General features: G+C 72.2%; 53 protein-coding genes and 1 pseudogene (1 of these 54 running past the window's edge). 35 read left to right on the plus strand and 19 right to left on the minus strand.

The features are described 5' to 3' along the window. Positions 1-740: the 3' portion of a DeoR/GlpR family DNA-binding transcription regulator gene (locus ACIA8L_RS15220; RefSeq protein ID WP_395904635.1), read on the plus strand. The gene continues 40 nt to the left of window position 1, outside the view; 740 of the gene's 780 nt are visible here — the last part of the coding sequence; its start codon lies off the left edge, out of view; its stop codon occupies positions 738-740. A 217-nt stretch (positions 741-957) separates the two neighbouring features. Beyond that, on the plus strand, positions 958-2,319 hold the full coding sequence (locus tag ACIA8L_RS15225) for a Gfo/Idh/MocA family protein (protein ID WP_395904637.1): 1,362 nt from the start codon (positions 958-960) through the stop codon (positions 2,317-2,319). Positions 2,320-2,750: 431 nt separating this feature from the next. On the opposite strand, the gene ACIA8L_RS15230 is transcribed toward ACIA8L_RS15225, so the two are convergent. Beyond that, entirely contained in the window at positions 2,751-3,794 is a 1,044-nt protein-coding gene (locus ACIA8L_RS15230; protein WP_395904639.1) for an alpha/beta fold hydrolase, read from the minus strand. A gap of 130 nt (positions 3,795-3,924) precedes the next feature. Here ACIA8L_RS15230 and ACIA8L_RS15235 point away from each other — a divergent pair, with 130 nt between their 5' ends. Further along, positions 3,925-4,500, plus strand: coding sequence for a TetR/AcrR family transcriptional regulator (locus ACIA8L_RS15235; RefSeq protein ID WP_395904641.1), 576 nt, complete (start codon positions 3,925-3,927; stop codon positions 4,498-4,500). Between the two features lie 143 nt (positions 4,501-4,643). On the opposite strand, the gene ACIA8L_RS15240 is transcribed toward ACIA8L_RS15235, so the two are convergent. Further along, a complete protein-coding gene (locus ACIA8L_RS15240; protein ID WP_395904643.1) occupies positions 4,644-5,441 on the minus strand; it encodes an MBL fold metallo-hydrolase in 798 nt (265 codons plus the stop codon). A gap of 137 nt (positions 5,442-5,578) precedes the next feature. Beyond that, positions 5,579-5,962, minus strand: a pseudogene (locus ACIA8L_RS15245) (thioesterase family protein); the annotation flags it as partial. 42 nt (positions 5,963-6,004) lie between these two features. Between ACIA8L_RS15245 and ACIA8L_RS15250 the strand changes: the two are divergent. Continuing rightward, positions 6,005-6,748 (plus strand): SIR2 family NAD-dependent protein deacylase, encoded by a 744-nt coding sequence (locus tag ACIA8L_RS15250; protein ID WP_395904645.1) that lies wholly within the window; start codon positions 6,005-6,007, stop codon positions 6,746-6,748. Here the strand turns inward: ACIA8L_RS15250 and ACIA8L_RS15255 are convergent. From ACIA8L_RS15255 to ACIA8L_RS15265, 3 genes are read right to left on the minus strand one after another with little or no spacing between them, the layout of a single operon-like run. Beyond that, positions 6,677-8,119 carry a PH domain-containing protein gene (locus ACIA8L_RS15255; protein ID WP_395904647.1) on the minus strand — a complete coding sequence of 481 codons (1,443 nt, stop codon included), beginning with the start codon at positions 8,117-8,119 and terminating at the stop codon, positions 6,677-6,679. The genes ACIA8L_RS15250 and ACIA8L_RS15255 overlap by 72 nt on opposite strands. Next, positions 8,116-8,619 (minus strand): PH domain-containing protein, encoded by a 504-nt coding sequence (locus tag ACIA8L_RS15260; RefSeq protein ID WP_395904649.1) that lies wholly within the window; start codon positions 8,617-8,619, stop codon positions 8,116-8,118. Before ACIA8L_RS15260 ends, ACIA8L_RS15255 begins: the two co-directional genes overlap by 4 nt. After that, positions 8,616-8,852: a hypothetical protein gene (locus tag ACIA8L_RS15265; protein ID WP_395904651.1), complete on the minus strand. Its 237-nt coding sequence runs from the start codon at positions 8,850-8,852 to the stop codon at positions 8,616-8,618. Before ACIA8L_RS15265 ends, ACIA8L_RS15260 begins: the two co-directional genes overlap by 4 nt. 317 nt (positions 8,853-9,169) lie before the next feature. On the opposite strand from ACIA8L_RS15265, the gene ACIA8L_RS15270 reads away from it, so the two are divergent. The 7 genes from ACIA8L_RS15270 to ACIA8L_RS15300 all read left to right on the plus strand — a co-directional run bounded on the left by ACIA8L_RS15270 (position 9,170) and on the right by ACIA8L_RS15300 (position 15,901). After that, positions 9,170-10,252, plus strand: coding sequence for an AAA family ATPase (locus ACIA8L_RS15270; RefSeq protein WP_395904653.1), 1,083 nt, complete (start codon positions 9,170-9,172; stop codon positions 10,250-10,252). A 56-nt stretch (positions 10,253-10,308) separates the two neighbouring features. Continuing rightward, positions 10,309-11,172 (plus strand): DUF58 domain-containing protein, encoded by an 864-nt coding sequence (locus ACIA8L_RS15275; protein ID WP_395906275.1) that lies wholly within the window; start codon positions 10,309-10,311, stop codon positions 11,170-11,172. After that, complete coding sequence (locus ACIA8L_RS15280) at positions 11,169-12,119, plus strand: VWA domain-containing protein (protein WP_395904655.1); 951 nt, start codon at positions 11,169-11,171, stop codon at positions 12,117-12,119. The genes ACIA8L_RS15275 and ACIA8L_RS15280 overlap by 4 nt, the downstream gene beginning before the upstream one ends. 447 nt (positions 12,120-12,566) lie before the next feature. Further along, the gene (fabG, locus tag ACIA8L_RS15285) at positions 12,567-13,271 is read left to right on the plus strand and encodes a 3-oxoacyl-[acyl-carrier-protein] reductase (RefSeq protein WP_395904657.1); all 705 of its coding nucleotides are present in this window, start codon (positions 12,567-12,569) and stop codon (positions 13,269-13,271) included. A 31-nt stretch (positions 13,272-13,302) separates the two neighbouring features. After that, entirely contained in the window at positions 13,303-14,076 is a 774-nt protein-coding gene (gene fabI / locus ACIA8L_RS15290; protein WP_395904659.1) for an enoyl-ACP reductase FabI, read from the plus strand. Positions 14,077-14,093: 17 nt separating this feature from the next. Then, a complete protein-coding gene (locus ACIA8L_RS15295; RefSeq protein ID WP_395904661.1) occupies positions 14,094-15,089 on the plus strand; it encodes a ferrochelatase in 996 nt (331 codons plus the stop codon). 32 nt (positions 15,090-15,121) lie between these two features. Next, a complete protein-coding gene (locus ACIA8L_RS15300; RefSeq protein WP_395904663.1) occupies positions 15,122-15,901 on the plus strand; it encodes an HAD-IIA family hydrolase in 780 nt (259 codons plus the stop codon). Between the two features lie 48 nt (positions 15,902-15,949). Here the strand turns inward: ACIA8L_RS15300 and ACIA8L_RS15305 are convergent, their stop codons facing one another. Beyond that, positions 15,950-16,753, minus strand: coding sequence for a DUF3097 domain-containing protein (locus tag ACIA8L_RS15305; protein ID WP_395904664.1), 804 nt, complete (start codon positions 16,751-16,753; stop codon positions 15,950-15,952). 75 nt (positions 16,754-16,828) lie between these two features. Here ACIA8L_RS15305 and ACIA8L_RS15310 point away from each other — a divergent pair, with 75 nt between their 5' ends. Beyond that, entirely contained in the window at positions 16,829-17,611 is a 783-nt protein-coding gene (locus ACIA8L_RS15310; protein WP_395904666.1) for a hypothetical protein, read from the plus strand. Between the two features lie 482 nt (positions 17,612-18,093). Here ACIA8L_RS15310 and ACIA8L_RS15315 read toward each other — a convergent pair whose 3' ends face one another. After that, the gene (locus ACIA8L_RS15315) at positions 18,094-19,410 is read right to left on the minus strand and encodes a serine hydrolase domain-containing protein (RefSeq protein ID WP_395904668.1); all 1,317 of its coding nucleotides are present in this window, start codon (positions 19,408-19,410) and stop codon (positions 18,094-18,096) included. A 95-nt stretch (positions 19,411-19,505) separates the two neighbouring features. Between ACIA8L_RS15315 and ACIA8L_RS15320 the strand changes: the two genes are divergently transcribed. Both ACIA8L_RS15320 and ACIA8L_RS15325 read left to right on the plus strand, forming a co-directional pair. Further along, positions 19,506-19,940, plus strand: a complete 435-nt coding sequence (locus tag ACIA8L_RS15320; RefSeq protein ID WP_395904670.1) for an NfeD family protein — start codon at positions 19,506-19,508, stop codon at positions 19,938-19,940. A 78-nt stretch (positions 19,941-20,018) separates the two neighbouring features. Further along, on the plus strand, positions 20,019-21,059 hold the full coding sequence (locus tag ACIA8L_RS15325) for an SPFH domain-containing protein (RefSeq protein ID WP_395906277.1): 1,041 nt from the start codon (positions 20,019-20,021) through the stop codon (positions 21,057-21,059). A gap of 6 nt (positions 21,060-21,065) precedes the next feature. Here the strand turns inward: ACIA8L_RS15325 and ACIA8L_RS15330 are convergent, their stop codons facing one another. Then, positions 21,066-21,389 carry a hypothetical protein gene (locus ACIA8L_RS15330; protein ID WP_395904672.1) on the minus strand — a complete coding sequence of 108 codons (324 nt, stop codon included), beginning with the start codon at positions 21,387-21,389 and terminating at the stop codon, positions 21,066-21,068. A gap of 109 nt (positions 21,390-21,498) precedes the next feature. Between ACIA8L_RS15330 and ACIA8L_RS15335 the strand changes: the two genes are divergently transcribed. Next, positions 21,499-23,313 (plus strand): histidine kinase, encoded by a 1,815-nt coding sequence (locus ACIA8L_RS15335; protein ID WP_395904674.1) that lies wholly within the window; start codon positions 21,499-21,501, stop codon positions 23,311-23,313. Between the two features lie 5 nt (positions 23,314-23,318). Beyond that, positions 23,319-23,990 (plus strand): response regulator transcription factor, encoded by a 672-nt coding sequence (locus ACIA8L_RS15340; protein ID WP_395904676.1) that lies wholly within the window; start codon positions 23,319-23,321, stop codon positions 23,988-23,990. On the opposite strand, the gene ACIA8L_RS15345 is transcribed toward ACIA8L_RS15340, so the two are convergent. Together ACIA8L_RS15345 and ACIA8L_RS15350 are read right to left on the minus strand one after the other, a co-directional pair. After that, positions 23,972-24,754 (minus strand): TrmH family RNA methyltransferase, encoded by a 783-nt coding sequence (locus ACIA8L_RS15345; protein WP_395906279.1) that lies wholly within the window; start codon positions 24,752-24,754, stop codon positions 23,972-23,974. The two genes, ACIA8L_RS15340 and ACIA8L_RS15345, sit on opposite strands and share 19 nt — an antisense overlap. A 164-nt stretch (positions 24,755-24,918) precedes the next feature. Continuing rightward, a complete protein-coding gene (locus ACIA8L_RS15350) occupies positions 24,919-26,439 on the minus strand; it encodes a PucR family transcriptional regulator (RefSeq protein ID WP_395904678.1) in 1,521 nt (506 codons plus the stop codon). 343 nt (positions 26,440-26,782) lie between these two features. On the opposite strand from ACIA8L_RS15350, the gene ACIA8L_RS15355 reads away from it, so the two are divergent. From ACIA8L_RS15355 to ACIA8L_RS15370, 4 genes are all read left to right on the plus strand, one after another. Further along, a complete protein-coding gene (locus ACIA8L_RS15355) occupies positions 26,783-27,499 on the plus strand; it encodes an LPXTG cell wall anchor domain-containing protein (RefSeq protein WP_395904680.1) in 717 nt (238 codons plus the stop codon). A gap of 341 nt (positions 27,500-27,840) precedes the next feature. Next, positions 27,841-28,860: a hypothetical protein gene (locus ACIA8L_RS15360; protein ID WP_395904682.1), complete on the plus strand. Its 1,020-nt coding sequence runs from the start codon at positions 27,841-27,843 to the stop codon at positions 28,858-28,860. Between the two features lie 81 nt (positions 28,861-28,941). Next, on the plus strand, positions 28,942-29,592 hold the full coding sequence (locus tag ACIA8L_RS15365; RefSeq protein WP_395904684.1) for an LPXTG cell wall anchor domain-containing protein: 651 nt from the start codon (positions 28,942-28,944) through the stop codon (positions 29,590-29,592). 480 nt (positions 29,593-30,072) lie between these two features. After that, positions 30,073-30,708, plus strand: a complete 636-nt coding sequence (locus ACIA8L_RS15370; RefSeq protein WP_395904686.1) for a response regulator — start codon at positions 30,073-30,075, stop codon at positions 30,706-30,708. An 82-nt stretch (positions 30,709-30,790) separates the two neighbouring features. On the opposite strand, the gene ACIA8L_RS15375 is transcribed toward ACIA8L_RS15370, so the two are convergent. The 3 genes from ACIA8L_RS15375 to ACIA8L_RS15385 form a co-directional block, all read right to left on the minus strand. Further along, positions 30,791-31,207: a hypothetical protein gene (locus ACIA8L_RS15375; RefSeq protein ID WP_395904688.1), complete on the minus strand. Its 417-nt coding sequence runs from the start codon at positions 31,205-31,207 to the stop codon at positions 30,791-30,793. A gap of 168 nt (positions 31,208-31,375) precedes the next feature. Next, positions 31,376-31,897 carry a hypothetical protein gene (locus tag ACIA8L_RS15380; protein ID WP_395904690.1) on the minus strand — a complete coding sequence of 174 codons (522 nt, stop codon included), beginning with the start codon at positions 31,895-31,897 and terminating at the stop codon, positions 31,376-31,378. 248 nt (positions 31,898-32,145) lie between these two features. Continuing rightward, positions 32,146-33,168 (minus strand): coiled-coil domain-containing protein, encoded by a 1,023-nt coding sequence (locus ACIA8L_RS15385; protein ID WP_395904691.1) that lies wholly within the window; start codon positions 33,166-33,168, stop codon positions 32,146-32,148. Positions 33,169-33,220: 52 nt separating this feature from the next. Here ACIA8L_RS15385 and ACIA8L_RS15390 point away from each other — a divergent pair, with 52 nt between their 5' ends. From ACIA8L_RS15390 to ACIA8L_RS15420, 7 genes are all read left to right on the plus strand, one after another. Continuing rightward, complete coding sequence (locus tag ACIA8L_RS15390; RefSeq protein ID WP_395904693.1) at positions 33,221-34,489, plus strand: aspartate aminotransferase family protein; 1,269 nt, start codon at positions 33,221-33,223, stop codon at positions 34,487-34,489. Between the two features lie 382 nt (positions 34,490-34,871). Continuing rightward, complete coding sequence (locus ACIA8L_RS15395; protein WP_395906281.1) at positions 34,872-35,780, plus strand: MurR/RpiR family transcriptional regulator; 909 nt, start codon at positions 34,872-34,874, stop codon at positions 35,778-35,780. A 38-nt stretch (positions 35,781-35,818) separates the two neighbouring features. Beyond that, positions 35,819-36,571, plus strand: a complete 753-nt coding sequence (locus ACIA8L_RS15400) for a sugar isomerase domain-containing protein (RefSeq protein ID WP_395904695.1) — start codon at positions 35,819-35,821, stop codon at positions 36,569-36,571. Positions 36,572-36,593: 22 nt separating this feature from the next. After that, a complete protein-coding gene (gene ngcE / locus ACIA8L_RS15405) occupies positions 36,594-37,997 on the plus strand; it encodes an N-acetylglucosamine/diacetylchitobiose ABC transporter substrate-binding protein (RefSeq protein ID WP_395904696.1) in 1,404 nt (467 codons plus the stop codon). A 32-nt stretch (positions 37,998-38,029) separates the two neighbouring features. Then, the gene (locus ACIA8L_RS15410) at positions 38,030-38,971 is read left to right on the plus strand and encodes a carbohydrate ABC transporter permease (RefSeq protein WP_395904698.1); all 942 of its coding nucleotides are present in this window, start codon (positions 38,030-38,032) and stop codon (positions 38,969-38,971) included. A gap of 154 nt (positions 38,972-39,125) precedes the next feature. Continuing rightward, the gene (locus ACIA8L_RS15415; protein ID WP_395906283.1) at positions 39,126-39,932 is read left to right on the plus strand and encodes a carbohydrate ABC transporter permease; all 807 of its coding nucleotides are present in this window, start codon (positions 39,126-39,128) and stop codon (positions 39,930-39,932) included. A 72-nt stretch (positions 39,933-40,004) separates the two neighbouring features. Beyond that, positions 40,005-41,693, plus strand: a complete 1,689-nt coding sequence (locus ACIA8L_RS15420; protein WP_395904700.1) for a bifunctional 3'-5' exonuclease/DNA polymerase — start codon at positions 40,005-40,007, stop codon at positions 41,691-41,693. 1 nt (position 41,694) lies between these two features. Here the strand turns inward: ACIA8L_RS15420 and ACIA8L_RS15425 are convergent, their stop codons facing one another. Further along, entirely contained in the window at positions 41,695-42,447 is a 753-nt protein-coding gene (locus ACIA8L_RS15425; protein ID WP_395904702.1) for a class I SAM-dependent methyltransferase, read from the minus strand. Next, entirely contained in the window at positions 42,440-42,937 is a 498-nt protein-coding gene (locus ACIA8L_RS15430) for an NUDIX domain-containing protein (RefSeq protein WP_395904704.1), read from the minus strand. The genes ACIA8L_RS15425 and ACIA8L_RS15430 overlap by 8 nt, the downstream gene beginning before the upstream one ends. 82 nt (positions 42,938-43,019) lie before the next feature. Between ACIA8L_RS15430 and ACIA8L_RS15435 the strand changes: the two genes are divergently transcribed. Further along, positions 43,020-43,589: an NTP transferase domain-containing protein gene (locus ACIA8L_RS15435; protein WP_395906285.1), complete on the plus strand. Its 570-nt coding sequence runs from the start codon at positions 43,020-43,022 to the stop codon at positions 43,587-43,589. Between the two features lie 3 nt (positions 43,590-43,592). On the opposite strand, the gene ACIA8L_RS15440 is transcribed toward ACIA8L_RS15435, so the two are convergent. Further along, complete coding sequence (locus ACIA8L_RS15440; RefSeq protein WP_395904706.1) at positions 43,593-46,475, minus strand: hypothetical protein; 2,883 nt, start codon at positions 46,473-46,475, stop codon at positions 43,593-43,595. Between the two features lie 71 nt (positions 46,476-46,546). On the opposite strand from ACIA8L_RS15440, the gene ACIA8L_RS15445 reads away from it, so the two are divergent. From ACIA8L_RS15445 to ACIA8L_RS15455, 3 genes are read left to right on the plus strand one after another with little or no spacing between them, the layout of a single operon-like run. Then, positions 46,547-47,404 (plus strand): AAA family ATPase, encoded by an 858-nt coding sequence (locus tag ACIA8L_RS15445; RefSeq protein ID WP_395904708.1) that lies wholly within the window; start codon positions 46,547-46,549, stop codon positions 47,402-47,404. Then, positions 47,391-48,404, plus strand: coding sequence for a VWA domain-containing protein (locus ACIA8L_RS15450; protein WP_395904710.1), 1,014 nt, complete (start codon positions 47,391-47,393; stop codon positions 48,402-48,404). Before ACIA8L_RS15445 ends, ACIA8L_RS15450 begins: the two co-directional genes overlap by 14 nt. Further along, positions 48,397-49,515, plus strand: coding sequence for an XdhC family protein (locus ACIA8L_RS15455; protein ID WP_395904712.1), 1,119 nt, complete (start codon positions 48,397-48,399; stop codon positions 49,513-49,515). The genes ACIA8L_RS15450 and ACIA8L_RS15455 overlap by 8 nt, the downstream gene beginning before the upstream one ends. Here ACIA8L_RS15455 and ACIA8L_RS15460 read toward each other — a convergent pair. Then, positions 49,497-50,327, minus strand: coding sequence for an alpha/beta fold hydrolase (locus ACIA8L_RS15460; protein WP_395904713.1), 831 nt, complete (start codon positions 50,325-50,327; stop codon positions 49,497-49,499). The two genes, ACIA8L_RS15455 and ACIA8L_RS15460, sit on opposite strands and share 19 nt — an antisense overlap. A 27-nt stretch (positions 50,328-50,354) precedes the next feature. After that, positions 50,355-50,957 carry a hypothetical protein gene (locus ACIA8L_RS15465; protein ID WP_395904715.1) on the minus strand — a complete coding sequence of 201 codons (603 nt, stop codon included), beginning with the start codon at positions 50,955-50,957 and terminating at the stop codon, positions 50,355-50,357. A 78-nt stretch (positions 50,958-51,035) separates the two neighbouring features. On the opposite strand from ACIA8L_RS15465, the gene ACIA8L_RS15470 reads away from it, so the two are divergent. The 4 genes from ACIA8L_RS15470 (at position 51,036) to ACIA8L_RS15485 (ending at position 55,209) form a co-directional block, all read left to right on the plus strand. Next, positions 51,036-51,281, plus strand: a complete 246-nt coding sequence (locus tag ACIA8L_RS15470) for a hypothetical protein (RefSeq protein WP_395904717.1) — start codon at positions 51,036-51,038, stop codon at positions 51,279-51,281. Between the two features lie 138 nt (positions 51,282-51,419). Beyond that, positions 51,420-51,926, plus strand: coding sequence for a (2Fe-2S)-binding protein (locus tag ACIA8L_RS15475; protein ID WP_395904718.1), 507 nt, complete (start codon positions 51,420-51,422; stop codon positions 51,924-51,926). Continuing rightward, a complete protein-coding gene (locus ACIA8L_RS15480) occupies positions 51,923-54,361 on the plus strand; it encodes a xanthine dehydrogenase family protein molybdopterin-binding subunit (protein WP_395904720.1) in 2,439 nt (812 codons plus the stop codon). Before ACIA8L_RS15475 ends, ACIA8L_RS15480 begins: the two co-directional genes overlap by 4 nt. Continuing rightward, complete coding sequence (locus tag ACIA8L_RS15485) at positions 54,358-55,209, plus strand: FAD binding domain-containing protein (RefSeq protein ID WP_395904722.1); 852 nt, start codon at positions 54,358-54,360, stop codon at positions 55,207-55,209. Before ACIA8L_RS15480 ends, ACIA8L_RS15485 begins: the two co-directional genes overlap by 4 nt. The last annotated feature ends 372 nt before the right edge of the window (positions 55,210-55,581 follow it).

Genomic DNA, 55,581 nt, shown 5'->3' on the forward strand with positions numbered 1-55,581 from the left:
CGATTCTCGAGCTCGTGGCGCGCAACGGGTCGGTCGACGCGGGTGCGCTCGCCGGGGAGTTCGGCGTCTCGACCGCCACGATCCGGCGGGACCTGCAGGTGCTGGAGGACCAGCGGCTGGTCGCGCGCACACACGGCGGGGCGGTGGCGGTCGATGTCGCCTATGAGCTGCCGGTGCGGTACCGGACCGGGCAGCATCGGGAAGAGAAAGCCGCGGTGGCGAAGCGGACCGCGCAGCTCCTGCCGCACGGGCCGCTCACCCTGGGGCTCAGCGGCGGCACGACCACGCTGCTGCTGTCCCGGCTGCTCGCCGACCGGGTCGACCTGACCGTCGTGACCAACGCGCTGAACATCGGCTCCGAGCTCGTGCTGCGACCGCGGCTGAAGCTCATCATGACCGGCGGGGTGTCGCGGACCCAGTCGTACGAGCTGGTCGGGCCCATCGCGGATCAGGCACTCTCGGGCCTGAACATCGAGATCGCGGTCGTCGGCGTCGACGGGATCAGCGCGCGGGGCGGGCTGACCACGCACGACGAGATCGAGGCGCACACGAATGCGGCGATGATCCGGCGGGCCGACCGCGTCATGGTCGTCGCGGACGGCTCCAAAGTCGGCCGGACCTGCCTCGCCGCGATCGCCCCGATCACCGACGTGGCGACGCTGGTCACCGACGCCACCGCCGACCCGGAGCAGGTCACAGCGATTCGCCGGGCGGGCGTCGAGGTCGTGGTGGCCGAATGAGCACCGCCGGGCGACGTGACATGGCCGTGTTCCGGCCGGCACGGTTGACGCCGCCGCCACCGACAACGACGCCGACGCCGACGCCGACAACGACGCCGACGCCGACGCCGCCGACGACGACGCCACCACCGACAACGACGCCACCACCGACAGCGACGACGCCGACGACAACGACGCCGACGCCGACGCCGACGCGGGTGCGGGCAGAGGTGGCGGCGTGAGCGGGGCGCCGGTGCGGCTGCTCGTCGTCGGGGCGGGGCAGCGCGGGACCTGGTATTCGCGGCTGGCGGTGCGGACGGGGCGGGCCGAGATCGTGGCCGTCGCGGAGGCGGATCCGGCCCGGCGAGCGGCGTTCGCGCGCGAGTTCGGGGTGCCGGCTGAGCGAACGTTCGCCAGCTGGCAGCAGCTGGCCGACCTCCCGGCAGCCGGGCTTGCGAGCCCCGCTGCGACGACCGACCTCGCAGATCTCGCCGCGAAAACGGGAATTGCTGATCCCGCTGCTGTGGCGGGCCCTTCGGCCGGCCGAATCGCGGATGCGGCCATCGTCGCCACGCAGGACGCGATGCACGAGGGGCCGGCCGTGTTGCTGGCCGGGCTGGGGTATCACCTGCTGCTCGAGAAGCCGATGGCGCCGGAAGAGGGGGCGGCCCGGCGGATCGCCGAGGCGGTCACGCGGGCCGGTGTGATCGCGGCGGTTTGTCATGTGCTGCGGTACACGCCGTACACCGCGGTGCTCAAGGAGTTGCTCGATTCTGGGCGGATCGGGCGGCTCGTGAGCATGCAGCATCTCGAACCGGTCGGGTGGTGGCACCAGGCGCACTCATTCGTGCGCGGAAACTGGCGCAATGCGGCGGTTTCGTCGCCGATGCTGCTGTCGAAGGCCTGCCATGACGTCGACTGGTTGCTGTATCTCGCGGGCGAACCCGTCCGGCGGGTGAGCTCGTTCGGCGGGCTCGCGCATTTCCGGGCCGATCAGCGGCCGGAAGGGGCGGCCGACCGCTGCCTGGACTGCGCGATCGAGCACGAATGCCCGTACTCCGCGCTGAAGCTCTATGTTCCGCTCGCACAAGCCCGGGAGCCGCACCCGAATGCCGAACCAGTGCCGTGGCCGCTGTCGGTCGTGTCGGCCGACGGGTCCGAGGAGAGCGTGCGGGAAGCGTTGCGGCACGGGGAGTACGGACGCTGCGTCTATGCCTGTGACAACGACGTCGTCGATCACCAGGTGGTGTCGATGGAGCTGGCCGGCGGCGGGACCGTGTCGCTCACGATGACCGCGTTCACGCCGCTGGAGCACCGCAAGACCCGGCTGTTCGGGACGCACGGGTTCATTGATGGCGACGGGCATTCGCTGCGGGTGGTCGACTTCCGGACCGGTGCGGACGAGACGATCGATGTCGCCGCCGCGCGGGCTGGGGACCACTCCGACGGCGACGCGGGGCTGGTCGCGGCGTTCGTGGACGCGGTGGCCGCGGGCGACGGCTCACTACTGCACTCCGACGTGCACACCAGTCTCGCCGGGCATCGCGTGGTCTGGGCGGCCGAGAAAGCGCGCCTCAGCGGGACCGTCGAGACCCTCTGAGGCGGCGCCGCAAAAGAGAGCCTGCCAGCAAGAACCTGCCGCCGAGAATCTGCCGCCGAGAGCCTGCCGGCAAAAGCCTGCCGGCAAAAGCCTGCCGGCAAAAGCCTGCCGGCAAAAGCCTGCCGGCAAAAGCCTGCCGGCAAAAGCCTGCCGGCAAAAGCCGCCGAGAGCCTGCCGCCAGCAGCCCGCCGGCAAGAGCCGCCAAGAGCCGCCAAGAGCCGCCAAGAGCCCGCCGGCAAGCATCCGGCGGGCTCTAAAACCACAGTAGACGATAAAGTCCACAGTAGACGCGCTGGTCTACAAGGCGCGCGGGCCACAGTGGACGGAATGGTCCACAGTGGGCGGTCGGCTCGCAGACCCCCGATCGCGTTCTAAGAGCCGTTGACCCACCCCGGCCGAGGCTTCGGCGCGGGCATCGAAGTGCGAAACGCTCAGCAGCGGACGGTGCGCAGAGCGTCCAGGAACTGCGCGGGCTGGCTGAAGGCGGCGAAGTGGCTCGCGCCCTCGATCAGGACCAGTTCCTTCTGCGGGGCCTGGACCTCGGCAAAGTACTCCACCGCGGGATCGGTCAAGGTGACCACGTCCCGAGCGCCCTGGAACAGGTAGAACGGAACCTGGAACGAGGTGCCGAGCGCCCGGGCGTCCCACTGCATGAACTGGTCGAACATGGTGTCGCGGGTCTTGTTGAAGCCCTTCAGCCACGCCTGCACGTCGGCCAGGGAGTAGTCGGGCTTGGTGAGCAGGAGCTTGAACAGGCGGGTCAGGGCGGCGTTGCCGGTGGTCGGGTCGGTGCCCATGCTCCACTGCATGCGCACGCCCCACTGCTTGACGTCCCAGGTGCGCGGGTCGGCGTCCAGCTTCTCCAGCGCCGCCACGCCCCGCTTGTTGCCGGCCTCGCGCAGCCGGGCGATGGTGTCGAGGCGGCCCTGACGCTCGTTCTCGACCATGTTCACGTAGAAGTCGGTGCCGACGTACGCGCAGAACAGGTCCGGGCGCTGCCGCACCATCGGCACGCCCACGATGGTGCCCATCGAGCCGGCCATGAGCACGATGCGCTCCTGCCCGAAGTACTCCCGCAGGTGCTCCGCGACCTCGATGCCGTCCCGCACCATCAGGTCGAAGTCCATCTCGTCAGGGTTGAAACCGTTGCGCCGCAGGGTTTTGCCGGCGCCGCGGCGATCCCACTGCACGACGGTGAAGTGCCGCTCCCATTCGCGCAGCACCGGGGTGAAGACCGAGTAGGGGGAGCCGGGGCCGCCGTGCACGACCAGCAGGACCGGGTTGTCGCGGTCCTCGCCGCGGATCTGCAGCCACTGCTCGACCCCGCCGACCTTGAGGTACCGGCTCTCGACGACCCCGCGCGGGGTGTCGATGCGAGCGTCGGCGGCCCGCTGGTGCTTGCGAACCGCGCGGTAGGCGAGCGGTGCGGCGGCGACGACGGCGGCGGAAGCGGCGGTGATGGCAAGAACGGACATTGCAGAACCTCCCCAGGTGATCCTCACCGCGACCCGGGGGCCGTGCGGTGGGGCGTTGCTTCGATGCCATGACTGTACACACGTCTGAGACGTTTGTACAAGACAGAATTTTTAGACGTATGCTTCAGACATGGGTAACCGGGAGAAGCTGCTCGACGGCGCGCTGCAGTGCCTGCTCGAGAAGGGGTACGCGGCCACGACCGCGCGCGACATCGCCAAGGCCGCCGGCGTCAGCCTGGCCGCGATCAACTACCACTTCAGGACCACGGAGGGCCTGCTCAACGAGGCGCTGCAGCGGGCCCTCGAGCAGTGGGGCGACGAGATGGAGCGGGCCCTGTCGGCGGCCGGCGGCGTCGCCGACCCGGCCGAGCGGTTCGAGGCGGTGTGGACGAACGTGATCGCCTCGGTGACCGCCAACCGCCAGCTGTGGACGACGCAGTTCGAGCTGGTCACGCAGCTCGGACGGCGGCCGGAACCGTCGCCGCAGTGGGCGGAGCCGCAGGCGCAGGCCCAGGCCGGGCTGGCCGCACTCTTCCACGGGATCGACGCGGGGCAGGAGCCGGAGCTGGCCCGGGTGATCGGCGGCTTCTACCACGCACTGCTCACGGGCGTCGTGGTCCAAAACCTCACGACGCCGCAGCAGGCGATGAGTGGCCGCGACCTCGCCTTCGCGCTACGGGAGATCCATCAGCGGCTGAGCCCCTGAAATGCCGCGAATACCCCGTCGGGCGAAAAATCCGATATGTCGAGCGAAGCGTGGCGCGGAGCGCCCGACATATCGGCCCCAGGCGCCCGACGCATCGGTCTCAAGCGCCGACACGCATCGGCCCAATGAGACCAGCGACGGGGCTAGGTCAGTGCCTTCAAGTGCAGATATCCCCGTTGTACTGCGTGCACGCTGACATCCTGCGGAAACGGCGACTTGGCGGCGACCCGCTCGGGTAGGGCGCCGTCCGCGTCGCCCTCGCGGATCAGCGCGGCCAGCGCGGCCAGCTGCTCGTGCTGGGCGGCGACGAAGCGGCGGTCGACCACCGCGCCGTGGCCCGGGATCACCTGGGTGCCCGGCGTCAGCAGTGGCAGCAGGGCGGCTACGGTGTCGGGCCAGTCGAGGGGGTACGCGTCGTCGAACTGCGGCGGGCCGCTCTCCTCGATCAGGTCGCCGGTGATGAGGACGTCCGCGTCGGGGATGACGGCCACGAGGTCGCCGATGGAGTGGCCGCGGCCGAAGTGTCGCAGCTGGACCGGCCGGTCGCCGAGGTCGAGGTCGGCCGCGGTGTGCACCAGGTCGGTCGGTGCGGCCGGGGTCGTGCACGCCAGTTCGGTGGCCATTTCCGGGTACTCCACCGTGGCCCGCGCGTGCATGGCCGGCCCGATCAGCCGGGCGGCCTCCTCGTGGGCCCAGACCGGCGCGCCGGCGAAGACCATGTTGCCGAAGCTGTGGTCGAAGTGGTGATGGGTGTTGACGACGATGAGGGGGTGGGCCGTCACTCGCCGTACCGCCGCCAGCAGCTCCTGGGCTTGCACCGCTGTCGACAGCGTGTCGACCACCAGGGCCGTCTCGCCGCCGACGACCAGAGTGGCGTTGACGTCGAGGACCGGGTGACGCAGGACGTGTACCCCCGCCGCGATTTCGTGCAAACGCGTCATCCCCGCTCCGCCCCGCGCGACGAATCAAACGACGGATCGGGCGAAGCAACGGATGACGAACCGGACGGCGAAGCGGGTGGCGCATCAGGCGACGCGGGTGGTGACGAAGCGGGGGGCGCATCGGGCGGGAAGGTGGCGGCCAGGAAGCGGGCGCGGTCGACGATGACGCGCTCGACGAGGCCCTCGGCCACGACCTGGGTGGCGTCGCGGACGACGATCTCGAACGTCAGGCGCCGGCCGTCGGCCTTGGCCAGGCGGGCCTCGGCGGTCACGCGCCCGCCGATCGGGGTGGCGGCGCGGTGCTCGATGTCGGCCCGGGTGCCGACGGTCGTGTAGCCGGGCGGGAGTCTCCGCGCGGTCGCCCCGACGGTCGCGGCCTCGGCCAGGGCCAGGACGCGCGGGGTGGCCAGCACCGGGACGTCGCCCGAGCCCATGGCCTGGGCGGTGTCGGCGTCGGTGACCGTGAGTTCGACGCGGGTGACGGCACCGACCCAGGACGCGGCATCAACCGAGGGCTGCATAACCACAAGCTTATCGACCGGACATTGCCTACCCTGAGCGCCATGTACCAGGCGGCCGAGTGGATCGGGCAAGGGCACGTCGTCGCGCTGACCGGGGCCGGGATCTCCACCGACTCCGGGATCCCGGACTTTCGCGGGCCCAACGGGGTGTGGACGCGCGACCCGGAGGCGATGAAGCTGTCGTCGATCGAGCACTACGTCGGCGACCCGGACGTGCGGCGGCGGGCCTGGCAGGAGCGGCTCACGCACCCGGCCTGGGCCGCGCGGCCGAACGCGGCCCACCGGGCCCTGGCCGACCTGGACCGGGCGGGCGGGCTCGACGCCGTGGTCACGCAGAACATCGACGGGCTGCACCAGCGGGGCGGGCTGGCCGCGGACAAGGTCATCGAGCTGCACGGGACCGTGCACGAGACCGAGTGCCTGCGGTGCGGGGCGCGCGGGCCGATGCCGGAGACCCTCGACCGGGTGCGGGCCGGCGAGGCCGACCCCGCGTGCCTGGGGTGCGGCGGGATGCTCAAGTCGGCGACGATCTCGTTCGGGCAGCGGATGAACATGGCGACGCTGACGGCGGCGGCCGAGGCGGCGATGTACTGCCGCACGTTCATCGCCATCGGCACGTCGCTGACCGTGCACCCGGCCGCGGGGCTGGTCGAGGTGGCCGCGAAACGAGGGGCCAAGATCGTCATCCTGAACGACGCGGAGACGCCCTACGACTCAATCGCCGACGAGGTCATCCGGGAGCTGATCGGGACGGTCCTGCCCAAGCTGACCGCGACCGCCGGCTGAACCCCCGCCGTCCGGCCGAGCGCTGTCAGGCTGGCCGCCGTCGGGGTGGCCGCGGTCGTCGAGAACCAGCCGCCGGGCCGAGTACGCACGCCGGGCCGAATACGCGCGCCGGGCCGCGCGGGAGCGGGTGGCGAGGTCGTCGGCGAGGCGGTAGGCGTCGGCGCAGTCGCGTAGGCGGGCGGTCGCGACCAGGCCGCCCGCCGTGTCGACCGAGACGGTGGCCAGGGACAGCGCGCGCTGCCACGGGCCCTGCGTGACGCGCACGCTCTGCACCCGGGCCAGGGGGACGGCGACCAGTTCGCGGGTCAGGACGCCCTCGCGGACCACCACGAACTCGTCGGTCACCGCGACCCCGATCCGCGACCAGGCGAACGGCGCCAGCCATCGGGCCCGGCGCGGTGGCCCGGCGACGGGCAGGTCGTGGGCGTCGGTGGTGGCGAAGGCGGCCTCATGCAGTACCCCCGAAAGCACTGCAGCGGCGTCGGAGGCCGACGCGACGGGAACCAGTGTCCCGGCGCGCAGTTGCTCTTCGCCGTCACCCCCGTAGCCGGCGACGTCCATCCGGGCCCGGGCCCACCCGGCCGGGCGCCACAGCAGCGGCCACGTGAGCTTGACGCCTTGGATACGTTTCGGGGGTACCGTCTGGCTCCGCTTGTTGAGCAGCCCCTGCCGCACCCGCAGCGCCGCACTGTCGCGGGTGATGCGCAAGCCCCACTCGTCGAGGACGCGGCGGACGGGGACCTGGAAGATGCCGAGGAACGCGGTGATCGTGCTGGCCGCGCCGATCAGGGTCCAGTCGGGGCGGGCGATCGCCGGGCCGACGACGAACACGGCGGCGATCGGCACGGACAGGGCCTGCGGCGTGAGGAGTTGGGCGAGCATCAGGCGGCGGTTGTTCACGGCGAAGAGGGGGCGCTCGGACACGGGCTCGGCCGGGTCGGCCCCGGTGGCCAGGCCCATGAGCGAGGCGCGCAGCTCGGTGGCGCCGGCGACGGTGAGGTAGGCGAGAGGTGCCTCGGTCTTGCCGCCGCCGATGACCTCCAGGCGCAGCTCGGCCAGGCCGAAGACGCGGGCCAGGGCGGGCCGGACGACGTCGATGGCCTGGACGCGTTCGAGGGGGATGCTGCGGACCCGGCGCGACAGCAGGCCCTCGTGGATGCGCAGCTCGCGGCCGGCGACCTCGTAGCCGGTGACGGCCCACAGCACCGCCGAGACGAGGATCGCGCCCAGGAGGATCACCAGCATCGCGATCAGCCAGTGGACCAGGCCGAGGTCGCTCAGGCCGCGCCAGGACACGGCGACGGCGGCCAGGGCGACCAGCTTGGCCCCGCGTACCAGCGGCGTCAGGGGGTGCAGCCGCCGTCGGGTCACAGGCCCTCTTCGCGGATCTCGCCGAGGGCGGCCAGCCGGTCCCGCAGCCGGGTCGCCTCGGCCGCCTCGAGGCCGGGGACGCTGGCGTCGCTGGCGGCGGCCGCGGTGTGCAGGGTGACGGTGGCGAGGCCGGCGGCGCGTTCGAGGGGGCCGGCGGTGACGTCGACGAACTGCATCCGCGCGTAGGGCACGATCGACAGCCGCCGGATCAGCAGGCCGTGGCGGACCAGGAGGTCATCGGCCCGCTCGGCGTAGCCCCAGGCGCGGATGGAGCGGCGCAGGAAGAACGCGCGGACGCCCCCGGCGGCGAGGACGGCGGCCGCGGCCGCGAACATCCAGGCCGACCACAGCACCCCGGCGACGACCCCGGCGGCGGCGAGCAGCAGCACCCAGACGGCGAGTACGGCCAGCCGGACCAGGTAATACCGCGGGGAGATCGGCCGCCACCCGACCGTGTCCGGCCACGGGCGCAGCGGGTCCGGCGCGACCGGTGCGTTCACCCTTCGAGCCTATCCCGATCATCGATGACACTTCGGCCGCCGCCGGCATCGATCGGCGCGGTCTCGCGGAGGAAGCCGCGGGCGCCGAGGAAGTCCGACAGGGACACCCGATGCTCGTCGCAGGCCAGCCAGGTCTTGCGCCGGTCGGGCGTGTGCAGCTTCGGATTGTTCCACAGCAGCCGCCAGCCGGCCTCGGTCCGGCAGCCCTTCGCGGAGCAGATGAGCTCATCCACACCATGAGTGTGAACCACGCGAGGAGGGTGAGCGCCGGGCGGCCACGGGGGAAGCCGCCCGGCGACGGGTGAATCGTACCCACTGCGGTACGGGTGATGTCCAGTCGTCCCGCTCGCCGGGTGACGAATGGCCGTACCATCGATAGCCACATTCCCGATATATCGGACTAAGCGGGCGAAGGGGCAATTCTCAGTAGGCTCCCAGGAGCATCGGATCGTGATTCGTCGCCGCGCCGTGCGACGCTAGGTTGACCGACGCTAGGTTTGTAACCGCGTTAGGTTGACTTGCAAAAGACGAAAACGTGCGTGGAGGACCGGTGACCCAGCCGAGCAACCCTGTCTCGACCCCCGCTCAGGACGCGACCGTGCTCGAACGGGCCCTCTTCGAGGTCAAGCGGGTGATCGTCGGCCAGGACCGCATGATCGAGCGGATGTTCGTGTCCCTGCTCAGCCGCGGCCACGTGCTCCTCGAGGGCGTGCCCGGCGTCGCGAAGACCCTGGCCGTGGAGACCCTGGCCAAAGTCGTCGGCGGGACGTTCTCCCGCATCCAGTTCACCCCCGACCTGGTGCCGGCCGACATCGTCGGCACGCGCATCTACCGGCAGTCCAACGAGCAGTTCGACGTCGAGCTCGGGCCGGTGTTCGTCAACTTCCTGCTCGCCGACGAGATCAACCGGGCGCCCGCCAAGGTGCAGTCGGCGCTGCTGGAGGTCATGGCCGAGCAGCAGGTGTCCGTCGGCGGCCAGACCTACGAGGTGCCCCGGCCGTTCCTGGTCATGGCCACCCAGAACCCGATCGAGCAGGAGGGTGTCTACCCGCTGCCCGAGGCCCAGCGCGACCGGTTCCTGATGAAGATCCAGGTCGGGTACCCCACCGACGCCGAGGAGCGCGAGATCGTCTACCGGGTCAGCGTCAAGACCCCGGAGCCGGTCGCGGTGCTCACCACCGAAGAGCTCATGGCGCTGCAGGACAAGGCCGACGACGTGTTCGTGCACAACGCGCTCGTCGACTACGCGGTGCGGCTGGTGGTCGCGACCCGCAACCCGGCCGAGCACGGGCTGGGGGACATCGCGCATCTCATTCAGTACGGTGCCAGCCCCCGCGCCTCGCTCGGCATCGTGCGGGCCTGCCGCGCGCTCGCCCTGCTGCGCGGCCGCGACTACGCGCTGCCCCAGGACGTGCAGGACATCGCCCCGGACATCCTGCGTCACCGGCTCGTACTGTCCTACGACGCGCTCGCCGACGACATCCCGGCCGACGACGTCGTGCGCCGGGTGCTCGCCGCCGTGCCGCCGCCCACCGTCGCGCCCCGCCAGCAGGCGACCACCGCGCCGGCCGCCGGGGGGACCGCCGGGCAGCCGGGCGCGACGACGACCATCACCACGTGGCCGGGTCGGTGAAGATCGAGAGCGGTGCCGGCCTGGACGACTCCCGCGCGGAGGTCGTCCTCAACCGCATGCAGCTGCTCGTCACCCGCAAGCTCGACGGCCTGCTCCAGGGCGACTACCTGGGCCTGCTGCCGGGGCCGGGCACGGAGGCGGGGGAGTCGAGGGAGTACCGGCCGGGCGACGACGTGCGCCGCATGGACTGGCCGGTCACCGCGCGCACGACGCTGCCACACGTCCGGCAGACCGTCTCCGACCGCGAGCTGGAGACCTGGCTGGCCGTCGACCTGAGCGCCAGCCTCGACTTCGGCACGGCGCTCTACCTGAAACGCGACCTGGCGGTGGCCGCGGCGGCCGCGATCGCGCACCTGACGGTCCGTGGTGGAAACCGCATAGGAGCCGTCGTGGGTACTGCCGACGCGACCAACCGGCTCCCCGCGCGCCCCGGCCGCAAGGACGCACAGGGTCTGCTGCGCACGATCGCGCACACCCGGGGCCGGCCCGGCCGCGCCGACCTCGGCGCGCTCATCGACATGCTCAACCGGCCCCCGCGACGGCGCGGCCTGGCCGTGGTCATCTCGGACTTCATGACCCCGGCGGAGCAGTGGGCCCGCCCGCTGCGCAAGCTCGGGGTCCGCCACGACCTGCTCGCCGTCGAGGTCGTCGACCCGCGTGAGCTGGAGCTGCCCAACGTCGGCGTCATCGCGCTCGTCGACCCCGAGACGGGGCGCATGCACGAGGTCCAGACGGCGGACCCGAAACTGCGGCACCGTTACGCCCACGCGGCCGCCGCCCAGCGGGCCGAGATCGCCGCCGCCCTGCGCGGTGCGAACGCGGCCCACCTGCGGCTGCGCACCGACTCCGACTGGCTCCTGGACATCGTCCGGTTCGTCGCGGCCCAGCGACACGCCCGAACTCGAGGTACGACCCGATGATCCGTCTGCTCTCGCCGTGGTGGCTGCTCGCCCTGATCCCCGTGGCCGCGGTGATCGGCATATACGTGTGGCGGCAGCTGCACCGCCGCGCGTTCGCCGTCCGCTTCACCAACGTGGACCTGCTCAGCAGCCTGGTGCCCAAGGGCATCGGCGTGCGCCGGCACGTCAGCGCGGCCGCGTTCCTGCTCAGCCTGGTGATCCTGGCGTTCGGCCTGACCCGCCCGTCGGTGGACACGAAGGAGCCCCTGGAGCGGGCCACGATCATGCTGGCGATCGACGTCTCGCTGTCGATGCAGGCCACCGACGTGGCCCCGACCCGGATCGAGGCGGCCAAGTCGGCCGCCGAGGACTTCGTGAAGCAGCTCCCGCCGAGCTTCAACGTGGGCCTGGTCTCGTTCGCGAAGACCGCCAGCGTGCTGGTCTCGCCGACGAAGGAGCGCAACGCGGTCATGCAGGCCATCGAGGGCCTGACCCTGCAGGAGTCCACGGCCACCGGTGAGGCGGTCTTCACCAGCCTCGACGCGATCCGCACGGTGCCCGCCGACGGGGCCAACGGACCGCCGCCGGCCCGGATCGTGCTGCTCTCCGACGGCTTCCGCACCGCCGGCCGCTCCCTGGAGGACGCGTCCGCGGCGGCGTCGGCGGCCAACGTGCCGGTGTCGACGATCGCGTTCGGCACCGACGAGGGGGTCGTGCGCATCGGCAACACCCCGCAGCGGGTGCCGGTCGACCGCCCGTCCCTGCAGAAGGTGGCGGAGGTCACGAAGGGGTACTTCTACGAGGCCGCCAGCAAGGACGAGCTGAAGCGGGTCTACTCGGACATGGGCAGCTCGATCGGCTACCGCACGAAGCCGCAGGAGATCACCCAGTGGTATCTCGGGTTCGGGTTCCTGATGGCACTCTGCGCGGGCGCGCTGAGCCTGTTGTGGGGCTCGCGGCTGCCGTAGCGGTTGGCCGGTCTGGTCGGCGTGCTAGTGCGCGCCGACCAGGAAGAACAGGGCGCAGACCCACACGGCGGCCAGGAAAAAGCCCAAAGGCGCGACAAAACGGCTCACGACATGCTCCTACGGGTGTTGTCTCAGGCAGGATTCATCCGCGCGTGGTCAGCGGAGGAAGAGAACAGACACACGGAAGCCGTGGCGGGTGTGGTGCTGGTTACCGGCCACGACTGGAAGGATCGCTACTTCGCACAGCGATCACCTCCGTGGAGCAGCTGCCGTGCCGGACGGTCAGCGAAACGGGCCCAGCCTTCAACGCGGCCGGACGTCGTGGACGCTTTGATGCTACTCCCAGCGACCGATCCCGGCATCATCCGCCCGCCGCGTTGGGTCCTACCATCCGGTAGCGCCTACTCTCCTGCTGACGATTTCTTCTGGATCCTGAAAGGCGGCACCGTGGCGAGGACCGTGCTGGTCACCGGCGGCAACCGGGGTATCGGACTGGCGATCGCACAGGCGTTCGCGAAGCAGGGGGACCGCGTCGCCGTCACGCACCGCGGTTCCGGCGCTCCGGAGGGTCTTTTCGGCGTGCAGTGTGACATCACCGACAGTGCCGCCGTCGACGCCGCCTTCACCGAGGTCGAGAACGCGCTCGGCCCGGTCGAGGTGCTCGTCGCCAACGCCGGCGTCACCCAGGACACGCTGCTGCTGCGGATGAGCGAGGAGCAGTTCACCGGCGTCATCGACACCAACCTGACCGGCTCGTTCCGCTGCGCCAAGCGGGCCGCGTCGAAGATGCTGCGGGCCCGCTGGGGCCGGATCATCTTCATCTCGTCGGTCGTCGGCCTCTACGGCAGCCCCGGCCAGGTCAACTACGCCGCCAGCAAGGCCGGCCTGGTCGGCATGGCCCGCTCGATCACCCGGGAGCTCGGCAGCCGCAACATCACCGCCAACGTGGTCGCGCCGGGCTTCATCGAGACCGACATGACCGCCGTGCTGCCGGAGGCGACGCAGGCGGAGTACAAGAAGAACATCCCGCTGGGCCGCATGGCCAAGCCCGAGGAGGTCGCCGACGTCGTGACCTTCCTCGCGAGCGACGCCGCCGCCTACATCACCGGGGCCGTCATCCCGGTCGACGGCGGCATGGGCATGGGTCACTGAAACTGCTTCTCACTAGGAGACTTTGTTAGCCATGGGTGGACTTCTCGAAGGCAAGCGGGTGCTGATCACCGGGATCATCACCGACCAGTCGATCGCCTTCTCCGCCGCGAAACTCGCCCAGGAGCAGGGAGCCAAGGTCGTGCTCACCGGCTTCGGCCGGCTGTCGCTGGTGGAGCGGATCGCCAAGCGGCTGCCGGAGCCGGCGCCGGTGATCGAGCTCGACGCGACCAACCCGGAGCACCTCGAAGGGCTGGCCGACAAGGTGCGCGAGCACGTCGACGGCCTCGACGGGGTCCTGCACTCCATCGCGTTCGCCCCGGCCAGTTGCCTGGGCGGCGACTTCCTGGCCGCGCCGTGGGAGGACGTCGCCACCGCGATCCACGTGTCGACGTTCTCGTTCAAGTCGCTCGCCGTCGCCTGCCTGCCGCTGATGGGCCAGGGCGGCTCGATCGTGGGCCTCGACTTCGACGCGACCCGGGCCTACCCGGTCTACGACTGGATGGGCGTGGCCAAGGCCGGCCTCGAGTCCACGTCCCGTTACCTGGCCCGCGAGCTCGGCCCGCGCGGCATCCGGGTGAATCTCGTCGCCGCCGGCCCGCTGCGCACGATGGCGGCCAAGTCGATCCCGGGCTTCGCCGTGTTCGAGGACACCTGGTCGAAGGCGGCCCCGCTCGGCTGGGACCTCTACGACCAGGCCGCCGCGGGCAAGGCCTGCTGCGCGCTGATGTCGGACTGGTTCCCGGCCACCACGGGCGAGATCGTCCACGTCGACGGCGGGTACCACGCGATCGGTGGCACCGCCTGACGTTGCATGATTGACGCGTGGTTTACGACGCGTTCCTCTTGCTTTCGTTCGGCGGCCCGGAAGGGCAGGACGACGTCCTGCCCTTCCTGGAGAACGTCACGCGCGGCCGCGGCATCCCGCGCGAGCGCCTGGAGGCCGTCGCCGGGCACTACCGGCACTTCGGCGGCGTCTCGCCGATCAACGCGCAGTGCCGCGAGCTGATCGAGGCGCTGCGCCCCGGGGTCGACCTGCCGATCTACTGGGGCAACCGCAACTGGCACCCCATGCTCGCCGACACCGTGCGCCAGATGCGCGACGACGGCCGGGAGCGCGTGATCGCCTTTGTGACAAGCCCGTTCGGCTCGTACTCGTCCTGCCGGCAGTACCTCGACGACATCGACCGGGCCCGGGCCGAGGTGCCGGGCGCGCCGGTCATCGACAAGATTCGGCATTACCACGACCACCCCGGGTATATCGAGCCCCATGCCGACGCCGTCCGAGCGGCCGTCTCCGGGCTCTCCGCGCCCCGCCTGGTCTTCACCGCGCACTCCATTCCGACGTCCATGAACGCCGCCAGCGGGCCCGGGGGAGCCGGCCGCTACCAGGCCCAGCTGCTGGAGACGGCCGCGCTGGTCGCCGCGCGGGCCGCGCCCGGGCTGTCCTGGGACCTGGTCTGGCAGAGCCGCTCCGGCCCGCCGCAGGTGCCGTGGCTGGAGCCGGACATCAACGACCACCTCGAGCAGCTCGCCAAGGACGGCGTGCGCGAGGTCGTGGTGAGCCCGATCGGGTTCATCTCCGACCACCTCGAGGTGCTCTGGGACCTCGACGAGGAGGCCCGGGCCACCGCCGACCGGCTCGGCCTGGCCTACGTCCGGGCCGCCACCCCGGGCGCCGACCCGCGCTTCGTGGACCTGATCCGGCAGCTGGTCGACGAACGAGTGCTTGCTCACGGTAATGTGCGTCACGCCCTCGGAACCGTCCCGACCTGGGATTTCTGTCCGGCCGACTGCTGCCTGTCACCAAAACGGCCATAGGCTCGAAACGTTGCTGAGGGAGTATTCGTCGCGTGAGAGAACGCAAGCCCATCGAGTCCTGGCTCACCGACATGGACGGGGTCCTCGTGCACGAGGGCGAGCCCGTGCCGGGCGCACCGGAGTTCGTCAACCGGCTGCGGTCGTCCGGCAAGCCGTTCCTGATCCTGACCAACAACTCGATCTACACCGCCCGTGACCTCCAGGCCCGGCTGCGCCGCATCGGCTTCGACGTGCCGGAGTCCGCGATCTGGACCTCGGCCCTGGCCACCGCCCAGTTCCTCGACACGCAGCGCCCCGGCGGCACCGCCTACGTCATCGGCGAGGCGGGCCTGACGACGGCCATGCACGAGGTCGGCTACATCCTCACCGACACCGAGCCCGACTACGTCGTGCTGGGCGAGACGAGGACCTACTCGTTCGAGGCCATCACCCAGGCGATCCGTCTCATCAACAACGGCGCCCGCTTCATCTGCACCAACCCCGACGCCACGGGCCCGTCCAACGAGGGCGCCCTGCCCGCCTGCGGCGCCGTCGCGGCGCTGATCTCGAAGGCGACGGGCATCGAGCCATACTTCATCGGCAAGCCCAACCCGATGATGATGCGCTCCGCCCTCAACTCCATCGACGCCCACAGCGAGACGACGGCGATGATAGGGGACCGCATGGACACCGACGTCCTGTGCGGCCTGGAGGCGGGCCTGGAGACGATCCTGGTCCTGAGCGGCATCTCGACCGCGGCGGACGTGGAGCGCTACCCCTACCGCCCGTCCCGCATCATCCCGTCGGTCGCCCACCTGATCGACGAGGTCTGAATGGAGTCTCCCGCCCCGCCGCACCTCGGTCGGCGGGGCGGCGGGCCCTCAGACGTCCTCGTCCGGCTCCGTGACGAAGTCGATCAGGCGCTCCATCGAGTTGATCAGCGGGGTTTCGACGTCCCGGAAGCTCGACACCGAGGCCAGGATCCGCCGCCACAGCTCGGCCGGCTCCGCGACCCCGAGGGCCGCGCACACGCCCTCCTTCCAGTTCTGCCCCGGCGGCACGACCGGCCAGGCCCGGATGCCGACCGCCTCGGGCCTCACGGCCTGCCACACGTCGACGTACGGGTGGCCCGTGACCAGCACGTACGGCGACTGCACGGCGGCCACGATGCGGCTCTCCTTGGAACCCGGCACCAGGTGGTCGACCAGCACCCCGAGCCGCGCCACGGGACCGGGACCGAAGTCCCGGATGGCCCCCGCGAGCTCGTCGATGCCGTCCAGGGGCTCGACCACCACGCCCTCGACGCGCAGGTCGTCGCCCCAGATGCGCTCGACCAGGGCGGCGTCGTGGATGCCCTCGACCCAGATCCGGCTGCGGCGGGCGACGCGGGCCGACTGCCCGGCGACCGCGATCGAGCCTGACGCTGTCACTTTTCGTTGCTGTACCCGCTGCGGAGCCGGCCGCACCAGGGTCACCGTGCGCCCCTCGAGCAGGAAAGCGGCCGGTTCCAGGGGGAAGTTGCGCCGGGTGCCGTGGCGGTCCTCGAGGACCACGGCGCCGTACTCGAACCCGACGACGGCCCCGCAGAAGCCCGAGTCCGCGTCCTCCACGACCAGGTCGAGTTCGGCGTCGACCACGGGAACGGCGCGCCGGCGCCGCCAGTCGTTGTTCGCCAGGACGTCCATGGCCGGGAAGCGTATCGGCTGACGGCCTGTTCGCCTGCGAGACATACCGGCACGTCAGCACGTACCCTTGCTCCCATGTCCCCCGCAGCCCGCGCGGCGACCCTCCAGGCGCGCCGCTCGGCGCGTTTCGTGGCATGGGTCCGGGCGTGGCGCGCCGGCCTGGTGCCGTGCGACGACGCCGCCGCCGAGATCTCCGGCGACGAGGAGCACATGGTCTCCGACGTCCCCGGCACCTGGACCGACGTGTCGCTTCCCGACGCCCTCGCGCCGCTGTCGAAGCTGCACCCCGACGAAGTGCGCCTGGTGCTGCCGGTCCCCGGCGACCCCCGCGGCCTGCCCGGCCCCGGCCCGTTCACCAGCGCCGCCCTCCTGGCCGGCGAGGGCGTCATCGCGGGCGAGCTGGGCTTCGTGCCGGAAGTGCGGCTGCACACCTCGGGCTCGGGCGACGAGTTCGAGACGGTCCGCTGGCAGGTGTTCGCCCTGCCGCAGGAGCGCCCCCGCACCTACGAGCCGAGCACCGCCGAGGCGGAGGCGGAACTGTCGGCGGAGCTGGTCACGGCGACCCGCACCCTCGCGAAGCTCGACATCGCCCAGTGGCGCCCCGAGCTGGCGGGCGCGATCGAGGCCATCCGCAAACCCGACGGCGCGACCGACCTGCCGCCCGGCTACGACCCGCGCGCCCGCCGCCTCTACGCCCGGGCCAGCGTCCTGGACCGCGTCCTGGCCCTGGCCGAGCACGCCGCCCCGGGCGGCGCCGTCAACGGCTACGAGGTCCAGCAGCGCGACGCCGCCCTGCGCCCGCTCACCACCGCCTGCCGCCGCGCCCTGGTGGCCGCCTGCAACGCCCCGATGCTCTGACGCCTCACTCGTCGGCGGTGCTGGCAGAGGACAGGATCACGATTTCGGTGGGCTTGACGGAGCAGACCGGACGGTGCTCATCGTCGGCGCGGCGCGACCGTTCCACGCGCCGTCGGTGAGACTGCGGCTCAGGTTTCGCGGTCGGCCGTCCGGCGCGCCGCCGTCCCACGCCCTCCTGGAAGTGCTGGCGGCGGCCGGGACTTGACGATCGCTTGCCGCTCTTGCTCAGCAGACTGCGTTACCGCGCGGAGACGATCTCGACCGGCCTGTGGTCCTGGCTGACGCGTTCGATGAGCGGCAGCATGCTCTTGCGCGTCTCGTTCGCGCGGTCGTTGCGTACATTTCCGATATATCGGGCGCTGCGCGCCTCGCTTCGCTCGACATATCGGATTTATCACCCGACAGGGCATATTTCCGAAAAGTCGAGCGCAGCGCGGCGCGGAGCGCCCGACTTTTCGGGTCCAAACGAAGTGCCGGCGGCGTCAGCCCAGATCGGGCCAGGGGTCGCGGGTGAAGACGAAGGTGGCGATGTCCAGGGCGGTCACCTCACCCGACGGGGAGCGGCGGACCTGCAGGAGCTCGCCGTCGTTCTCGCCGGAGCGGCCGAGCCAGCGGTCGGGCGACAGGCCGTCGGGTTCGAAGCGCCACGGTTCGCGGCCCGTGGTGAGCGGGGTGATGATCAGAGCTTCGTCCTGCCAGGCGGCCTCGTACTCGCGGGCCATCCACCACCAGCGGCCGGTCAGCGGGGCTACCGACGGGGGTGGGGGAGGGCCGGGGCGCCACGGGGCCGGGCGGGCCGGCTCGCGGTCCAGGACGGTTTCGAGGAGGTCCAGGGCGAAGCCGCTCAGGCCGCCCGGGTGGTGCATCGTGTACGCGTTGGCGAAGGCGACCACCGCGGTCCGGGACGGGCGGTGTACGGCCAGGTTGGCCACGTAGCCGGGCATCGAGCCGCTGTGGCCGGCGTAGACGCGGTCGCCGCGGCGCCAGAGCTGCAGGCCCAGGCCGTGGCCCGAGCGCCAGCTGTCCAGGTCGCTCAGCACGACCGGGGTGCACATCTCGTCGACCGTGGCCGGGGCCAGGACGGCGGGGTCGGGGTCGGCCAGGAAGGCGGCCCAGCGGGCCAGGTCCTCGACCGTCGACCAGAGCTGGCCGGCCGGGGCCATCGCGCCCGCGTCCGGGCGGGGCTCCTCGCGGAGCTGGTCGAGCCAGGGGTGCACGACGTAGCCGCGGGCGAAGGGCTCCTGGGCGGCGTACGTGGTGCGGTTCAGTTCGAGGGGGCGCAGGAGTCGCTTGTGGAGCAGTTCCCGCCAGTCCTCGCCGGCCAGGCGGGCGACCACGGCCCCCAGCAGACCGTAGGCGAGGTTGGAGTAGTGGAAACCGTGCAGCGGGGGGTACGCGACCTTGTCCGCGGTGAGCGTGGACAGGAACGTGTCGACGTCGGTACCGCCGTTGCGCTCCCACCAGTCGCCGTCGGGTTCGCGTTGCACGCCGCCCGCGTGGCCCAGGAGCTGGCGGAGGGTCACCGCGCCCACGGGGGTGCCGGGCAGGTGGCGGTACAGCAGGTCGTCGAGGGCCAGGCGGCCTTCGTCGCGCAGTGCCAGTACCAATGCCGCGGTCATGGTTTTGGTAATTGAGCCGAGCCGGAACTGCTGGCCGGCGGCGTATGGGCCGGCGGCGGAGACGTGGGCCAGGGCGCCGTCGCGCACGATGCCGGCGACCAGGGTCGGGACGCGGGCGTCGGTGTGCGCGCGGGCCAGGAGGTCGTCCAGCCGGGCGGATGTTTCTGGCAAGAGGGGCAAAGCTGTCACAACCCGCCCAACTGCATCGGCAAGGTTCCCGCAACGGGCGGTCACCGAGCACGACGGAACGTGCATCGGCGTGACACGATCGAGGGGTGGATGTCTGGCTGATCGTCTGGTTGATCGTCGGCGCCGCCCTCGTCGCGGCGGAGATCTTCACGACCACGTTCGTGCTGCTGATGTTCGCGATCGGCGCGTTCGCCGCCGCGGGGGCCGCCGCCCTCGGGGCCAACGAGCCGGTCCAGGCCATCGTCTTCGCCGTGGTCAGCGCGCTGTCCTTCGTGGCGGTGCGGCCCACGCTGCGCCGATACATGAACCGCGACGAACGCGACACCCAGATGGGTGTCGAGGCCATCGAGGGCTCGATGGCGCTCGTGATGGAGCCCGTGGACAACGACAACGGCATGATCAAAATTGACGGTGAACTCTGGCGGGCCCGTCCGTACGACGCCACCCAGACCTTCGAGCAGGGCGAGCGCGTGCGGGTGATCGAGATCAAGGGCGCGACCGCAATGGTGTGGAAGGACTGAGGCCCAGTGGACCCGAGCGTGTTTGTGGCGGTGCTCGTCATCGCCGTCGCCCTCATCGGCATCATCACCATCGTCAAGATGGTGAAGGTCGTGCCGCAGCAGGTGGAGTACGTGGTGGAGCGGCTCGGCAAGTACAGCCGGACGCTCACCCCCGGCCTCAACATCCTGGTGCCGTTCATCGACTCCGTGCGCAACAAGGTCGACAAGCGGGAGGCGGTCGTCAACTTCCCGCCCCAGCCGGTGATCACCTCCGACAACCTGGTCGTTTCGATCGACACGGTGTTGTACTTCAAGGTCGTCGACTCGGTCCGCGCGACCTACGAGATCTTCTCCTACCTGCAGGCCATCGAGCAGCTGACGGTCACGACCCTGCGTAACGTGATCGGCTCCCTCGACCTGGAGAAGGCCCTCACCAGCCGCGACGAGATCAACCGCCACCTCTCCGGCGTCCTCGACGAGACGACGGGCCGCTGGGGCATCAAGGTCACCCGGGTCGAGATCAAGGCCATCGAGCCGCCGCCGAGCATCCGCGACTCGATGGAGAAGCAGATGCGCGCCGAACGCGACCGCCGCGCCGCGATCCTGCACGCCGAGGGCCTCAAGCAGTCCCAGATTCTCACTGCGGAAGGCGAGAAGCAGGCGGCGGTACTGCGTGCGGAAGGCGATCGCCAGTCGCGCATCCTGACCGCGGAGGGCCAGGCGAAGGCCATCCGCACCGTCGTCGACTCGATCCACCTGGCCAACCCGGACTCGAAGGTCATGGCCTACCAGTACCTGCAGTCCCTCCCGCAGATCGCCGCCGGCCAGTCCAACAAGCTGTGGATCCTCCCGGTCGAGCTGACCAAGGCCCTCGAAGGCATCGGCGGCGCCCTGGGCGGCCTGTCGCAGATGACCAACGAGGACCGCAGCCGCCACGTCGACCAGAGTTCCCTGGAGGAGTTCGAGTCGCAGGAGGTCCTGGAGGCCCGCCGAGCCGCCGAGGAGGCCGCCGCCGCCGCCAACGCGGAGGCCGCCGCGGCCGCCGCCCAGGTTTCGGGCGACCAGCCGACCCAGCAACTCCCGGCGTCACCGGGCAACCCGGCGTCGCAGTACGACGTGCCCCCCTCCGAGCGGGCGTAACGCGGTTCAGGCCGACGGCTCCAGCGCGACGGGGCCGTCGGCCTTGGCCCGCCGCCGGGCGCCGAGGCGGCCACCGAGCGACACCAGCCCCAGCCCGGCGAGCAGGATGACCAGGTTGACCACGGCATAGGCGAACACCTCGGTCTGGTCGGCCCGCGGGTACGGGCCGAAGGCCCGCCCCGACCCGCCGATCCACTCGACCAGCTCGTTGAGGGTCTGCACGGTGAAGACGAAGCTGTGCACGGCGAGGAACGTGACGAAGGCCGCCAGCCGGTTGCGCACGAAGAAGCCGACCGGAAACGGCACCAGTACCAGAGCGATGAGTTCCATGCCGTGAGCATGGCCGCCGCGCCGCGGCCGGCCATCCGGGCGGGCGCGCACCCGGCTCTGTGTGCTGGCACTGATGCGCGCGGGCAGGTCCATACGCGACCATGAGCAGGTGATCACCACCGGGCTCGCCCTGCTCGCGTACGTCGCGGGCCTGGTGCTGCAGCTCCTCGGCGGCCAGCCGGTGTGGCTCCCGCTGCTCGGGTCCGCGCCGGCGATCCTCCTGGGCCTGCTCGTCGCCTGGCGACGGCGGCGGAGTCCGGTCGGCCCGGCGCTCGTCTGGCTTGTCGCGGCGCCGGCCCTGACCTGGGCCGTGGAGTTGTGGGGTCCGGCCCTGGTCGCCGGCGGGGTGTGGGTGTTCAACCTCGCCGGCTTCGTCTGGCTGTGCTTGGTGTTCCCGGCCGGCCTCCTGCCCGGTCGCCGCTGGCGGGCGGTGCCCTGGTGCTTCCTCGCGGCGGCTACGTTCGTGATCGTGGTGAGCGGCCTCGAGCCGGCTTCGAGGGCGGCCTTCCACGTCGTCGATGCCGCCGCCGGGCTCGCGCTGCTCGGGGTGCTCGGCTCGGCGGTGGCTGCGCTCGTGGTGCGGTACCGCCGCGGCGACGACCTGATCCGGACCCAGCTGCGCTGGCTGATGCTCGGCGCCACGTCCGTGCCGGTGCTGCTGGCGGCCGGCTGGGTCGCCGAGTTCGCCGGTGCGTCGGTCGAGGTCGCCTACGGCGGGTTTCTCGGCGCGATGGCCCTGATCGTGCCGGCCGCGGTGGCGATCGCGATCCTGCGCCACGACCTGCTCGACGTCGACCGGCTGCTCAGCGCGACGGTCTCCTGGCTGATCACGTCGATCGTGTCCGCCGGCGTGTTCGCGCTCGTCGTCGTGGCCGCCGCCCAGTTCACCGCCCGCGCCGCCGGCGAGCGGATCGGCATCACGGCCGCGGCGTTCGTCACCGCGCTCGCGCTGCTGCCGGTGCACCGCCGGGTGTACGACGCGGTCGGCCGCCTGCTCGACCGGGAGCGCACGGTCATGGTGGCGGCGATGCGGCAGTTCGTCCGGCGGGTCCGCGACGGGCAGGCCCAGCCCGAGGACGTCGAGGCGGCGCTGCGCGGGAGCCTGGGCGACCCCGGGCTGCGGGTGCTGCTGCGGCTGCCGGGCGCGGACGGGTACGTGGACCTCGCCGGTTCCCCGGTCGCCGCCCCGCCGGACCGGCTGCCGCTCACCGCCCGCGACTCCGAGGTCGGCGCGCTCGTGCTCGGCCGGGCCACCGCCCGCCGGTCCCGCCAGGCCCGGGAGCTCGCGGTGGAGGCGCGGCTGCCGATCGAGGTGAGCCGCCTGCGCATCGAGCTGCGCCGCAGCCGCGCCCGCCTGGTCGAGGCGGTCACCGACGAGCGCCGCCGCCTCGAACGCGACCTGCACGACGGCGCCCAGCAGCGCATCCTGGCGGTCGGCATGCGGCTGCGCTCGATCCAGCGCACCCTGGCCCCCGACGGCCCGATCCAGGCCGAGCTCGACGCCGCCGTCGGCGCGCTCGAGGCGACGGTCGCGGAGCTGCGGCGCATCGCCCACGGCATCCGCCCGAGCCGCCTCGACGAGGGCCTCGACGCCGCCGTGCGCGACCTGGTCCGCGACTGCCCCCTGCCCGTCGAGGTGCGGATCGACGCCACCACCGTCGCCGAGCCCGCTCTCATCACCGCCTACTACGTCATCGCCGAGGCTCTCGCCAACACCCTCAAACACGCCACCGCCACCCGCATCGCCGTCACCGTGACCCAGCCCGCGGACCGGCTGCTGGTCCGCGTCCACGACGACGGTCGCGGCGGCGCCGTGCCCGGCTCCGGCCTGACCGCCCTCAACGACCGCGTCGCCGCCGTCGGCGGCCGCCTCGCCATCGACAGCCCGCCCGGCGCCGGCACCACCGTCCGAGCCGAGGTGTGACCGCGATGCGCATCATCGTCGCGGAGGACTCGGTGCTGTTCCGCGAGGGCCTGACCCGCCTGCTGGCCGAGGCCGGCCACGACATCACCGCCGCCGTCGGCACCGCCGACGCGCTGCTGACCGCGGTCCGCCACGACGTGCCCGACCTCATCGTCGTCGACGTCCGCATGCCGCCGCAGCTGACCGACGACGGCCTGCGCGCCGCCCGCCGGCTGCGCGACGAACACCCGGCGCTGCCGATCCTGCTGCTGTCCCAGCACATCGTGACCCAGCACGCCGTCGACCTCGTCTCGACCGGGGCATTCGGCTACCTGCTCAAGGACCGCGTCCTGCACGTCGACGACTTCCTCGACGCCGTGCGCCGCGTCGGCGCGGGCGGCTCCGCCCTCGACCCGGCCCTGGTCGGCGCGCTGGTCCGCCCGATCGGCGACCACGACGCCCTGGCCGCCCTGACCGCCCGCGAACGCGAGGTCCTCGCGCTGGTCGCGGAGGGCTGGTCGAACGCGGCGATCTCCGGCCGGCTCCGCGTGGCCGAGCGGACGGTGGAGACCCACATGCGCGCGATCTTCCAGAAGCTGGGCCTGCTCGACACCGACAACACCCACCGCCGCGTCCTTGCCGTCCTGGCCTACCTGACCCGGGCCCGGCCGGACGGACGTCAGCGGCAGAGCTCGTAGAAGGCGACGGCGGCGGCCGCGGCGACGTTGAGCGAGTCGACGCCGTTGTGCATGGGTATCACCACGCGGACGTCGCTGGCGGCCATCGCCTGGCCGGTCAGGCCCGGGCCCTCGGCGCCGAGCAGGAGCGCCGAGCGCTCGCGCTGGGCCGTGGTCAGATCCCGCATCGGGATGGCGTCCGGGGCCGGGGTCATCGCCAGGAGCGTGAAGCCCGCGGCGCGGACGGTCTCGAGGGCGGCCGGCCACGGGTCGAGGCGGGCATACGGGATCGCGAAGACCTCGCCCATGCTGACGCGAATGCTGCGGCGGTACAGCGGATCGGCGCACGAAGGCGAGAGCAGCACGGCGTCCATGCCCAGCGCGGCCGCCCCGCGAAAGATCGCGCCGACATTTGTGTGGTTGTTGACATCTTCCAGGATCGCGACGCGCCGCGCGGTCTCGAGGACCTCGGGGGCGGCCCGGTCCGGTTGGCGGTGGAACGAGGCCAGGACGCCGCGGTGCACATGGAAGCCCGTCGTCGCCTCCAGGACGTTCTGCTCGGCTGCGTACAGTACCGAAAAATCCGAAAAATCTGACAAGTCGGTAGCGCGCTTGGCGTCGACCAGGAACGACCTCGGCGTGTAGCCGGCCCGCAGCGCGCGGCGGATCACCAGCTCGCCCTCGGCGATGAACAGGCCGTTGGGCGGCTCGAACCGGGTGCGGAGGGCGACGTCCGTCAGCTCGCGGTAGTCGGCCAGGCGGGCGTCGTCCGGGTCGGTGATCATCTCGGCGGGCGGCACCCGGCCGATTCTGCCCGCGCCGGTCGCCGTGGTTCGCACCGGGTGACGGCGGGCAACCCGATCATTGATGCCCACCGCCATCGAGGCGTTCATCCTCGTCGGCCTCGTCAACGCCGCCCGCCCTGACGTCAGCCGCGTGCGCTCTGACGTCAGCTGCGGAGGGCGTCCAGCGCGAGCAGTGCGACGTGCAGCGACAGGCAGGCCGGCACGGAGTCGAGGTCGGCGCCCAGAATTTTACCGATCTTCGCGAGCCGCTCGTAGAACGCGGGCCTCGACAGGTGGCTGTGCTCGGCCGCGGCGGACTTGTTGCGACCGCATTCGAGGTACACCCGCAGCACCTCGAGCAGCTGCTCACGCGGGTTGCGGGCGTCGTAGGCCAGCAGCGGCCCGAGCTCGCGCTCGACGAACGTCTGCAGGCGGGGCTCGTCGCGCAGCATGTGCAGCAGCCCGGCCAGGCCCACGTCGGTGAGCCGCACGACCCCGCGCACCGGGTGCCGCACCGCGTCGGCGACCTGTGCGGCCTCCAGCAGCGACCGCCGGGCCTCCCGCGGCGAAGCGACGATCTCCCCGGCCGCGACGATCGCCGCCGGGTCCGATTTGTGAATTCTTTCGGCGAAGACCCGCAGCACCTCGTCGGACGCGTGCGTGATCAGCACGCCCGCCGACCGCGGGTCCAGGGTCCCGGTGAGGCCCTTGACCGACATCTCGGCCAGGACCCGCTCGGCCACCGCGGCCAGGGCCGGGCGGATCACGACACCGACCAAAGGGCGGCGGTCCAGCGGTACGCCCAGCGCCCGCGCCCGCACCATCACCTCCTCGACGGGCATCGAGTGGTTGATGAGCGCCTGCAACAGGGTCCGCTGCGGCCCTTCGGGATCGGGGTCGATCAGCCGCCCGAGCGCGAGCGTGGACGCCGCCCGCTCGATCAGGATCGTGTAGCGGGCCTCGGCCGCCGGCACCCGCATGAGCAGCCGCCCCCAGTCCTGCCCGCGCGCCCCGACGGCGGTGACGAGCCACCCGGCCCCGGCGTCGTACCCGGTCCGCCCGGCCGGCCGGATCGCCCGCGAGTGCGCCTCCCAGCTGGCGAGGAGCAGCTCCGCCTTCTCCCCGGCCGCGTCGTAGGCCAGGACCTGCCGGGAGAGGTTCTCGAGCACTACCGGCGCCCCCGCGAGGGCCGCGGCCTGGGCGACGACCTCGGCCGGCCCGGCCCCCTCGACCGACAGGTCGGTGAACCGCTGATGGATCTCCTCGGTGGCCCGCAGCTCGGCCAGCTGGGCGTCGATGATCATCGAGTGCACGGCCTCGGTGATGGCCACGAACGGCGTGCCCCGATGCAGCTCCACCAGCGGCAACCCGAGCGCGTCGGCCGCCTTGACCATGGCCGCGGGCAGCCGCTGCGCGTAGCGCCGCCCCAGCTCGACGGCGAGCCCGCAGGCCCCGACCTCGGCCAGGTCGGCGATGTATCGCCGCAGCCCCGCCTCGTCGGCCGGCAACCCGATCCCGGTGGTCAGCACCAGCTCCCCGCCGCGCAGCAGGGTGGCGATATCCGGCACCTCGGAGCTGTGCACCCACCGAACCGCCTGGTCCAGCCCGTCCTGCCCAGCCACCACCCGCGGCGCACCGTTGCGCACCGGTTCGAGCGCGAGCACCTCGCGAACGGTCGGAAACATCAGCGCGGATGGTACAAGCCCGAAGCCCCCGCGGCCGTCCGGCGCTCATTGCCATACGGCGAGCGTTACCGCAATGCCCCAGCGGTGGTACACCGTCCTGAACGTCGATCATGCAAATCCGAGCGCGGAGACCGTACGAACTCACGACCGTAAAGTCCGTTTTCACCGTGTTTGAAGGGCTACCTTTCTCGCATCCCGCCGCGTCGGCGCCCTTGACGTAGTGGACCCGCCCGGAACCTTCGACGAGTGGCCGGGCGGGTCCGCTACCCGCGTACCCGCCATCGCAGCCCAGGTTCGTCCGGCCCGCCAGCCGAGCCATGACCAGTTGAGGAATGAGACGCCCGTGTTTCGCCTGCCGCAGCACCTCGCCCTGCCCGTCTGCACCGCCGCGGTCCTCGCCGGCGCGCTCGCCCCGGCCGTCGCCAACGCGGAGGAGGGCGACCGCAGTGCCGTCGCGGTCCGGTTCGCGGACCGGTGTGACGGCGGCGCGGACGTCGAGGCGCCGAACCCCTATACCGGTCGCAACCTGGTGTTCAAGATCAATGAGTCGGTCGTGGTGGTCGGCCCGGGTCAGCGACATCTGGAGCACGTGCCCGCCCCGACCGGCGACGGGGAGCTGGTCGTCAAGGTCGAGGTCCACGACCAGGACGACGCCGTGGAGCAGACCGTGCATTACTGGTCCCGGCCGCCGACCTGCTCGACCGGCCGCGAGGCGGGTGGGGACGACGACGCGGGGACGGACGGCGGCTACGGGCCCGCGAGCGGTGCGGTCGCCGGTGTCGACGGTCCGGCCGCGGCCGGGATCGGCAGCGCCGTGTCGGCCGCCGGCCAGGCGGAGCCCGTCGCGGCTTCGGGAGAGACCGGACCGGATCTCGCCGCGGCGGCGGCCGGACCTGGCGTCGCCGGCGCGGGGGCCGGATCTGACGTCGCCGCGGCGGGCGGCCTGCCGGTGACCGGGGCAAACGTCATCGAGCTGGCGTCCCTGGGCGTGACGCTGCTCGCGGGCGGGCTGGCGCTGGTGCGTATCCGCCGCCAGCGAATCCGGTTCGACGCGCGGTGACCATATTGCCGCCCCTGACCATGTAGACCTTTTTCCAGATCACGCGCGCGGCCGGTTGTGAACCGGCCGCGCGAATGTCGTTTCCGGCCAATTTCGGCGGCCGAACGTGAAACTATGGAAGGGCCGGAAAGATCGGTTTCTCCGCAGCTCTCGCACAGGGGTCGAAAAGCGAATCGCGAATCGTACAGAGCACTCGATGGTGGTCCACCGGAATGACTTATGATCTTGAAATAGAGCGTGCGCAAAGGAAACGAATCGACGAGGAGAATCGCGGGAAATGCCCGATTTGATGGGTTAGATTCTTTCAGTCCGCAACACACATTGAGAGGACTCGAAACCGAATGAACAGCAATTCCCGCCGGACGATGACGCTGGTCGGCATGGGCCTGGTGGCCGGTGCGTCCCTGGGCCTCACGGCCACTGCGGCGTCGGCGAGCACGACCCACGCCGACACCGCCGGCACCACGCTCGCCAACCAGACCGAGCACGGCCACGGCAACGGTGGAGCCCAGGGCAACGGCGACCACGACGGCCGCGGCGACCAGAACGGCCGGGGTGACCACGACGGGCGGGGTGACCGCGACGGCCGGGGCGACCGCGACGGGCGCGGCAACCAGGACGGCCGGGGTGACCACGACGGGCGGGGTGACCGCGACGGCCGCGGCAACCAGAACGGCCGCGGCAACCAGAACGGCCGGGGTGACCACGACGGGCGGGGTGACCGCGACGGCCGGGGCGACCACGATGGGCGCGGCAACCAGGACGGCCGGGGCGACCACGACGGGCGCGGCCACCAGGACCGCGACGGCCGGGGCCACCAGGACGCCCGCGGCCACCAGGACCGCGACGGCCGGGGCCACCAGGACGCCCGCGGCCACCAGGACGGCCGTGACCTGCGCGACGCCCGGTTCCGTCAGGTCGACTGGCGGGCGCGGAGCGCGGGTTCGCAGGTGCGCACCTACACGGTCGCGCTCTTCCAGGGCCGCAACGCCTGCGAGGCCGCCGGCCACTACGGCGAGTGGCGGGGCGACTGGGACGACTCGGCCTGCCTGAAGGTCGGCCGGAGCAACGTCTACGCGCTGCAGGCCGTGGACTACAGCGGCCGCCACCGGGTGCGCCCGACGGCCCACCAGAACAACCACGGCCACGGCAACTCCAACGGCCACGGCAACTCGAACGGCCACGGCAACTCCAACGGCCACGGCAACTCGAACGGCCACGGCAACGGCAACGGGCACGGCAACGGCAACGGCAACGGGCACGGCAACGGCAACGGGAACGGGCACGGCAACGGCAACGCCAACGGCCACGCCTCCTCGAACGGCCAGTACGCGGCCGCCGCCGCCAACGGCGGTTACTGACCGCCGGTGCGGCCGGCGGTGACGGCGAGGGGCATGTCACCGTCGGCCGCACCGGTTTCCGACAAACCCGGACGAGGACCTATGAACTCGGTTTATCACCTGGCGCGAGGCTGTGGTGTCGCACTGGCGCTGGGCCTGGGGCCGATCATCGCGTCGGTGTCACCGGCCGCGGCGGCCCCGGCCGCCGCGATCAGCTTCGCCGACCGGTGCGACGGCGGCGTCGACGTGACGCTGGCCAACGAGCACGACAGCGGCAACGTGGTGTACGCCGTCGGCGAGGACGTCGTCGTGGTGGCGCCCGGGCAGCGGTCGCTGCACCCCGTCGCCGCGCCGGCCGGCGGGGACCCCCTGGTCGTCACGGTCGTGCTGGAAGACCGCGACGGGCAGGAGAAGCAGACCGCGCACACGTGGGAACAGCCCGGCGACTGCGACGACGCCGGCGACGGCCAGGCCGCCGCCGACAGTGACCAGTACGCGGCCGGGGCGCCGGACGGGTACGGCCCCGACGGCGACGGCTTCGACTTCGGGCTCGACTCCGTGGGCCAAGGCGTGAGCGGACAGGCCGCGAACGCGGAGGATCCACTCGCCGTGAGCGGGGCGTCGGCCACCGGCGCGCTCCCGGTGACCGGCTCCGACACGGCCCTGCTCGGCGGGGGCGGAGTGCTACTGGTGCTGATCGGCGCGGGCATGGTGCGGCTGCGCCGGCGTCGGATCACGTTCGAAGCGAAGTAACCCGAACGGGCGGTGTTCTCCGTGACCCGGCACCGCCCCAGAGGTCCGCGAAGTCCCCCGCGTGGACCGATTCGCCGAGCGTACGGCGCTTTTCGCCGGTGCGTCGACAGACCGGGCCCGCGTCGGCGGGCTCGGTCTGTCAGGTTTTCGGGTTCCCTCGGCTGGGCATCGACCCCCGGTACGGCCGTGGTGGCGTCGAGCCCGGGTACGGCCGCGGTGGCGTCGGGGGCAGTCGCCGGATCATACGATCGATAGAGCGGAGCAAGGCCTATGAGCCCCCGGTCCGATATCTGCGGGCAACAGGCGGTGCTGAGCACCGCGGATGCGGCTGACCCTCACTTACCGCGGTCCAAGCCGAAGCCGAGCCGCAGCAAGCGCACCGCCGATCCGGCTCCGCCGGCGGCGACGGCCGAGCCCCGGCGAGCGCCGCTGCCGACCAGCCCGCGCCCCCGCCGCCGCGGCCGGATCAGCGTGTTGCTGGTGGACGATCACGACCTCATCCGGCGCGGTCTGCGCCACGCCTTCGAGCGGACCGGCCAGCTCGACGTCGTGGGGGAGGCCGGCGGCGTCGCCGACGGGATCCGGCTGGCCGTGCTGCTGCGCCCGGACGTGGTGATCATGGACGTCCAGCTGTCCGACGGCTCGGGGCTCGACGCCGCCGGCGCGTTGCGCGAGGCGATGCCCGGCATCGGGATCGTCGTGCTGAGCACGTGGGGCGACGACGATGTGCTCTTCGCCGCGATGGAGGCCGGGGCCAGCGCGTTCGTGCCGAAGTCGGTGCCGGTGCAGGAGGTCATCGCGGTCGTCCGGTACGCCGCGAGCGCGCCCACCGCATTCACCGCCCCCGACCTCGCCCAGGCGATGAAGCGCCGGCTGGCGCCGAAGGGGCCGCAGCTGACGGAGTCGGAGCGGCACCTCCTGACGCTGCTGGCCGACGGTCTGAGCGTGGCCGGCATCGCCCGCGAACTGTACGTCTCGCACTCCACCGCGAAGCATCTCGTCACGCGGCTGGTGGAGAAGCTCGGCGCGACCAACCGCACCCAGGCCCTGATGGTCGCGCTGCGCCAGGGGCTGCTGCAGACCGACATCCACCAGACGGGCGACCACTTCGGCTGACGGCGACGGCGGCCGGGACCGGCCGCCGCCGCAAGACGGACAAGGCCGGCGGACATCGCGTCCGCCGGCCTTTGCCATGCCGTCACAGCAGGGCGTCGAGCAGCATCTCCAGTGCGCCGAGCCCCACCACGGCGACGGCGGCGTCGAACCCGATCGACCAGGGCCAGCGGTGCCAGCCCTGATGCACCACCGGGAGCTCCCGCGCCCGGTGCCGACCCGGGGGTCGCCAGAAGACGTCGGTCCGGTCCGACTCCGGCGGCAGGAGGACGCCGATCGCGGCCCGGGCCGGCGCGACGCCGGTCGCCGCCCGGACCGGCGCGGCGAGCGGGTGCGGCCGGCGGGGGGCGGGCACGGCCGCCGGCCGCGGACCCACCGGCACCGGCTTCGCGACGTTGCGCGGGCGCGGTGCCCGGGGCGCCCGCGCGGGCGCGGCGCCGGGCCGGGCGACCGTGGCCGGATACCGGACGAGCACGGCCGTCCGGCGCGGTTTCGGTTCCATGGTGGTGACGTTTCCCGGCGCATTGTCGGCGCGCGCGTCATCGCCGTGCATGAGCTCCTCCGAGCAGAATGAAGAATGGTGGGCCACGCGCCGTGCACATATCGGCGGCGGCCGGAAAAGATGGATGGCGCGCCCGCGGGCGGCAGCCGGGAAATCCGAAAAAAGAGGCTAGTGCCCGAGCCGGCGGTGCCGGCCGTGATACGAGATCATCGGGAATCGCGGCGCGGCCGGGGCGGGTTCGTCGTCCATCGCCGTGATCCGCGCATGTTCGCTGCGGTAATACGCGCCGCCGTGATTGCGGGTGCGGGCACTGCGGCTGCGGGCCGGCCGGTGCACGGCATTGGGCTCCGTGCGCGCCCATTCCCACGTGCCCCGGTTGCGGGCGAAATCGTCCCCGGCGGCCGGTCGGCGCTGCTGGACGACCGCGGATCCGACGGCGCGGGTGGACCGGCGCGGTTCGTCGAGCGCGGCCCCGACGGTACCGCCGCCGGGGTGATGTTCTTGATCGTCGAACACCGGGGCCGCGTCCTCGTGGTCGCCGAACTCGTCGTCGTCGAACCCGACCGGCAGCCGGGTGTCGGTGATCGAGGGGCTGACGCCCCGGCTCCGTCCCGTCGCCTCCGGCAGGGCCATGCCCATGGCTTCCAGCAGCCCGACCAGCTTCACCCGCGACTCAGCCTCTGCGTGCATGTCAACATTCCACTCAAGATCGATAAAGCTCACCAAACAGCTATATCGGGCATTCTAAGAATGGTCTGACGCTTCGGCCCATCGACGAATTAGGTCAAGCGCGCGCAAGCTGGTCTACCCTGACCGGGGTCGGCGGCTCGGCGACCCCCGGGCCACCGACCGTCGTGCGGCGGCGCCGACCGTCGTGCCGCGGCCGCGCCGACCGTCGTCACGGCCCCGCCGACCGTCGTGCGGCGGCGCCGCAGCCGCTACTGCATCGAGATGTGCACGTGGTTGTAATGGTCGCCGGCCGGGGTGCCGTCCCCGCCGTACGACTTCCAGCCCGAGCTCGGCTGCCAGATCCGCTTGTACCAGATCACGTACTTGATGCCGAGGTTCTTCTGGTTGGCCACGCCCCAGGCGGCCAGGTTGTCGCCGTACGTCTTGTCCGCACCGGTCGCCCTGGCGTTCACGAATGTCGATGCGTTGGCGGAGAAGTCGCAGGCCTTGCCGAGGGGGTGGTCGCCGCCCCCGCCGCTGCGGTAGCAGGACGTGTAGTGCGTGAACCCGGCCTTGCGGGCCTCGCCGAGCATGTTGGTGGTCCGCGGTGACTGGCATCCGCTCGACGTCGTCGGGTCGTCGAGGGTGCAGCCCTCCTTCGGGTATGAACCGTCGGAGTTGCGGGCCACGTTGTTGGTGGTGACCTTGCCGCCCGAGGGGAGCCCGCCGCTCACGTCCGCGCCGCCGCCGGCCTTCTTCAGCGCGTCCTCGGCCGCCTTCTTGCTGGCTTCGAGGACCTTCAGCTGGGCCTGCTGGTTGGCCACGGCCGCGTCGATGTCCTTGCCCTGCTGCTCCAGCTGCCGCTGCGCCTCGGTGACGTCGCGCAGCTGCCGGTTCTCCTGCTGCAGCATGTATTCGACGGTGACCATGTTGTGCAGCATGTCGTCGGGGTCCTGGGCGCCGATCATGACGTTGACCATGCTGACCCGGTTGCCGCGGTAGGCCGCGTTGGCGATCGCCCCCGCGGAGGCCTGCAGCTCGGTGAGGCGGGCCTGGGTCTTGGCCTTCTGGTCGCCGATGGAGGCCTGGTCGGCCACCGACTTGTCCAGGCGGCCCTTCGCGTCGTTGTACTCCGCGGTCGCCTTGTCCAGGGCCTGACGCACGGTGAGGTTCTGGCCGCCGTCCTCGTCCGCGCCGGGGGTCGGTTCCGCCCTCGCGGCGTCACCGAACGTGGCCACCAGAAGCACAGCGGTGACCAGGAGCGTGAAAAAACGTCTCGGTGCCGTCGACATCGCGGGTCAGCATATCGAAGCGTCGTGAAAACGCCAGCGCGAGAATGACGGGATGGATGACCTACTCACCCGGCATCAGCGCGTCATGCCCAGCTGGATGCCCATGTACTACGAGGAGCCGATCGAGCTCGTCACGGGGCAGGGTTCCCGCGTCACGGACAGTGATGGAAAAATCTACCTGGATTTCTTCGGCGGTGTGCTCACCAACTCGCTGGGTTACGACCTGCCGGAGGTGCGGGAGGCGGTCGAGCGGCAGCTGCGGACCGGGCTCGTGCACACCTCCACGCTGTACCTGATCCGCCAGCAGGTGGAGCTGGCGGAGAAGATCGCGAAGCTGTCCGGCATCCCGGACGCCCGGGTGTTCTTCACCAACTCCGGCACCGAGGCCAACGAGGCGGCGCTGCAGGTGGCCACCAACCACCGCGGCAGCAACAGCATCCTGGCGGTGCGCAACAGCTACCACGGGCGCACGGCCGCGACGATTGCCGTGACCGGCAACCGCGCCTGGTCGGCGTCCGCCTACAGCCCGTACAACGTCAGCTACCTGCACTCGGGGGACCGGCTGCGCGGGCTGCTGCGCGGGATGAGCGACGAGCGCTATCTGGAGGCGGCCGAGGAGGACCTGCGGGAGGTCCTGGCGACGACCACGGCCGGGCCGGTCGCGGCCCTGATCGCCGAGCCGATCCAGGGCGTCGGCGGGTTCACGCACGGGCCCGACAAGCTGATGTCGGTCTGGCAGCGGGTCCTCGACGAGCACGGCATCCTGCTGATCTCCGACGAGGTGCAGACCGGGTGGGGCCGGACCGGTGAGCATTTCTGGGGGTACCAGGCGCACGGCGTCGGGCCCGACCTGCTCACGTTCGCCAAGGGCATCGGCAACGGGTTCGCCCTGGCCGGGGTGGTCGGCAAGGCCGAGGTCCTGGAGGCGGTCCAGGGCATCTCGTTCTCGACGTTCGGCGGCAACCCGATCTCCACGGCCGCCGGCAACGCGGTGGTCGACTACATCGTCGATCGCGACCTGCAGGCGAACGCGGCCTTTACCGGCGCGATCCTGCTGGACGGGCTGCGCGCCGTGGACAGCCCGATCGTGGCCGAGGTGCGGGGCAAGGGGCTCATGATCGGCATCGAGCTGACCAGCCCGGCCGCGACCACGGCCGTGTTCGAGTCGTGCAAGCGCGACGGGCTGCTGGTGGGCAAGGGCGGCCTCTACGGCACGGTGATCCGGATGGGCCCGCCGCTGAACCTGAGCGAGGCCGACGCCCGCGAAGGTCTGGAAATTCTGACCAACGTGTTACGGGAGCATGGGAGCGCTTCCGGCTGAGATTTCGGCGGTACTCCTCCCAAGTCGCCTATTTTGGGCGAAAACAAGTAACAAATCAGACGTAATTGCTTCGACCCTCTGCCCGTCGACCGGTCTCAGGTGATGTCCTGGTGGCTGATCGGCGGGCGGTGCCGTTTCAAGATCAAGAAGTACCGTGACCAGGGTTTTTAGGCCCTTTTAAGCTCTCCGCCGCAGGTAACAGTTTGAAAACTTCGCCCAACTCCTTGACACAGAGGGGGTCTCAGTAAGAACTTTTACCACTAACAGTTAAGGAACCTTGCTGAAAGGGAGCGCGATGGTGTCACGCGAGGAAGTCACGACGGCGGTGCCGACCGCTGTCAGTGCCTCGCCGTTGCCCGCGGTCCCCGTCTCGCCCGCCCCCATGGAGGGCTTCCTGGCCTCCGGCAACGGTGAGAGTGTCCTGGTCCGGGTCCGCGCCGGGCTGCCCGAGTTCACCGGTGCCCTGCAGCGCGTGGCCGAGCTGATCCTCGCCGACCCCGCCGCCGCGGCCCGCTCGACCATCGTCGAGCTGGCCGAGCGCAGCGGCACCTCGCCCGCCACCGTGACCCGGTTCTGCCGGGCCCTGGGCTTCGTCGGCTATGCCGACCTGCGGCTGGCCATCGCCGGCGAGACCGGCCGGGCCGCCCGCACCGGCGGCTGGACGATGGACATCGGGCGCGAGATCCAGCCGACCGACCCCCTGGAGCGCGTGCTCGGCCAGATCATGGCCGCGGACACGCAGGCGATGCACGACACCGCCTCGCTGCTCGACCTCTCCGAGATCGAGCGCGCCGCGGAGGCCATCGCCCGCGCCGACCGGGTCGACATCTACGGCGCGAGCGGCAGCGCGCTGGTCGGCGGCGAAATGCAGTTCTGCCTGCACCGCATCGGCATCGCGGCCTGGGCCTGGACCGACGTGCACAACGGTCTGGCCAGTGCGGCGCTGCTCAAGGCCGGCGACGTGGCCCTCGGCGTCTCACACAGCGGGCAGACCCGCGAGACGATCGAGATGATCGCCGAGGCCAGCAGCCGGGGCGCGACGACGATCGCGCTGACGAGCTTCCCGCGCTCGCCGCTGGCCGAGGTCGCCGACATCGTCCTGCTCACCGCGACGCAGGCGACCACCTTCCGGCCGGACGCCCTCTCGGCCCGGCACCCGCAGCTCGTGGTGCTCGACCTGCTGTACATCGCGGTCGCCCAGCGCACCCACGAGCGCGCCCACGCAGCGTTCTCCGTCACGGCCCAGGCGGTCGCCGGCCATCGGTCGGCCTCCGGAAAGGACGCGCCGTGACCACTCTCCAGGACGCTCGCGCGGGAAAGGGCGACGGGATGGCCGTCACCGCTCACGGTTACGTCTCCGCGATCCAGTCGGTCATCGACCGGATCGCACTCACCCAGGCCGACAACATCGGCGAAGCCGCGGACCACATTGTGTCCGCGATTCACGCCGGCGGCCTCCTACAGGCGTTCGGCACCGGGCACTCCGAGGCGGTGGCGGTGGATTTCGCCGGCCGCGCCGGAGGTCTCGTGCCGACGAACAAGATCCTCCTGCGGGACCTCGTCGTCTACGGCGGCGAGGACCCGAAGATCCTCGAGAACGAGAAGCTCGAACGCGATCCCAGTATCGCGGTCAAGCTCTACGAGATCGCCGCGCCGCGTCCCGAGGACGTGTTCGTGATGGCCTCGCAGTCGGGGATCAACGGGGGGATCGTCGAGATGGCGCTGCTGATCAAGCAGCGCGGTCACAAGTTGATCGCCATTACCTCGGTCGAGCACACCGTCCGGGTGTCCCCCAGGCACCCCTCGGGTAAGCGGCTCGCCGACATTGCCGACGTCGTGCTGGACAACGGCGCGCCGTACGGCGACGCACTGCTGTCGCTGGATAGCGGCGGCGCGGTCTGCCCGGTCTCTTCGGTCACCAACGCGCTCATCGCGCAGCTGGTGGTCGCCGAGGTCGTGCGACGCATCGAGGCTGCGGGCGAGGTGGCTCCCGTCTACCTGTCCGCAAACGTCCCCGGCGGGGACGAGCACAACCACACCCTCGAGTCGCGGTACGCCGGACGCGTCCGTCGAACCGCCTGACCCGAACCGAGGAGACCCCCAAATGTCCAATGATCTGACTCGTCGTACCGTCCTGCGGCGCGCGGCGGCTGCGGGCCTGCTCGCCACGCCCGCCGCCGGTCTGCTCTCCGCATGCGCCGGTTCCGACGCCGACACTCCGAGCACCAGCGACACCGGTGCGAAGTCGAACGACAACCCGTTCGGCGTGAAGGACGGCAGCACCGTCAAGGTCGTCGTCTTCGACGGTGGTCTCGGCACGGACTACGCGAAGAAGGACGTCACGATCTTCAACGCGAAGCACGCCAACGTCACGGTGAACCAGAGCGCCACCCAGAAGATCAAGACGCAGGAGCAGCCGAAGATGGCTACCACTCCGAGCGACCTGATCAACAACTCGGGTGCCGACATCATGGACACCAGCACGCTGATCAGCGAGAACGCCATCCAGCCGCTGGATGACCTGCTCGACGCCCCCAACTGGGACGGCACGGGCAAGATCCGCGACTCGCTGCTGCCGGGCACGATCAACGACGGCACCTACAACGGCAAGTTCTACACGCTCAAGTACGCCTACACGGTGTGGGGCATGTGGTACAACGCCGCGCTGTTCGAGAAGAACAGCTGGACCGCGCCGAAGACCTGGGCCGAGTTCTTCACCCTGGCCCCGAAGATCAAGGCGGCCGGCATCGCGCCGTTCGTCTACGACGGCGTGCACGGCTACTACCCGCGCTGGCACGTCATGCAGACGGTGTGGAACGCGGCCGGCAAGCAGGCCGTGATCGACATCGACAACCTCAAGGAGAACGCCTGGAAGGCGCCGGGCATCCTCGAGGGCCTGCAGAACATCGAGAAGATGGTCAAGGACGGTCTGATCCTGGCCGGTAGCTCGGGCCTCAACCACACCCAGTCGCAGCAGGCGCACCTGGACGGCAAGGCCGCGTTCATCCAGGTCGGCACCTGGTACAAGAACGAGATGGCGAAGACCCTGCCCCCGGACTTCAAGCTGACGCTCTCGAACTACTGGGACGTGGCCAGCCCGAAGGCCCCCGGCGCGGTCTACGCCGGTGCCGGTGAGGACTGGGTCGTTCCGGCCAAGGCCGCGAACGCCGCCGGCGCGAAGGAGTACCTGCGCGCGATGCTGTCCACCGAGGGTGCGGCCGCGTTCGCGTCGCTCACCAAGTCCCTCGCGTCCGTCAAGGGCTCGGGCGACAAGGTCGACGACACCTCGCTGTCCTCCGCGAACGCCCTCATGAAGAGCGCGCCCGCGGACCTGATCTCCTTCCGTTTCCCGGACTTCTACGCCGACTACGACAAGGAGAGCCAGAACCTCGTCGAGGACCTGATGGCCGGTCGTACCGACGCCGCCGGGTTCGTGACGAAGATCCAGGCCGTCGCGGACAAGATCAGCAAGGACTCGAGCATCAAGAAGCAGACCCGCGACAAGTAGACCCGTTTCCCTCGGTTAGGTAGTGACTGATCATGCGGCACGGTAAAGCGCGGTTCATTACGGGCTTCCTCGCCCTTCCTGTACTGCTCTTCGCGTTCTACGTGGTGTGGCCGTTCGCCCAGGCGGTGGGATACTCCTTCACCAACTGGGGCGGCTACTCGAACAAGCAGGACTTCGTTGGCGTGGACAATTACGTCAAGTTGTTCAAGGACGAGTTGGTGCACAAGGCCTTCTGGCACAACGTGTTCTTCCTCGTCACCGTGCCGCTGTTCACGATCGCGCTGGCCTTGTTCTTCGCGTTCCTGCTCAATGTGGGCGGGCGCGGAGACAAGGCCGGCATCCGGGGCGTCTTCGGGTCCAGCGTCTACAAGGTCATCTTCTTCTTCCCCCAGGTGCTCTCCCTGGTCCTGATCGCGGTGATGTGGCAGCAGATCTACCGCTCCGACGATCAGGGCCTGCTCAACGGCCTGCTCATCAAGATCGGGCTGATCGACCCCGAGAAGCCCAACCTGTTCGTCGCCGACCCCACCCCGATCCTCGGCATCCCCGCCGTGCTCTGGTGGCTGCTGCTCATCGCGGTGTGGAGCGGCGTCGGCTTCTACATGGTCCTGTTCTCGGCGGCCATGCAGGGCATCCCGAAGGACATCTACGAGGCGGCGCTGCTCGACGGCGCCGGCCGCGTGTCGACCTTCGTGCGGATCACGCTGCCGCTGCTGCGGGACAACATCTCGGTCGCCTGGGTCTACCTGGGCATCACCGCGCTGGACATGTTCGCCCTGGTCTACGTCATGACCCCCAGCCAGGGCGGCCCCGACCACGCCTCCGAGATCTTCGCTTCGGTGATTCAGTTCACCGCCTTCAACCGCGGTCAGTTCGGATACGCCTGCGCCCTCGGTGTGGCGCTGGCCATCTTCACGATGCTGATCGCCGCCCTCCAGCTGCGGATCACCCGCCGCGAACGAATCGAGTTCTGACATGGCTGACCTGGCGGTGAACGACCGGCGGACTTCCCCCTCCGGCAAGGGCGGTCATCACCACGCGGTACCGAAGCGCTCCTCCGAGCCGACCAAGCTCGGCGACAAGGTGTTCGGCGGCTTCTCCCACCTGTTCCTGGTGGTCTGGGCCATCATGGTGCTCTACCCGATCCTCTGGGTGGTGATCTCGTCCTTCAAGGAGGACAAGTACATCATCAAGGAGCCGCTGTCGCTCAACCCGCACTCGCTGCAGTGGGACAACTTCGCCCGGGCCTGGACCAAGGGCGGTCTGGGTGAGTTCTTCTTCAACACCGTGATCGTCGTCGGCGGCGGCGTCATTCTCACGATGCTGCTGGGCTCGATGGCGGCCTATGTCCTGGCCCGCTACGAGTTCCCCGGCAACCGCGCGATCTACTTCCTGTTCCTCTCCGGACTGACGCTGCCGGTGTACCTCGCAGTCGTGCCCCTGTTCAAGGGTGTCGCCAACACCGGGGTCTCGTTCCCGCTGCTGGGCCTCAACTCGCGGGTCATGCTGATCCTGGTGTACGTCGCCTGGTCGCTGTCGTTCACGATCTTCTTCATGCACTCGTTCTTCCGGACCCTGCCGACCTCGGTCGCCGAGGCGGCGCTGGTGGACGGGGCCTCGCACAGCACGCTGTTCTTCCGCGTGATGCTCCCGATGGCCAAGCCCGGCCTGATCAGCATCGGCATCTTCAACGTCCTCGGCCAGTGGAACCAGTGGTACCTGCCGACGGTACTGATGCAGGACCTCTCCGGCGCCGGCAAGGTCCACGAGGTGCTCGCGCAGGGTCTGATCAGCCTGTCGGTGCAGCAGGGCTACAAGTCGGACTGGTCCGGCCTGTTCGCCGGCCTGACGATGGCCATGCTGCCCGTGCTGATCGTCTACATCGCCTTCCAGCGGCAGGTCCAGGCCGGCCTCACCTCCGGTATCTCGAAGTAGCCGCCGCTGTTTGACTCGCGCGGCCCCGGCGCTTCCACGAGAAGTACCGGGGCCGTGCGATCTAATGCGAAGATGCTCGTCGCGGTGACGCCCTCCGGCGCCGGTGGTCTGCTCAGGCCGCTGGCTGACGACGGCACGCCCGCAGGGCCCGAGCAGCACGTCCAGGACCTGGCGGGGGCGGTCGAGCGAGTCGAGTCACGAGACCGCCCCCGCTGGCTCTGGGCGTCCACCGCCGAGATCTACCCGCGCCTGCTGCGCGCCGGCGTCCGCGTCGAGCGCTGCTACGACCTGGAGCTCGCCGAGGCCCTGCTCCTCGGCGCCGAGGGGGCCTGGGGCCAGCCCCGGATGCTGGCCGCGGCGATCGCCCGTGTGCAGGGGCGCCCGATCCCGCCCGACCCACCGGCGCGCGCGGCCGAGCCACCCGGGCTCTCGCAGGAGTCACTCTTCGATACATTTGACGACGCGGCGGTGGTACCCCTAGAAGCGCTGACGGCCGTCTATCGAGCACAACGGCACCGGGTCGAGGCCCTGCCCGAGCTCGATTCCGCCCACGCCTCCGCCCCGAGGACCGGCGGCATGCGCACCCTGATTGCCGCCGAGTCGGCGGGTGCCCTGATCGCGGTCGAGATCGGCCAGGCCGGCCTGCCGTGGCGGGCCGACGTCCACGACGCCCTGCTCCGCGACCGCCTCGGCCCGCCGTCCCCGGTCGGCGGCCCGCCCGCCCGCCTGGCCGAGCTGGGCGTGCGCCTGAACGAGGCCCTGGGCCAGCGCGTCCACCCCGACTCCCCGGCCGAGCTGCTGCGCGCCTTCGCCCGGGCCGGCATCATGCTGCGCAGCACCCGCAAGTGGGAGCTCGAGCACGTCGACCACCCGGCCGTGCCGATCCTGCTGGAGTACAAGGAGCTGTACCGGCTCTGGACCGCGCACGGCTGGACCTGGCTCGACCAATGGGTGACCGGCGGCCGCTTCCGAGCCGAGTTCATCCCCGGCGGCGTCGTCTCCGGCCGCTGGGCCACCCGCGGCGGCGGCGCCCTGCAGATCCCGAAGATCGTCCGCCAGGCCGTGGTCGCCGACCCCGGCTGGTCCCTGGTGGTGGCCGACGCCGGCCAGCTGGAACCGCGGGTCCTGGCCGCCGTCTCCGGCGACCACCGCCTGGCCCGGGCCGCCGCGGAGGGCGACCTCTACGCGGCCCTGGCCAAGGAGGCGTTCGACGGCGACCGGGCCAAGGCCAAGGTCGCCCTGCTGGGCGCGATGTACGGCGCGACCGGCGGGATGGCCGCCCCCGCCCTGGCCGCCCTGCGCCGCTTCTACCCGACCGCCTGGGACCTGGTCGAGGAGGCCGCCCGCACCGGCGAGGCCGGCGGCCTGGTCCGCACCTGGCTGGGCCGGACCTGCCCACCGGCGTCGGTGTCGTGGCGCGAGGGCTACGACGAGCCGGGCGCCGAGGCGGAGTCGCGCGGCGGCGCCAAGGGCCGGGCCCGCGGCCGCTTCACCCGCAACTTCGTCATCCAGGGCACCGCCGCCGAGTGGGCCCTGGTCCTCCTGGCCCGCCTCCGCACCGCCCTGCGGGACCTCCGCGCGGAGCTGGTCTTCTTCCAGCACGACGAGGTCATCGTCCACTGCCCGGCGGAGGAGGCCGAGACCGTGGCCGCCGCCGTCCACGCGTCCGCCGACGAGGCCCGCCGCCTGCTGTTCGGCGACACCGAGGTCCGCTTCCCCCTGGACGTGTCGATCGTGGAGCGCTACTCCGACGCGAAGTAGCTCACGCGGCCGCGCAGACGCAGAGCTGCAGCGGGGAGTCCGCGGCGAACGGCCGGCCGGACCAGTCGCCGAGGCGCTCGACCAGCCGGAGGCCGCCGAGCGCGAGGAGCAGGGGCAGCTCCTGCGGGAAGATGCTGCGGATATCGAGCGGGACGACGACGAAGTCGGGCTCCGACGCGGTCGAGAGGTGCCACGTCCCCCGGGTCACCTGGGCGGCCGCGTCGTAGGTCTCGGTGACGTCGACGCTGACGGTGCCCCGCTCCGGGTCCGCGAAGGCCAGCGACTCCCGGGTGCGGCGCCCGCCGTCGGCCGCGGCCAGGAGGCGCAGGCTCGGGTTGAACACGTCGAAGACGAACCGGGCCCCGGGGGCCAGGTGCCGCCGCACCGCTCGGAAGCAGCCGACCAGATCGTCGGCCGTGTGCAGGTGCAGCAGCGAGTTGGCCGCGATGAACACGAAGTCGAAGGTGCGGCCCAGGTCGAAGGCCCGCATGTCGCCTTGCGTCCATTCCGCCGCGACGCCGTGCTCGCCGGCCTTGCGCCGGGCCGCGGCCAGCATGTCGGACGAGAGGTCCAGGCCGGTGCACGGCTGCCCGGCGGCCGCGATGGGGATCAGCTTCTGGCCGCTGCCGCAGCCGAGCTCCAGCACGCGCCCGCCCTGGCGATCGGCGGCCGCCCGGTAGAAGTCGACCGCCGGGCCGCCGCCCGGGAACATCAGGTCATAGAGCCGCGCGTGGGAGTACAGCGACTCAGGCATGGGCGAAGTAGGCGGCGAGCATGTCGGTGTGGGTGGGGAAGCAGAGTTCGCGCGGGCCCACGGCGATCTCGAAGCCGAGCGACTCCTCCGTGCGGACCGAGGGCGGGAGGGTGTTGTAGGGGCGTGGGGGCAGTACCCCGAAGACGATCAAATTGCCGCTCCGCACACTCTGCACGTCGAACAGTCGCACGTCGGCGGCGGCGGCCTCGATCGTGGTCTCCTCGCGCAGTTCCCGGGCGGCGGCCTCCTGCCACGACTCGCCCAGCTCGATGAAGCCGCCGGGCAGGGCCAGTTCGCCGCGCATCGGCTCGATGTCGCGGCGGACCGTCACGATGCCCCGGCCCTCATCGGTGTCGACCGGGAGGAGGATCACGGCCACCGGGAGGGGGTTTCGCCAGGTGGTTTCGCCGCACGCGGCGCAGACCCGCGGCCAGGGCGCCCCTTGCGGATAGGCGGCGCCGCAGTACGAACAGTGATCATGGAGGGCCATGGGTAAGCAGCGTACCGAGCGCGTACTAATCTGTTGCCCGTCGGTGCTGACCGGTCGGATGTAGGAGAGCCCGCTGAGCGCGATTGTCGGACTCGTACTCGCCGCAGGTGGTGGCCGCCGGTACGGCGGTCCGAAGGCCCTCGTGCGCCACGAGGACGGCCGCCTGCTGGTCGAGCGCGCCGTCGCCACCCTGCGCGACGGCGGCTGCACACGCATCTGGGTGGTCCTGGGGGCCGAGGCCGCCCGGGTCCGCGATGAGGCCGGCCTCGGCGACGCCGAGCTGGTCGAGAACCCGGTCTGGAAGAGCGGGATGGGTTCGTCGCTGCGGGTCGGGCTGGCCGCCCTGGCCGACACCGACGCCACCGCCGCGGCCGTGCTCCTGGTCGACACGCCCGGCATCGGCGCGGACGCGGTCGCGCGGCTGCTGGCGGCGGTCGCGGACGCGCCGAAGGCGCTGCTGACGGCGACGTACAAGGGCAAGCGCGGGCATCCGGTGATCCTCGGGCGCGACCACTGGGCCGGGGTGTCGACCCTCGCCACGGCCGACGTCGGCGCCCGGGCCTACCTGGTCGCCCACGCCGATCAGGTCCAGGGCGTCCCGTGCGAGGACATCGCCGACGACACCGACCTGGACGTCCCGCCGGACGAGTAGGCACTACCCGCGCCGGCGGTTGGCGTGCGCCCACAGCGCGGACCACCCGGCCGGCTCCAGCCAGGCGGCCGGCACGAGCAGGCCGTGCGCGACGATCCTGTACCAGAACGCGTCCCGGTCCGCGCCGAGCTCGACCGCGTCCGGCCAGGCGGCGCCCCACGGGCCGGTCTCGTCGTTGAGCGCGGACGCCGGGTAGCCGCCGACGTGGACCTTGCGCGGCTCCAGCACCGCGACGCCGGGCCCGGACCAGGTCGTCACGGCCAGGGCGCAGGCGCACAGCATCGGTACCTCGATCCCGTACGGCCGCCGCCCCACGAGCCCGGGCGCACCGGCCCGCAGCAGGCCGCCCAAGGCCCGCCGGACCCGCTGCGCGACCAGCTCGGCGGTCCGGGCCTCGCTGATGCCGGGCGCTTTGGCGACGGTCCGCAGCGACCCGGGCAGCGGCGCGTCGACGGTCAGCGGCTCCAGATCGGCCGCGTCGTACCCGTCCAGGGCCAGGCTGAGCGGCCGCGCGCCACCGGCCCGCCACGCCTGGGCCGCGGTGAGCCCGCCACCGCCCGCCTCCAGGGCCGCACCGAGGGCCCGCAGGAGGGCGCCGGGCGTGGCCCGCCGCAGCGCGGTCAGCGCCGCGAGGTCGTCACCGGCCGGGCCGGGCTCGAGCGGGATGCGGCCCGGCGGCCGGTCACGGGCCTGGAACGCCTCCGCGGTCGGGTAGATCCGGGACCCGACGTGGTCGTACCGCTCGGCCTCGGTCAGCAGCGGCGCGAGCCGGGCCAGCAGCGACAGCGGTTCCGCCACGCCGGCCAGGGCCTCGGCCGCGCGGGCGCCCAGCGAAGGCCCATGATCGGCGGCGACGCGGGCCGCCGGAGTGCGCACCCGCCCGCGCCGGGGCCGGGGCAGCGGGGGCGGCGCCGCGGCGGGGACGGCGACCGGAGGCGGCGGCAGGGTGGCGACCCAGGCCCGGAACCGGTCGGCCAGGTCGGGCTCCGGGTCCTGGTTGAACCGGGCCCGCAGCTCCTCGACCCGCCAGCCGCGGGCCCGCGGCCGCAGCTCGGCGTTGACCAGGATGCGGTCCTGCGCATGCACCGCGACCAGCACCGACCGGCCGGCGAGGGCGTCCTCGACATATCCGGCCCCGCCGATGCAGTTGCCCATGTAGGAGCCCCACTCGGCGATCCGCCGCGCGGTCCGGGCGATCTCGATCCGTTCGTCCCCGCCCGGCAGCGCCGTGCCGTCGGTCGCGAGGATCGCCTCCGGCACCACGAACGTCGCGGTCAGCGCCTCGGCCGTGGCCGCCGCCGCCTGCAGCGCCGCGATCAGCCCGGTCCAGGTGCGGGCCCGCCGCGCCGCCGCCGCGACCGCGGTGCCGGCCTGCAGCCCGGCCAGGCCGGCGAGCTGCGCGGTGCCGCCGGCGGCGAGGGCGACCGAGTCCCAGCGCGGGTCGAGCGGGGACGGGTCGGGGCCGTCCGGCTCCCAGTCGACGACCATGACCGGCCCGTAGTGGATGTCCGCCGCCGGGTGGCCGTCGAGCTGCGCGAGGGCGTCGCCGAGCTCGGCCAGCCACAGCAGGTCGCCGACGTGCTCCGGGGCCGGCTCGCCGCGCTCGATCAGCCAGCCGAGGGGGTGCCCGTCGGCGGGCCCGAGCAGCGGCGGCTGGTGCCACCGGGCGGGCCGCTCGGGTGAGAACAGCCCGACCGCGTCCCGCCAGGCGGCCATGGGCCCCTTGACCCAGCGCAGGTGAGCGGTGCGCTCGGGGCCGGACGGCTCGTCCTGCAGGCGGTACAGCAGGCCCCGGGCGTTCTCGACGGCCAGCTCCCCGTACAGCCGGGCGTCGGCGATCGTGGCGCGCACGAAGGCGTCGTCGGTGCGGCGCTGGAGCCGGCGCAGCAGGACACCGGGCCGGGCCGGGCGGTCGGCGAGGCCCTCGATCGCCCGGGACGCGAGCTCGGCCTGGGGCTTGTGCAGGAGCTTGGCGGCCGCGTTGATCTCGGCGCGGTGCCGGTGCAGGGCCGCGGGCGTCCCGTGGTCGGCGACCGAGATCGCCAGCCGGACCAGCACGGTCGCCGCGAGGCAGTCCCACAGCACGGCGTTGGCGCAGTGGTCGCGGTACCACGCCGGGACGGTCCACCGGGCCGCGTCGGCCACGGTCGGCTCCCGGTGGAAGTCGTGGCGCACCGCGGCGACGATGTCGTCGTCGGTGTAGCGCTGGTACCGCACGCGCAGCGCGTCGAGGTCGGCGTCCGGCGCCTGGGTGTCGCGCCGGCGGGCCCGGTGCCGCCGCTCCCGCTCGTGCGCGCAGACCCCGGCCCACAGGTCGAGGAGCAGGTCGAGCCGGCGCGGCCGGGGGAGCGGCCCGAGGACCTGGCGGAGGTGCTCGCCGACGACGGACGCCAGCCCGTCGGGGAAGGGGTCGAAGCCCGCCGGTGTCTCGGTGCCGCCGAGCAGGGTCACCAGCTGCTCCGGGCCGAGCACGGCGGCCGCCGCGACCGCGAACCGCAGCGCCGCCCACCGGCCGGCGGTGACCGCCGCCGTCGCGGCCGCGCCCAGGGGCTTCGTCGCCTCGATGCCGAACAGCGCCACCGACACCGCGGCCGGCGTCCCGAGCGGCTCCGCCCCGACGGCGTGCAGGGCGGCCAGGACGCCGTCGCGCCGGGTGCCCGCGCCGCCGTCGACCCGGGCCGAGCGGAACCCGTCGCCGAGATCCACTCCGGCGTCCGCGGCCACCACGCCCCCGCGCGCGACCAGGGCGGCGAGCCGTTCCAGGGCCCGGTCGGGGGCGGTGCCGGCCGGGCCGACGACGACCGGGGTGCCCGGCCGGTCCGCGCCCGGCGGGGCCACGCGTTCGCTGGCGGCCGGGATCACCCCGCCGGAGAGGCGCGTCGTCACCCGGTCATGATGGCGCGTGCGGGACCTTGAGCGCTGCTGCTTTTCCGGCGGCGGCGAGGCATAGTGGGGGCGTGCCGGATTTCGCGTCGCCGGCCGCTCTCGCGGCGCGCCTGGCCGACGTGGGCTACCTCGCCGATGAGGGGCTCGCGATGGCGGGCTTCCTCGCGCTGCGCCTGCACCGGCCGATCTTCCTCGAGGGCGACGCCGGGGTCGGCAAGACCGCCTTCGCCGCCGCCCTGGCCGAGGCGGCCGGGGTCGAGCTGATCCGGCTGCAGTGCTACGAGGGCCTCGACGCCGCCCAGGCGCTCTACGACTGGGACTTCCCGCGCCAGGTCCTGCACCTGCGCGCGGTCGAGGCCGCGGCCCGCCGGGCACTGTCGGCGGACGAGCTCGAGGCCGACCTCTACGACCGGCGGTTCCTGCTGGCCCGGCCGCTGCTGCGGGCGATCGAGCGGGCCCCCTGCGTGCTGCTGGTCGACGAGATCGACCGGGCCGACGACGAGTTCGAGGCCTACCTGCTCGAGCTGCTGGCCGACGCCGCGATCACGGTGCCGGAGCTCGGCCGGATCGTGGCCGACGTGCCGCCGGTCGTGGTCGTCACCAGCAACCGCACGCGCGAGGTCCACGACGCGCTGAAACGGCGCTGCCTGTACCACTGGGTCGCCCACCCCGGCCCCGAGCGCGAGGCCGCCATCCTGCGGGCCCGGCTGCCCGGGATCGAGGAGCGGCTCGCGGCCCGGGTCGCCGCGGCCACCGCCACGCTGCGCACCCTCGACCTCGTCAAGCCGCCCGGGGTGGCCGAGGCGATCGACTGGGCGGCGGCCCTGCGCGAGCTGGGGCTGCCCGGGCCGGTGCGGGAGACCCTGGGCGTGGTGCTGAAGGTGCGCGAGGACATCGAGCTCGTCAAGGCCGCCGATGTACTCGCTTGACCGCCGCCTCGCCTTCCTCTCCGCCCTCGACGTGGTCGGCCCCGAGCACGCCTACTGGGTCGGGCGGCTCACGCTCTGCGGCTCGCCGGAGGACATCGCCGCCTACGACGCCGTGCGGCGCGAGCCCGACGCCAAGGGCACGCCGTGGCCGGTGAAGCGGCTGCCGGAGCGGTCGCTGTTCCGGGCGACGATGCCGCCCGAGGCGCGGGCCGAGGAAGGCGATCCGGGACTGGCGGTGCGGGCGAGTGCGGCGGAGGTACTGCGGCATCGCGATCTGGCCACATTGTCCACTGTGGAGCGGGCGGAGGCCGCGCGGCTGCTCGCGATGACCGCGCGCGTCCAGGCGATGCGGGCCGGGCGGCGATACACGAAGAGCTCCCGTGGCATCGTCGACCGCCGCCGCACCGTTCGCGCGCTCCTGCGTGGACCCGACGTGCTGCTGCGCAAGGAGCGCCGCCCCCGGCCGCGCCGGGTCGTCCTGCTCGTCGACGTCTCGGGTTCGATGTCGCCGTACGCCGACGCGCTCCTGCGGTTCGCCCACGCCCTGGTGCGGCACCGTCCACGATGGACGGCCGTCTACGCGCTCGGGACCCGGCTCACCCCCGTCACCGCCGCGCTGCGCACCCGCGACGCGGAGACCGCGCTGCGCCTGGCCGGGCAGGCGATCCCGGACTGGCGCGGCGGGACCCGGCTGGCCGACACCGTCAGCCGGTTCGTGCGCGGCGACGGGCACCGCGGCGCGGCCCGGCGGGCCATCGTGGTCATCTTCAGCGACGGCTGGGAGACCGGCGACCCGGCCCGCCTCGCCGACGCCGCCGCCCACCTGCGCCGCCTCGCCGCCCGGGTCGTCTGGGTGAGCCCGCACGCGGGCCGCCCGGGGTTCACGCCGTCGGCCGGGGGCCTGGCCGCGGTGCTGCCGCACGTCGACGCGCTGGTCGCCGGCCACACCGTCGCGGCGCTCGAAGAACTGGTGCGCGAGCTGGAGGTGCGCCGTGCGTGAAGTCGTGCAGGACCTGCTGGGCTGGTGGCGCACGGGGGAGCCGGTCGGGATGGCCACGGTGGTGCGGACGTGGCACAGCTCGCCCCGCCCGCCGGGCGCGACGATGCTCGTCGGCCCGGACGGCACCGCCGTGGGCAGCGTCTCCGGCGGCTGCGTCGAGGGCGCCGTCTACGAGCTGGCCCGCGAGGTGGTCGCGACGGGGGTGCCGGTCGTCCAGCGATACGGCGTGAGCGACGACGACGCCTTCGCGGTCGGACTGACCTGCGGCGGCATCATCGAGCTGCTGGTCGAGCCCGTGGACACCGATCGGTTCCCGGCCCTGGACCGGGTCGCCCACGCGATCGAGCACCGCGACCCGGTGGCCGTGGTCTCCATCGTCGAGGGCCCTCCGGAGTCCATCGGCCGCCGCCTGGTCGTCTGGCCGGCCGCCGTCGACGGCACGCTGGGCTCGCCGCGCCTGGACGCCGCGGTGACCGACGACGCCCGCGGCCTGCTCGCGGCCGGCCGCACCGACACCCTGCACTACGGCCTCGACGGCGAACGCCGCGGCGAGGGCCTCGCCGTGTTCGTGGCCTCCTACGCCCCACCGGCCCGGATGCTCGTGTTCGGCGCCATCGACTTCGCGGCGTCGGTCGCCCGCATCGGCGCCTTCCTCGGATACCACGTGACGGTCTGCGACGCCCGCCCCGTCTTCGCGACCTCGAAGCGCTTCCCCGGCGCCGACGAGGTGATCGTCGACTGGCCGCACCGCTACCTGCAGGGCGAGATCGACGCCGGCCGGGTCGACGACCGCACGGTCGTGTGCGTGCTCACCCACGACCCGAAGTTCGACGTGCCGGTGCTGCGGGTGGCGCTGAGCCGCGAGTTCGCCTACGTCGGCGCCATGGGCTCGCGCCGCACCCACGACGACCGGATGGCCCGCCTCCGCGAGGCCGGAATCAGCCCGGAGGAGCTGGCCCGGCTGTCCTCACCGATCGGCCTGGATCTCGGCGCCCGCACCCCGGAGGAGACCGCGGTGAGCATCGCGGCGGAGATCATCGCCGGCCGCTGGGGCGGCGGCGGGGCCCGGCTCACCACGACGGCGGGCCGGATTCACCACGACCTCGGCTGAAGCAGCTCGGCCAGGCGTTTCGGCTGGTCCAGCGGGATCAGCGTGGCGGTGTCCTCGACGATGACCAGCTTCCCCCGCGGGAGGAGTTCGGCGAGGCGGCGGCCGTGCTCGGGCGGCATGACCCGGTCGCCGGCCGCCCACACGACGAGGGCCGGCCGGTCGAACTCACGCAGGTCCTTGGCCGCCTCCAGCAGGACCGAGCGGTCGGCGAACAGCGATCGCAGCGCCCGGACGGCGTCCCGGGCGATCCCCGGCCGGGTCAGGATCGGCTCCATCCAGGCCCGGGTGGCCGCGTCGCCGCGCTTGGTCAGCCACCCGAACGCGATGGGGAGCCGGCGCATCGGCTTGAGCCGCATCTGCTGCATGAACGCCTTGAACAGCCCGGGGGACAGCCTCCCGAGCGCGGCCACGGTCTTCCCGGTGAGCCCCGGCGGCAGGTTGTCGAACGCCTCGCAGGAGATGAGGACCAGTCGCTGTACGCGCGGCGAGGCCGCCGCGACCAGCTGCGCGACCGCTCCGCCGGTGTCGTTGCCGACCAGCGTCACCGCTCGCAGATCGAGCCGTTCGAGCAGTTCCGTTGTGGTTTCGGCGGTACCGCGAAGGCTGAGGTCGGCGTCGGCGCGCACGGGCCGCCGATGGGCGCCGAGTGGCAGGGTCGGCGCCACCACCCGGAAATTTCGCGATATGTCGGGAATGACGGCATCCCAGAGGGTCTCGTCCATCAGCAGCCCGTGCAGCAGCACCATGACCGGCCCGTCGCCCCCGGTGTCCCGGTACTCGACGGTCCCCACCCCGAGCTCGATCTCCGCCATGCCTCGAAGTGAACCACGTGGTTCACATCAGGCGCCAGCCCCTTCTTCCCGCTCGAGGGCGCGCAGCAGCGCCCGCAGCCCCGCCGCGACCCCCTCCTCGTCGCCCCCCGTCACCCGGTCGAGCAGCAGCCCCCGCAGCGTCGCCAGCACCATCTCGGCCACCTCGGCCCGGCGCCCCTCGTCCCACTCCGGCGGGCACAGCGACAGCAGGGCCGGCCGGTAGATGTCCGTCGCCTCCCGCCCGAACCGCGCGTACCGCCCCGGGTCGTACATCGCCAGCCCCGTCGACTGCTCCAGCACCCGGTGTCCGAACCGCGGATCGGTCAGCACCGGCCACAGCGCCCCGACCCGGGCGGCCAGCGTCTGCTCCGAGCCGGCGGCGGCCGCGAGCCCGGACTCGATCCGCCGCTCCCGGAGCCGGTCGACGGCCTGGACGAGCAGGTCGTCAACCCCCTCGAAGTGGTACAGCAGCACCTTGTGCGTCGTGCCGGCCGCCCGCGCCGCCCGCCGCAGCGAGAAGTCCACGAGCCCGTTCGCGGCGAGGTCCTCGACGACCTTCTCCAGCAGCTCGACGCGCCGCGCCTCACCCCGCGCCGTCCCCGCCGACCGCCGATACCCGCTGCTCTCCACGGGGTCAGCATTCCAGCGCCCTTTTTGTACCCGGAGGGCCGGTACCGCCGCCGCGGCCACGCTCCGTAGCATCTGCGAATGCTCGCGACGATGATCGCCGCGGCGGCGACGGCCGGCGTCTACGTCCTGCTCCTCGCCCGCCACGTCCACCGGGCCACCGCCCCGGGCCGCCCGCACCGCCGGCGCGCCACCGCCGAGCGTCTGGCCACCGCCCGCCTCTTCGTGGGCGATCTGGACCGCGCCGACTACCGCGCCGAACTGGAAACCCTGGCCGCCCTCGACGCCGTCGAGCGCCCCCTGGTGGTCCCCGCCGCCGAGCACTGACAGGGCTTGCTTTGATCTTCAGACTGAGGTCTGCTGATCAGGCAGATCCAGGTGGCCCGTGTTGCGTCCGCCGCGTGACGGGCCGTTTCGGCACGTCCCCCGCGGGAGGCCACTTTGTCCTCTTCCCAACGTGTTCGCGTGAGTGTCGACGTCGACGGCAGCCGCTACGTCGACGATGTCGAGCCGCGGACCCTTCTTGTCCAGCATCTTCGTGAGCGGCTCGGCAAGGTTGGCACGGTCATCGGATGCGATACCAGCAACTGTGGCTCGTGCACCGTGCTCATGGGCGGCGCCGACGAGGCGCCGCGCAGTGTCAAGAGCTGCTCCGTGCTCGCCGTCCAGGCCGACGGGGCCAGCGTCACCACCATCGAGGGCCTGGCCGGGCCCGACGGGTCGCTGCACGCCGTCCAGCGGGCCTTCCATGAGCTGCACGCGCTGCAGTGCGGGTTCTGCACGCCGGGCATGATCCTGGCCGCGGTCGACCTGCTGCGCGACAACGACGACCCCTCCGAGGACGAGGTGCGCGAGGGGCTCAACGGCAACCTGTGCCGCTGCACCGGCTACCAGAACATCGTGCGCGCGGTCCAGGCCGCGGCGGCCGAGCTGCGGGCGCCGGTGCCGCAGGCGCAGGAGGTGACGGCATGACCTCCACCCTCGAGCCCGAGGTCGGCGCGGCCCGGCGGCGCAAGGAGGACGCGCGGCTCATCACCGGGCGGACCCGCTGGACCGACAACATCGCGCTGCCCGGGATGCTGCACCTGGCCATCCTGCGCAGCCCGCACGCCGCGGCCCGGATCACCCGCATCGACGTCTCCCCGGCGCTGCGGGAGCCCAACGTCGTGGCCGCGTTCAGCGGGGCCGACGTCGCCGACGTGCAGGGCAGCCTGCCGTGCGCGTGGCCGGTCACCGAGGACATCGTGCACCCGGTCCGGCCGCCGCTCGCGGTGGACCTGGTGCGCCACCACGGCGAGGCGGTCGCGGTCGTCGCGGCCCGGGACGCCGCCAGCGCCATCGACGCCCTCGAGGCCATCGAGGTCGAGTACGAGCCCCTGGATCCGGTGCTGGACCTGGAGGCGGCCTTCAACGATCAAGGGCTGGTCCACCCGGACAAGGGCACCAACCGGTCCTACACCTGGATCTTCGACTCGGCGGCCGCGGGCACCGGCACGAGCGTCGCCGACGCCGAGGCCGAGGTGCGCATCGAGCGCCGATACATCCAGCAGCGGCTGATCCCGGCCTTCATGGAGCCGCGCAGCGTCGTGGTTGACCCGGGCGTGGGGGAGTACACCATCTGGTCGGCGACGCAGATCCCGCACATCCTGCGGGTCTTCTACGCCCTGCTCACCGGCGTCCCCGAACACAAGATCCGGGTCATCGCGCCCGACGTGGGCGGCGGGTTCGGCGGCAAGCTGCAGGTCACGCCGGAGGAGATGATCGCCTTCCTGGCCGCCCAGCGCATCCAGCGGCCGGTCAAGTACACCGAGACCCGGGGCGACACGATGGTCTCGGCCCACCACGGGCGCGACCAGATCCAGGACATCACGCTTACCGCCCGCCGCGACGGCACGCTGACCGGCATCGACGTCAAGCTCATCGCCAACATGGGGGCCTACCTCGGCCTCGTCGGGCCGGGCGTGCCGATCCTGGGCGCGTTCATGTACAACTCGATCTACAAGGTCCCGGCGTACCGCTTCGAGTGCACCGGCGTCTTCACCAACACCACGATCACCGACGCCTACCGCGGCGCGGGCCGGCCCGAGGCGACCTACGCGATCGAGCGGGCGATGGACGAGCTCGCCGCCGAGCTGGGCCTGGACCCGATCGAGCTGCGCCGCCGCAACTGGATCAAGGCCGAGGAGTTCCCGTTCACGACCGTCGCCGGCCTGGTCTACGACTCCGGCGACTACGACGCGGCCACCGACAAGGCCCTGGACCTCTTCGGCTACGAGGCCCTCCGCGCGGAGCAGCAGAAACGGCGAGAAGCGGCGGATTCGGTACAGCTTGGTCTCGGCGTCTCCACCTATACCGAGATGTGCGGTCTGGCGCCGTCGCGGATCCTCGGCGCGCTGCGGTACGCGGCCGGCGGCTGGGAGAGCGCCTCCGTCCGCGTCCTGCCGACCGGCAAGGTCGAGGTCGTCACCGGCACGAGCCCGCACGGCCAGGGGCACGTGACGGCCTGGAGCCAGATCGTCGCCGACGAGCTCGGGGTCGGGTTCGACGACGTCGAGGTCCTGCACGGCGACACCCGGACCTCGCACAAGGGCCTGGACACCTACGGCTCCCGCTCCCTCGCAGTCGGCGGGGTCGCGCTGGTCGAGGCCTGCCGCAAGGTCCGCGACAAGGCCCGCCTGATCGCCGCGCACATGCTCGAGTGCAGCCCCGACGACGTCGAGTTCACCGCGGGAGCCTTCCGGGTCCGCGGCACCCCCGACGCCGCCAAGACGATCGGGGACTGCGCGTTCGCCGTCTTCGCCGCCCACGACCTGCCCGACGGGGTCGAGGCGTCCCTGGACGCCGACGCGACGTTCGACCCGCAGACGTTCTCCTTCCCGCACGGCACCCACCTGTGCGCGGCCGAGGTCGACACGCTCACCGGCCGGGTCACCATCCGTCGATACGTCGCGGTCGACGACGTGGGCCGGGTCGTCAACCCGCTCATCGTCGAGGGCCAGGTCCACGGCGGCGTGGCCCAGGGCATCGCGCAGGCCCTGCACGAGCAGGCCGTCTACGACAGCAGCGGCACGCTGCTCACGGGGTCGTTCGTCGAGTACACCATCCCGACCGCGGCCGACCTGCCCACGATCGTGAGCGACCGGACCGAGACCCCGGCGACCTCCAACCCGCTGGGCGTCAAGGGTGTCGGCGAGGCCGGCGCGATCGCCGCGACCCCGGCCGTGGTCAACGCGATCGTCGACGCGCTGCGCCCCTACGGGGTGTCCGACGTCCCGATGCCGTGCACGCCCGAGCGGGTGTGGCGGGCGCTGAAGCGGGGCCCGGACGCGCCCCGGTCCGCCGTGGCCGGCACCGATCAGGTCATGCCCGGTGCCGTGCACGCCGATCAGCCCGGAGGCGAGTCATGATCCCGGTCGCGTTCGACTACCTGCGGCCGTCCACTGTGGAGGAGGCGGTGGCCGCGCTCGGCTCCGCGGAGGAGGGCAAGGTGCTGGCCGGCGGCCAGTCGCTGCTCCCGGTGCTGCGGCTCCGCCTCGCCGCGCCGACCGTGCTCGTGGACCTCGGGGCGGTGCCGGGCCTGCGTGGAGTACACCTGGAGGAAGGCACTCTGGTCCTCGGCGCGATGACCACGCACGCCGAGGTCGCCGCGTCCGACCTGGTGCGCGAGCACGCACCCCTGCTCGCCTCGGCGGCCGCCACGGTCGGTGACCGCCAGGTGCGCCACCGTGGAACCCTCGGCGGGTCGCTCGCCCACGCCGACCCGGCCGCCGACCTGCCCGCCGTGGCCGCCGCGCTCGACGCGACCTACGTCGTGCAGGGCCCGGCCGGCCGCCGCTCGGTCCCCGCGGCCGACTTCGCCGTCGACCTGTTCACCACCGCCCTGGCCCCGGACGAGGTGCTGGTCGAGGTGCGCCTGCCGTCGACGGCCGGCTGGGCCGTGCACTACGAGAAGTTCCACCGCACGTCGCAGTCCTGGGCGATCGTCGGCGTAGCGGCCGCCGTCCGCCGCGACAACGGCGGCATCGGCGCGGCCCGGATCGCGCTGACCAACGTAGGCCCGGTCCCACACCGCGCCCGAGCCGTCGAGCACGCTCTGACCGGCGCCCCAGCCACACCCGCCGCGATCGCCGAAGCCTGCGGCGCGGCCGCGAACGGCACCGCCCCCGTCGACGACCTTTCGGCGTCCGCGGACTACCGGCGGGAACTGGCCCGGGTCCTGACCACCCGGGCGGTGTGCAAGGCCCTGGGCGTCTAGCACGACCAGCAGGGCTGGCCCCTCGGCGTAGCTGCGGCAGGGCTGCGGCAGCTACGCCGGGGCTTCGGCAGCGAGGCTTCGGCGGCGCTGTGGGCTGCGGCTGGGCTTGCGGCGGCGGCGGGGCTGCGGCTGGGTTGCTGCAGCCGCAGCGGCGGGCTGTGGGCTACGCCGAGGCTTCGGCAGCGGGGCTTCGGCGGCGCTGTGGGCTGCGGCTGGGCTTGCGGCGGCGGGGCTGCGACAGCTGCCGCAGCGGCTGGGCGGCCGGGCTGCGGCTGGGCGGCGGCGGGCTGCGACGGGCTGCAGCGGCGGCGCTGCGGGCTGCGGCGGTGGCGTTGTGGGCTGCGGCGTTGCGGGCTGCGGCGGCGCTGCGGG

The organism is Dactylosporangium sp. NPDC051541 (genome assembly GCF_044454505.1).
In the GTDB taxonomy this organism is placed as follows: Bacteria; Actinomycetota; Actinomycetes; order Mycobacteriales; family Micromonosporaceae; genus Dactylosporangium.

Bases quoted from the DNA above. Each gene is read 5' to 3' on its own strand.
- ACIA8L_RS15275 (WP_395906275.1), top strand. From the start codon at position 10,309: ATGCAGCTGCTCGTCACCCGCAAGCTCGACGGCCTGCTCCAGGGCGAC.
- ACIA8L_RS15305 (WP_395904664.1), bottom strand. From the start codon at position 16,753: ATGGACGTCCTGGCGAACAACGACTGGCGGCGCCGGCGCGCCGTTCCC.
- ACIA8L_RS15400 (WP_395904695.1), top strand. From the start codon at position 35,819: ATGGCCGTCACCGCTCACGGTTACGTCTCCGCGATCCAGTCGGTCATC.
- ACIA8L_RS15420 (WP_395904700.1), top strand. From the start codon at position 40,005: ATGCTCGTCGCGGTGACGCCCTCCGGCGCCGGTGGTCTGCTCAGGCCG.
- ACIA8L_RS15450 (WP_395904710.1), top strand. From the start codon at position 47,391: ATGTACTCGCTTGACCGCCGCCTCGCCTTCCTCTCCGCCCTCGACGTG.
- ACIA8L_RS15230 (WP_395904639.1), bottom strand. From the start codon at position 3,794: ATGTCCGTTCTTGCCATCACCGCCGCTTCCGCCGCCGTCGTCGCCGCC.
- ACIA8L_RS15340 (WP_395904676.1), top strand. From the start codon at position 23,319: ATGCGCATCATCGTCGCGGAGGACTCGGTGCTGTTCCGCGAGGGCCTG.
- ACIA8L_RS15240 (WP_395904643.1), bottom strand. From the start codon at position 5,441: ATGACGCGTTTGCACGAAATCGCGGCGGGGGTACACGTCCTGCGTCAC.
- ACIA8L_RS15325 (WP_395906277.1), top strand. From the start codon at position 20,019: ATGGTGAAGGTCGTGCCGCAGCAGGTGGAGTACGTGGTGGAGCGGCTC.
- ACIA8L_RS15410 (WP_395904698.1), top strand. From the start codon at position 38,030: ATGCGGCACGGTAAAGCGCGGTTCATTACGGGCTTCCTCGCCCTTCCT.
- ACIA8L_RS15430 (WP_395904704.1), bottom strand. From the start codon at position 42,937: ATGGCCCTCCATGATCACTGTTCGTACTGCGGCGCCGCCTATCCGCAA.
- ACIA8L_RS15345 (WP_395906279.1), bottom strand. From the start codon at position 24,754: ATGATCACCGACCCGGACGACGCCCGCCTGGCCGACTACCGCGAGCTG.
- ACIA8L_RS15425 (WP_395904702.1), bottom strand. From the start codon at position 42,447: ATGCCTGAGTCGCTGTACTCCCACGCGCGGCTCTATGACCTGATGTTC.
- ACIA8L_RS15235 (WP_395904641.1), top strand. From the start codon at position 3,925: ATGGGTAACCGGGAGAAGCTGCTCGACGGCGCGCTGCAGTGCCTGCTC.
- ACIA8L_RS15480 (WP_395904720.1), top strand. From the start codon at position 51,923: ATGACCTCCACCCTCGAGCCCGAGGTCGGCGCGGCCCGGCGGCGCAAG.
- ACIA8L_RS15380 (WP_395904690.1), bottom strand. From the start codon at position 31,897: ATGCACGCAGAGGCTGAGTCGCGGGTGAAGCTGGTCGGGCTGCTGGAA.
- ACIA8L_RS15310 (WP_395904666.1), top strand. From the start codon at position 16,829: ATGTCCCCCGCAGCCCGCGCGGCGACCCTCCAGGCGCGCCGCTCGGCG.
- ACIA8L_RS15330 (WP_395904672.1), bottom strand. From the start codon at position 21,389: ATGGAACTCATCGCTCTGGTACTGGTGCCGTTTCCGGTCGGCTTCTTC.
- ACIA8L_RS15390 (WP_395904693.1), top strand. From the start codon at position 33,221: ATGGATGACCTACTCACCCGGCATCAGCGCGTCATGCCCAGCTGGATG.
- ACIA8L_RS15460 (WP_395904713.1), bottom strand. From the start codon at position 50,327: ATGGCGGAGATCGAGCTCGGGGTGGGGACCGTCGAGTACCGGGACACC.
- ACIA8L_RS15365 (WP_395904684.1), top strand. From the start codon at position 28,942: ATGAACTCGGTTTATCACCTGGCGCGAGGCTGTGGTGTCGCACTGGCG.
- ACIA8L_RS15280 (WP_395904655.1), top strand. From the start codon at position 11,169: ATGATCCGTCTGCTCTCGCCGTGGTGGCTGCTCGCCCTGATCCCCGTG.
- ACIA8L_RS15350 (WP_395904678.1), bottom strand. From the start codon at position 26,439: ATGTTTCCGACCGTTCGCGAGGTGCTCGCGCTCGAACCGGTGCGCAAC.
- ngcE (WP_395904696.1), top strand. From the start codon at position 36,594: ATGTCCAATGATCTGACTCGTCGTACCGTCCTGCGGCGCGCGGCGGCT.
- ACIA8L_RS15470 (WP_395904717.1), top strand. From the start codon at position 51,036: ATGCTCGCGACGATGATCGCCGCGGCGGCGACGGCCGGCGTCTACGTC.
- ACIA8L_RS15385 (WP_395904691.1), bottom strand. From the start codon at position 33,168: ATGTCGACGGCACCGAGACGTTTTTTCACGCTCCTGGTCACCGCTGTG.
- ACIA8L_RS15360 (WP_395904682.1), top strand. From the start codon at position 27,841: ATGAACAGCAATTCCCGCCGGACGATGACGCTGGTCGGCATGGGCCTG.
- fabI (WP_395904659.1), top strand. From the start codon at position 13,303: ATGGGTGGACTTCTCGAAGGCAAGCGGGTGCTGATCACCGGGATCATC.
- ACIA8L_RS15415 (WP_395906283.1), top strand. From the start codon at position 39,126: ATGGTGCTCTACCCGATCCTCTGGGTGGTGATCTCGTCCTTCAAGGAG.
- ACIA8L_RS15250 (WP_395904645.1), top strand. From the start codon at position 6,005: ATGTACCAGGCGGCCGAGTGGATCGGGCAAGGGCACGTCGTCGCGCTG.
- ACIA8L_RS15395 (WP_395906281.1), top strand. From the start codon at position 34,872: ATGGAGGGCTTCCTGGCCTCCGGCAACGGTGAGAGTGTCCTGGTCCGG.
- ACIA8L_RS15485 (WP_395904722.1), top strand. From the start codon at position 54,358: ATGATCCCGGTCGCGTTCGACTACCTGCGGCCGTCCACTGTGGAGGAG.
- ACIA8L_RS15375 (WP_395904688.1), bottom strand. From the start codon at position 31,207: ATGGAACCGAAACCGCGCCGGACGGCCGTGCTCGTCCGGTATCCGGCC.